42 protein-coding genes and 2 pseudogenes (1 of these 44 running past the window's edge) are annotated in these 57,671 nt (G+C 61.4%); 17 read left to right on the top strand and 27 right to left on the bottom strand.

Going from position 1 to position 57,671, the window contains the following annotated elements; all coding sequences use genetic code 11:
• Positions 1-1,329, bottom strand: partial view of an efflux transporter outer membrane subunit gene (locus M5C71_RS17900; RefSeq protein ID WP_103498500.1) — the 5' portion only. Its footprint begins 183 nt before the window's first position; the window shows 1,329 of its 1,512 coding nt (coding positions 1-1,329); its start codon is at positions 1,327-1,329; the stop codon falls past the left edge of the window.
• 328 nt (positions 1,330-1,657) lie between these two features.
• Between M5C71_RS17900 and M5C71_RS17895 the strand changes: the two genes are divergently transcribed.
• Both M5C71_RS17895 and M5C71_RS17890 read left to right on the top strand, forming a co-directional pair.
• Entirely contained in the window at positions 1,658-2,614 is a 957-nt protein-coding gene (locus M5C71_RS17895; protein WP_152740008.1) for a LysR family transcriptional regulator, read from the top strand.
• 183 nt (positions 2,615-2,797) lie between these two features.
• Complete coding sequence (locus M5C71_RS17890; RefSeq protein WP_248768410.1) at positions 2,798-3,772, top strand: D-glycerate dehydrogenase; 975 nt, start codon at positions 2,798-2,800, stop codon at positions 3,770-3,772.
• A gap of 17 nt (positions 3,773-3,789) precedes the next feature.
• Here the strand turns inward: M5C71_RS17890 and M5C71_RS17885 are convergent, their stop codons facing one another.
• From M5C71_RS17885 to M5C71_RS17875, 3 genes are all read right to left on the bottom strand, one after another.
• Positions 3,790-10,125 (bottom strand): leucine-rich repeat domain-containing protein, encoded by a 6,336-nt coding sequence (locus M5C71_RS17885; protein WP_248768409.1) that lies wholly within the window; start codon positions 10,123-10,125, stop codon positions 3,790-3,792.
• Between the two features lie 59 nt (positions 10,126-10,184).
• Positions 10,185-16,325 carry an NEL-type E3 ubiquitin ligase domain-containing protein gene (locus tag M5C71_RS17880; protein WP_248768408.1) on the bottom strand — a complete coding sequence of 2,047 codons (6,141 nt, stop codon included), beginning with the start codon at positions 16,323-16,325 and terminating at the stop codon, positions 10,185-10,187.
• An 84-nt stretch (positions 16,326-16,409) separates the two neighbouring features.
• Complete coding sequence (locus M5C71_RS17875; protein ID WP_248768407.1) at positions 16,410-17,312, bottom strand: DMT family transporter; 903 nt, start codon at positions 17,310-17,312, stop codon at positions 16,410-16,412.
• 138 nt (positions 17,313-17,450) lie between these two features.
• Here M5C71_RS17875 and M5C71_RS17870 point away from each other — a divergent pair.
• Positions 17,451-18,325, top strand: a pseudogene (locus M5C71_RS17870) (AraC family transcriptional regulator).
• 138 nt (positions 18,326-18,463) lie between these two features.
• On the opposite strand, the gene dacB reads toward M5C71_RS17870, so the two are convergent.
• The 7 genes from dacB to M5C71_RS17835 all read right to left on the bottom strand — a co-directional run bounded on the left by dacB (position 18,464) and on the right by M5C71_RS17835 (position 27,537).
• Entirely contained in the window at positions 18,464-19,987 is a 1,524-nt protein-coding gene (dacB, locus tag M5C71_RS17865) for a D-alanyl-D-alanine carboxypeptidase/D-alanyl-D-alanine-endopeptidase (RefSeq protein WP_248768406.1), read from the bottom strand.
• 170 nt (positions 19,988-20,157) lie between these two features.
• Positions 20,158-21,213 (bottom strand): hypothetical protein, encoded by a 1,056-nt coding sequence (locus M5C71_RS17860; RefSeq protein ID WP_248768405.1) that lies wholly within the window; start codon positions 21,211-21,213, stop codon positions 20,158-20,160.
• Entirely contained in the window at positions 21,213-23,663 is a 2,451-nt protein-coding gene (locus M5C71_RS17855; protein WP_248768404.1) for a TonB-dependent receptor, read from the bottom strand. The genes M5C71_RS17860 and M5C71_RS17855 overlap by 1 nt, the downstream gene beginning before the upstream one ends.
• 114 nt (positions 23,664-23,777) lie before the next feature.
• Positions 23,778-24,767 carry a FecR family protein gene (locus M5C71_RS17850; RefSeq protein WP_248768403.1) on the bottom strand — a complete coding sequence of 330 codons (990 nt, stop codon included), beginning with the start codon at positions 24,765-24,767 and terminating at the stop codon, positions 23,778-23,780.
• Positions 24,764-25,366, bottom strand: coding sequence for an RNA polymerase sigma factor (locus tag M5C71_RS17845; RefSeq protein WP_248768402.1), 603 nt, complete (start codon positions 25,364-25,366; stop codon positions 24,764-24,766). Before M5C71_RS17845 ends, M5C71_RS17850 begins: the two co-directional genes overlap by 4 nt.
• Positions 25,367-25,624: 258 nt before the next feature.
• Entirely contained in the window at positions 25,625-26,038 is a 414-nt protein-coding gene (locus M5C71_RS17840; RefSeq protein WP_103496590.1) for an HPF/RaiA family ribosome-associated protein, read from the bottom strand.
• 299 nt (positions 26,039-26,337) lie between these two features.
• Entirely contained in the window at positions 26,338-27,537 is a 1,200-nt protein-coding gene (locus M5C71_RS17835) for a benzoate/H(+) symporter BenE family transporter (protein ID WP_103496600.1), read from the bottom strand.
• A 146-nt stretch (positions 27,538-27,683) separates the two neighbouring features.
• Between M5C71_RS17835 and M5C71_RS17830 the strand changes: the two genes are divergently transcribed.
• Positions 27,684-29,072, top strand: a complete 1,389-nt coding sequence (locus tag M5C71_RS17830) for a PLP-dependent aminotransferase family protein (protein ID WP_248768401.1) — start codon at positions 27,684-27,686, stop codon at positions 29,070-29,072.
• 158 nt (positions 29,073-29,230) lie between these two features.
• Positions 29,231-29,596 carry a DUF3509 domain-containing protein gene (locus M5C71_RS17825; protein ID WP_248746790.1) on the top strand — a complete coding sequence of 122 codons (366 nt, stop codon included), beginning with the start codon at positions 29,231-29,233 and terminating at the stop codon, positions 29,594-29,596.
• A gap of 7 nt (positions 29,597-29,603) precedes the next feature.
• Here M5C71_RS17825 and M5C71_RS17820 read toward each other — a convergent pair whose 3' ends face one another.
• On the bottom strand, positions 29,604-30,803 hold the full coding sequence (locus M5C71_RS17820) for a DUF1501 domain-containing protein (RefSeq protein WP_248768400.1): 1,200 nt from the start codon (positions 30,801-30,803) through the stop codon (positions 29,604-29,606).
• Between the two features lie 28 nt (positions 30,804-30,831).
• On the bottom strand, positions 30,832-32,370 hold the full coding sequence (locus M5C71_RS17815; protein ID WP_248768399.1) for a DUF1800 domain-containing protein: 1,539 nt from the start codon (positions 32,368-32,370) through the stop codon (positions 30,832-30,834).
• A gap of 264 nt (positions 32,371-32,634) precedes the next feature.
• Here M5C71_RS17815 and M5C71_RS17810 point away from each other — a divergent pair, with 264 nt between their 5' ends.
• Positions 32,635-32,976, top strand: a complete 342-nt coding sequence (locus M5C71_RS17810) for a hypothetical protein (RefSeq protein WP_248768398.1) — start codon at positions 32,635-32,637, stop codon at positions 32,974-32,976.
• A gap of 57 nt (positions 32,977-33,033) precedes the next feature.
• Here the strand turns inward: M5C71_RS17810 and M5C71_RS17805 are convergent, their stop codons facing one another.
• The 5 genes from M5C71_RS17805 to M5C71_RS17785 all read right to left on the bottom strand — a co-directional run bounded on the left by M5C71_RS17805 (position 33,034) and on the right by M5C71_RS17785 (position 36,392).
• On the bottom strand, positions 33,034-33,534 hold the full coding sequence (locus tag M5C71_RS17805) for a phosphate-starvation-inducible PsiE family protein (RefSeq protein WP_103496584.1): 501 nt from the start codon (positions 33,532-33,534) through the stop codon (positions 33,034-33,036).
• Positions 33,535-33,700: 166 nt separating this feature from the next.
• Entirely contained in the window at positions 33,701-34,480 is a 780-nt protein-coding gene (locus M5C71_RS17800; RefSeq protein ID WP_103496583.1) for an SDR family oxidoreductase, read from the bottom strand.
• A gap of 105 nt (positions 34,481-34,585) precedes the next feature.
• Positions 34,586-34,882: a YciI family protein gene (locus M5C71_RS17795; protein ID WP_248768397.1), complete on the bottom strand. Its 297-nt coding sequence runs from the start codon at positions 34,880-34,882 to the stop codon at positions 34,586-34,588.
• Between the two features lie 185 nt (positions 34,883-35,067).
• A complete protein-coding gene (locus M5C71_RS17790) occupies positions 35,068-35,520 on the bottom strand; it encodes a nuclear transport factor 2 family protein (RefSeq protein WP_248768396.1) in 453 nt (150 codons plus the stop codon).
• 65 nt (positions 35,521-35,585) lie between these two features.
• Positions 35,586-36,392: an SDR family NAD(P)-dependent oxidoreductase gene (locus tag M5C71_RS17785; protein WP_248768395.1), complete on the bottom strand. Its 807-nt coding sequence runs from the start codon at positions 36,390-36,392 to the stop codon at positions 35,586-35,588.
• A 354-nt stretch (positions 36,393-36,746) separates the two neighbouring features.
• On the opposite strand from M5C71_RS17785, the gene M5C71_RS17780 reads away from it, so the two are divergent.
• Both M5C71_RS17780 and M5C71_RS17775 read left to right on the top strand, forming a co-directional pair.
• Complete coding sequence (locus tag M5C71_RS17780; protein ID WP_349294016.1) at positions 36,747-37,760, top strand: AraC family transcriptional regulator ligand-binding domain-containing protein; 1,014 nt, start codon at positions 36,747-36,749, stop codon at positions 37,758-37,760.
• A 280-nt stretch (positions 37,761-38,040) separates the two neighbouring features.
• Positions 38,041-38,307, top strand: coding sequence for a YebG family protein (locus M5C71_RS17775; protein ID WP_152740026.1), 267 nt, complete (start codon positions 38,041-38,043; stop codon positions 38,305-38,307).
• A gap of 30 nt (positions 38,308-38,337) precedes the next feature.
• Here the strand turns inward: M5C71_RS17775 and M5C71_RS17770 are convergent, their stop codons facing one another.
• A complete protein-coding gene (locus tag M5C71_RS17770) occupies positions 38,338-39,357 on the bottom strand; it encodes a Glu/Leu/Phe/Val dehydrogenase dimerization domain-containing protein (RefSeq protein ID WP_103496578.1) in 1,020 nt (339 codons plus the stop codon).
• A gap of 178 nt (positions 39,358-39,535) precedes the next feature.
• Between M5C71_RS17770 and M5C71_RS17765 the strand changes: the two genes are divergently transcribed.
• The 3 genes from M5C71_RS17765 to M5C71_RS17755 all read left to right on the top strand — a co-directional run bounded on the left by M5C71_RS17765 (position 39,536) and on the right by M5C71_RS17755 (position 41,017).
• Positions 39,536-40,339, top strand: a complete 804-nt coding sequence (locus M5C71_RS17765) for a transglutaminase family protein (protein WP_103496577.1) — start codon at positions 39,536-39,538, stop codon at positions 40,337-40,339.
• 121 nt (positions 40,340-40,460) lie between these two features.
• The gene (locus tag M5C71_RS17760) at positions 40,461-40,739 is read left to right on the top strand and encodes an antitoxin of toxin-antitoxin stability system (RefSeq protein ID WP_152740027.1); all 279 of its coding nucleotides are present in this window, start codon (positions 40,461-40,463) and stop codon (positions 40,737-40,739) included.
• Positions 40,736-41,017 (top strand): type II toxin-antitoxin system RelE/ParE family toxin, encoded by a 282-nt coding sequence (locus M5C71_RS17755; RefSeq protein ID WP_177101057.1) that lies wholly within the window; start codon positions 40,736-40,738, stop codon positions 41,015-41,017. Before M5C71_RS17760 ends, M5C71_RS17755 begins: the two co-directional genes overlap by 4 nt.
• Before the next feature lie 10 nt (positions 41,018-41,027).
• On the opposite strand, the gene maiA is transcribed toward M5C71_RS17755, so the two are convergent.
• The 3 genes from maiA to hmgA are packed head-to-tail and all read right to left on the bottom strand — an operon-like array spanning position 41,028 to position 44,285.
• Positions 41,028-41,666: a maleylacetoacetate isomerase gene (maiA, locus tag M5C71_RS17750; protein WP_248768393.1), complete on the bottom strand. Its 639-nt coding sequence runs from the start codon at positions 41,664-41,666 to the stop codon at positions 41,028-41,030.
• A gap of 12 nt (positions 41,667-41,678) precedes the next feature.
• A complete protein-coding gene (gene fahA / locus M5C71_RS17745) occupies positions 41,679-42,983 on the bottom strand; it encodes a fumarylacetoacetase (RefSeq protein WP_248768392.1) in 1,305 nt (434 codons plus the stop codon).
• 3 nt (positions 42,984-42,986) lie between these two features.
• Positions 42,987-44,285 (bottom strand): homogentisate 1,2-dioxygenase, encoded by a 1,299-nt coding sequence (gene hmgA, locus M5C71_RS17740; protein ID WP_177101063.1) that lies wholly within the window; start codon positions 44,283-44,285, stop codon positions 42,987-42,989.
• A 185-nt stretch (positions 44,286-44,470) separates the two neighbouring features.
• Between hmgA and M5C71_RS17735 the strand changes: the two genes are divergently transcribed.
• Positions 44,471-45,265: an IclR family transcriptional regulator gene (locus M5C71_RS17735; RefSeq protein ID WP_103496573.1), complete on the top strand. Its 795-nt coding sequence runs from the start codon at positions 44,471-44,473 to the stop codon at positions 45,263-45,265.
• A gap of 10 nt (positions 45,266-45,275) precedes the next feature.
• Here the strand turns inward: M5C71_RS17735 and M5C71_RS17730 are convergent, their stop codons facing one another.
• Positions 45,276-47,825, bottom strand: coding sequence for a LuxR C-terminal-related transcriptional regulator (locus M5C71_RS17730; protein ID WP_248768391.1), 2,550 nt, complete (start codon positions 47,823-47,825; stop codon positions 45,276-45,278).
• A gap of 226 nt (positions 47,826-48,051) precedes the next feature.
• Here M5C71_RS17730 and M5C71_RS17725 point away from each other — a divergent pair, with 226 nt between their 5' ends.
• Positions 48,052-48,909 (top strand): glycoside hydrolase family 3 N-terminal domain-containing protein, encoded by an 858-nt coding sequence (locus M5C71_RS17725; protein WP_248768390.1) that lies wholly within the window; start codon positions 48,052-48,054, stop codon positions 48,907-48,909.
• Positions 48,910-48,994: 85 nt separating this feature from the next.
• Here M5C71_RS17725 and M5C71_RS17720 read toward each other — a convergent pair.
• Positions 48,995-49,127: pseudogene (locus M5C71_RS17720) on the bottom strand (DUF1329 domain-containing protein); the annotation flags it as partial.
• 402 nt (positions 49,128-49,529) lie between these two features.
• Here M5C71_RS17720 and M5C71_RS17715 point away from each other — a divergent pair.
• From M5C71_RS17715 to M5C71_RS17705, 3 genes are read left to right on the top strand one after another with little or no spacing between them, the layout of a single operon-like run.
• A complete protein-coding gene (locus M5C71_RS17715) occupies positions 49,530-50,258 on the top strand; it encodes a hypothetical protein (protein ID WP_248768389.1) in 729 nt (242 codons plus the stop codon).
• A gap of 9 nt (positions 50,259-50,267) precedes the next feature.
• Positions 50,268-50,915: an SIS domain-containing protein gene (locus M5C71_RS17710; protein ID WP_248768388.1), complete on the top strand. Its 648-nt coding sequence runs from the start codon at positions 50,268-50,270 to the stop codon at positions 50,913-50,915.
• 2 nt (positions 50,916-50,917) lie between these two features.
• Positions 50,918-51,868 (top strand): AEC family transporter, encoded by a 951-nt coding sequence (locus M5C71_RS17705; protein ID WP_248768387.1) that lies wholly within the window; start codon positions 50,918-50,920, stop codon positions 51,866-51,868.
• Positions 51,869-51,946: 78 nt separating this feature from the next.
• On the opposite strand, the gene M5C71_RS17700 is transcribed toward M5C71_RS17705, so the two are convergent.
• Positions 51,947-53,314, bottom strand: a complete 1,368-nt coding sequence (locus M5C71_RS17700; protein ID WP_103496571.1) for a DUF1329 domain-containing protein — start codon at positions 53,312-53,314, stop codon at positions 51,947-51,949.
• 24 nt (positions 53,315-53,338) lie between these two features.
• Entirely contained in the window at positions 53,339-55,123 is a 1,785-nt protein-coding gene (locus M5C71_RS17695; protein ID WP_248768386.1) for a DUF1302 domain-containing protein, read from the bottom strand.
• A 539-nt stretch (positions 55,124-55,662) separates the two neighbouring features.
• Here M5C71_RS17695 and M5C71_RS17690 point away from each other — a divergent pair.
• Positions 55,663-56,448 carry an N-acetylmuramoyl-L-alanine amidase gene (locus tag M5C71_RS17690; RefSeq protein ID WP_248768385.1) on the top strand — a complete coding sequence of 262 codons (786 nt, stop codon included), beginning with the start codon at positions 55,663-55,665 and terminating at the stop codon, positions 56,446-56,448.
• A gap of 160 nt (positions 56,449-56,608) precedes the next feature.
• On the opposite strand, the gene M5C71_RS17685 is transcribed toward M5C71_RS17690, so the two are convergent.
• Positions 56,609-57,520 carry an SDR family oxidoreductase gene (locus M5C71_RS17685; RefSeq protein WP_248768384.1) on the bottom strand — a complete coding sequence of 304 codons (912 nt, stop codon included), beginning with the start codon at positions 57,518-57,520 and terminating at the stop codon, positions 56,609-56,611.
• Positions 57,521-57,671: the final 151 nt, after the last annotated feature.

Below are 57,671 nucleotides of genomic sequence, written 5' to 3'. Positions count from 1 at the left end.
GTTGAGCACATTGAGGTAGTCGGTCAGGCCGCGTTGGTAGGCGACCATCGCAATGTCGTAGGTTTTCTGCGCCGAGGCCACGGACTGGGCGGCGAACACTTGCTGCTTGTCCAGGGACTCGCGGCGGATCAACTGGTCGGAAATGCCCTTGAGGGCGTTGACCAGGGTCTGGTTGTATTTCGCCACGGCAAGGTCATAACCCGCCGCCGCTTCGCCCAGTTCGGCGCGCAGGCGGCCGCCGTCGAAGATCGGCAGGGACACCGCCGGGCCGACGCCATAGTTGAATTTCTTGCCGGTGAGAAACGCCAGCGGGCCGCCGCCGGTGGCCATGTAGCCGAGGTTGCCGACCAGGTCGATGTTGGGATAGAAGCCGGCGTGGGCGACATCGATGCCACGGGCCTGGGCCGCCACTTGCCAGCGACTGGCGACCACGTCCGGGCGCTGGCCGAGCAATTGCGCGGGCAGGGCCGAGGGCAGTTTCAACGCGGTGTGCAGGGACAGCGACGGGCGTTGCAACTGCGCACCCTCCCCTGGACCGACGCCAGCCAGGGCGGCCAGCTGGTTGCGGCTCAGGGCGATCTCTTCGTCCAGCGCATCGAGCTGGCGATGGGTTTCCGGCAGCGGTGTCTCGGCCTGGCTGACTTCGAAATGAGTACCGATGCCGCCGTTCAGGCGTTTTTGCGCCAGGTCGAGAATCTGCATCTGCTGCTTGAGGGTGGCTTCGACGATATCGCGCTCGGCGTAGTGCAATGACAGCTGGATATAGGCGTGGACGATGCTGTTCTGCAATTCGAGCCGGGCCTGGCGCGCTTCGGCAACGCTCATATGGGCGAGGTCCACGGCCCGTTCGCTGGCGTTGCTTTCGCGACCCCAAAGGTCCAGGGAATAGCTCAGGCCCAGCCCGGCATTGTTGTCCCAGGTGGTGGTGCTCGCCAACTCGCCGGGGCCGTAGAACTGATCGTTGGCCCAGTTATGCCGTTTGAGCGCGGCGTCGCCCTTGATCTGCAGCGACTCGGCGGACTCGGCCAACCCGGCCATGGCCCGGGCCTGGCGCACGCGGGCGGCGGCCATGGCCAGGCTCGGACTGCCCTGCACGGCGCGGTCGATCCACTGGTCGAGTTGGCGGTCGCCATAGGCTTTCCACCACTGCGCGGCCGGCCAGTGCGCGTCGCGCTCGGCGCCCTGGATCGCCTGGTCGGTCAGCAGGGTATTGGCGGCCAGGGCCTGACCCTGTGGAGCAATACCTCCGGTGCCGATGCAACCGCTGATAGCCAAGGATAAAGCCCAAACACTGAGAGTCTTCAGCTCTCTGCTGATGCGACGCGGCACTGCTGCAAATTCCTGGGGTGGGGAGAAAAGCGGTTTTCTGTGAGCACGGGATTGGTCACAACGCCGTCCTGTAGGAGCAGGGCTTGCCCGCGAAGGGGCACTTGAGGCCGCCAAAAGCTTCGCGGGCAAGCCCTGCTCCTACAGTTATGAGGTGTTCTTGAGATTGGAGGGTGCACACAGGTCGGGGCAATTCTAGAGGGTGGCCTGTCAGACGATAAGATGGCCTTTCTGTGAAGCTTTGTTACCGTTAGCGCGATAATCCCTTGGTCGTATGCCCATCACCCTGTTACTTCGTGTCACAATTTACCGTCACCCCAGAGAGCCTTCCATGGACACTTTGCAAAATATGCGCGCCTTCAGTTGCGTGGCCGAGGCCGGCAGTTTTACCGCCGCCGCCGTGCAACTGGACACCACGACGGCCAACGTCTCGCGCGCGGTCTCGGCTCTTGAGGCCCACCTGCAAACCCGCCTGCTCAACCGTACCACCCGGCGTATCGCCCTGACCGAGGCCGGCAAGCGTTATCTGCTGCGTTGCGCGCAGATCCTGGCCTATGTCGAGGAAGCCGAGGCCGAGGCCAGCGACGCCCATGCGCGCCCGGCCGGGCAGTTGAAAGTGCACTCGATGACCGGGGTCGGCCAGCATTTCGTGATCGATGCGATTGCCCGTTATCGCAAGACCCATCCGGACGTGACCTTCGACCTGACCCTGGCCAACCGCGTGCCGGACCTGCTCGACGAGGGGTATGACGTGTCCATCGTGCTGGCCAGCGAATTGCCGGATTCGGGGTTTGTCTCCCAGCGCCTGGGGATCACCTACAGCATCGTCTGTGCCTCACCGGCCTATGTGAAAGCCAATGGCTGCGCGCAACGGCCCAGCGACCTGCTCAACCATGCCTGTCTGCGCCTGGTGAGTCCGGTGATCGCCCTGGACCGCTGGGCCTTCGATGGTCCGGATGGTCAGGAAGTGGTGAACATTGCGACCTCGCCGTTTCTGGTCAACTCCGCCGATGCGATGAAGGCGGCGATCACCAGCGGCATGGGGGTTGGGGTGTTGCCGGTGTATGCCGCGATCGAGGGGCTGCGCAATGGAAGTCTGGTGCGGATGATGCCCAGCTATCGGTCCCAGGAGCTGAATGTGTATGCGATCTATCCGTCGCGCCAGTACCTGGATGCCAAGATCAAGACCTGGGTCGAGCACTTGCGCAGTACATTGCCGGAAATCCTCGCGGGCCATCAGGCCGAGTTGGCGGCGTATGAGTTGAAAAACGTGCGTATCGCCAACTGAATGTTGTTGTAGGAGCGAGCTTGCTCGCGATGGGCGTCAACGATAACGCGGGGCATCTGATACCCCGCGGTGTCTGGACCACCATCGCGAGCAAGCTCGCTCCTACAAAGTCAGAATCCACCGCACAAATCCGACGAAAAATGATAGCGTGCTTGGCATTCCCGCCGTTCGATGAGCCCTGCGATGAAAAAGACCGTACTCGCCTTCAGCCGCGTCACCCCCGCCATGGTCGAGCACCTGCGCCAAGACTTCGAAGTGATTGTCCCGGATCCCAAGCTCGGTGATCTCAACGCTCAGTTCGACGAAGCCCTGCCCCATGCCCACGGCCTGATCGGCGTCGGCCGCAAGCTCGGGCGCGCCCAGTTGGAAAACGCCGCCAAGCTCGAAGTGGTCTCCAGCGTCTCGGTCGGCTACGACAACTATGACCTGGCCTACTTCAACGAACGCGGGATCATGCTCACCAACACCCCCGACGTGCTCACCGAAAGCACCGCCGACCTGGGCTTCGCCCTGCTGATGAGCAGCGCCCGCCGGGTCGCCGAGCTGGACGCCTGGACCAAGGCCGGGCAATGGCAAGCCAGTGTCGGCCCGGCCCTGTTCGGCGGTGATGTGCACGGCAAGACCCTGGGCATCGTCGGCATGGGCAATATCGGCGCCGCCGTGGCCCGCCGTGGTCACCTCGGTTTCAATATGCCGATCCTCTACAGCGGCAACAGCCGCAAGCCGGAACTCGAACAGCAACTCGGCGCCCAGTTCCGCAGCCTCGACGCGCTGCTGGCCGAGTCCGACTTCGTGGTGCTGGTGGTGCCCCTGAGCGACAAGACCCGTCACCTGATCAGCCATCGCGAACTGGGCCTGATGAAGTCGGACGCGATTCTGGTGAACATCTCCCGGGGCCCGGTGGTGGACGAGCCGGCACTGATCCAGGCACTGCAAAACGGCACCCTTCGCGGTGCCGGCCTGGACGTCTACGAGAAGGAACCCCTGGCCGAGTCGCCGTTGTTCCAACTGAAGAACGCCGTGACCCTGCCGCATATCGGCTCCGCCACCCACGAAACCCGCGAGGCCATGGCCAACCGGGCGCTGGCCAACCTGCGCAGCGCCTTGCTGGGCGAGCGCCCGCGCGACCTGGTCAATCCCCAGGTATGGAAAGGCTGAGCAGGCACCCGGCCCGGCTAATCCTGCCGGGCCTCGATGTCTACCCGGAAAAGCCTGGGCAGTGCCCGGCGCGTGAGGGTCTTCAGCCAATCGTCACGCCGCCTCAGGTACTCACGCTGCAAGGCTTCGCCACGGTTCTTGTAGTCCTGCGTTGTCTCGCCCTCTAAAGGTTCATAGTCGAAAAATTCGCCAAATAGCTGGTCGTGCTCGCTGATATGGCTGTTCTTCAGAAACGTCTGCCAATGGCGGTTGCCCATCAAGATATTGTCCAGCCCTTGCGTCGTTTCGACGTGCAGGACAAGCCCGTGCATGGACTCGGCCGCCCCTGGCTCAAGCACCGTCGGCGGTATGTCGTCAAGAAACAGCGGAGGCAGGTGAAGCTCGCCGAGCTGGCAGACGTAGGCCCGAAAGCGCCCCTCCGGATTCTGGACGTTCTGTCTGTGCACCTCATTGTGCAAGGTGAAAAAGCGGAACTCTCCCCGGGCCAGCACAAAGGTCATCAGCTCCGTCTCACTCGCCTCGGTCTGGCGACGGGCGAACGCATAAAACGCCTCCAGCTCCAGTTGCCGGAAAATCTCAAAGGCCGACGAGTCCCCCAGCCGACCGTAGTGGACGATATCGAATAGCCGGTTACGCAACTCCCGATCCTGTGCCCCCAAAGAGAAGAGGTACTCCATATGCCTGACCAGGTCGTCGCGAATCGCATCCTTGCTCTCCAGATACAACTCGGGAAGCTTGGCCAACTCGCTGAAAAACCCCAGGAACTCATCCCCCGAGGCGTCGGACAAGCTCCGCCAGGCCTGCGTAAGCGCCTCGTCGAGGCCCGCCGAATGCCCCCCCAGCCACAGATCGAGCCCCCCCAGTTCAGGCACATCAAAACCGAAACGGCTAGTGGGATGACTCAGTTTGAAATATTGAAGGCGGCACCGCGTATTGCCTGAAAGCGGGTTGTTGGTCAGCGCCACCGCTACCGGTTCAGCATCCTCTGCCCTGGCGGCCGCGAACCCGGTGAGGACCCGTCCCGAAATATCCCGAATGCGGTTATCGCTCAAGTCGGCAAAGACCAGTTGGCGCAGTTGCTCGATTCCCTCAGGCAAGGTTTCTATCCGGGTATTGTGCAGATCCAGCTTTCTCAACAAATGCAGCTCGTCGAGATCGGGTGGATGCCCCAGCGGATTATCACTCAGGTCCAGATGAACCAGTTCGCTCATGCCAGCCAGGCGCCGATGACCGCCCCGGGGAAAGACAATGCGGTTATGCGCCAGCTTGAGCCGGCGCAGCTCGCGCATCGAGCCTTCCAATGCAGGAAAATCGGACAGACGATTGTAGGATAAATCCAGCTCTTGCAACGACACGAACTGGCGCAGGAACTGTTCGAGAAACACTGGCGCCTCGATCTGCATACTGCGCATCGACAAGCGCGTGACGTGGGAAAAGTCGGCCACTCGGGGAAATAACGGAAAGCGACTGACCTCCAGACGGTCCAGGCTCAGCAAGTAACCGGCTTCCCCACTGTTTTGTGCGGGGGCGCGCAAGGTTTCCCGGCGCCAACACTGCTTGATGCGTTTGGCAAACTGATACAAATGCGCCCGTGATTCAGCGTTATACCTCGTCTGGCGCCAGCGCTTGAGATCGCCTCGGAGTGCGTCCAGCTCCCGAACCCGTTGACGGATCACCCCGTCACGACTGGCGAAATCCTCGCCCAGCAGCGCCAACTGCCGAGACGCTTCGGCATAGGAATAGCCCGAATACAGGCCTCTGAAACGCTTCAATTGCCGATTGTGCCGCCCTTCACCACCACTCAGTTCATAGCCGACCCGGCCGTCGGCCAGACGCCGGGGCGGCACGAAACCGGGGATCTCGGGGCGCATGCCCAACAAGCGCTTCGCCCGCCCACGGTCAGCGACCGCCGCACCGGCCAGGTCTCGCCGCAACTGGCTGGCAAACCCGCTGGGGACCAGCGCCCTGCGCGCGGGCTCCGGCAACGCGGCCACTATCGAGGGAATCAGGTTGCGACTCACCGGATGCAGGCCACGACCCTGACCGGCGGCAGGCGCGTAGCCTTCGGCGGACTTGACGATCACTGCCCGCTGGGACGCATCGGCACTGCCCAGGCTGTCGAGCAGCGTCCCCGAGGCCGAGGTCTCGCGGATCTCGATACGCAGGTCGGCCGGCCATCCCGGCAGATGTTCGAGCAGATGCAAGGCCAGCCGGTCGTTGTCGCCATTGATCAGGCTGTCGACCTGAAACCCTTCCAGCGCCCGAGCGAGCCGGACATCCTGAATCCACCAGCGCGCCTCTTGCCCCAGCGCCAGAGGCAGCTTGCCGGTTTCCATCTCTCGGATCTGCGGGTCATCGGCCTGCTCGACGATCTCCCGGGCCAGCGGCTCCGGCAGGCTGGGGAAAAGCCGACGAATCAGCGCGGTCGACGGATCGCTGTCAGGCGCCCGGGCCCGCTCAAGCGCATTGCCCAGCAGGCTCTTGAGTGCCCGGGTGTCCTCGCGGTTTTTTTCACCCAGCGCCTGCACACGGCTCGCTTCATCCCGCTCGCTGTCACCGAAGAGTGCGAGGCGTTCCTGATCGTTCAACTGTTCGAGCGCCCGGCTCAGCACCTTGTCGAGCTGGCCGGTGCTACCCAGCAGATCGAGGCTGTCGCCGACCCGCACATGACTGTCCACCCGCTGCAACGTATCCATCAGCAGGCCCGGTGCCCGCGAACGGGTCACATGCACCTTGCGCAACTGGTTCTCGCTGACATCACAGATCGCCATCAGTTGTCGCGCCAGCTCATCGGATTGCGCCGCCGCCCGCTCACCCAGCCGCCGAAACAGCTTCAGCCCTTCCCATTCCAGCGGCTGCTCCTGCTCATGCCACCAGGCACCGGCGCCGTTGTGCTCCAGCTCAAGCCGGTAAGCTCCGGGCAAGCGCGGATGCTCGATGCCCCAGTCGTCGAAAACCGGATGCCGGTCGACCTCGAACAACCCGTCATCCAGGGGCAGCCAGGTCTTGTCCTGCCAGCGATACAGCCCCAGCGAATCGGGTTCCAGCCCGGCAGGCAGGTCGACGGGTTGCCGGTAGGCCTGCGCCGAATCGTTCCAGGGCCGTATATCACCGTCCTCGGTGCGCCGGTCCGTCAGGGCGTCCCCCGCGTCGCGGCGCAATCGCCCGGCATTGTCCGCTGTCGCATCGTTGATCCCCAGGCGGATCTGATCATCACGGTTCAACGCGCGGTTGAACGCCTTGTAGAAGTTGTCATCGCCCGCCGGGACCGGGCGCTCATCCTGGCTGAGCGTATCGAATACCGCATAACGTCCCTGCCCGTGATGGCGCAGCAGCACCTGCTTGCCCGCCGGGTCGGCGGCCACCGGCGCCACGGGTTGCCCAGGCCGGACCTCGGTAATCTCCAGGGTCATCCCGAGTTTTTGCCCGAGCAGCGCCGCCATGCCTTCACGGGCCCAGGCATCCGTCGACGCATTCCAGGCCCGGCGGTGATAGATGCCATCGAGCGCCCGCTCCAGGCTCAGGCTTCTGGCTGCTTGCGCGAGCCCATGGCGAGGGCCTTCGGGCAACAGGCCCGAGGTCATGAACCCGGCCCGTTCGGCGCTCGACAATGGCTGGCTGCGCCACCACTCGGCAACCCGCGCGGGGGACAGGTCCGGATGCAGGGTCAGGGTCTGTTCGAGCAAGGCCGGTCGCGGCGTGCTTGCCACCGGAAGAAACCTGCGCAGACCCGGCGCCAATTCCGACCGCTCGGACTTCAGCCGCCCCGGATAACGGCTCAGGGCTTCGAACAAGTGGACTCTTTCACGAATGACAAGATCAACCACCCGCCGCCGGAGGATAACGGCCCTGCTCGAAAACGCCTGGTTGGGCGCAACGGGCCGGCTTATCGCCGCATCGCTCGGCAACAACCCAAGAATCAACCCCACCGGCCCCAGATCGTGATCGGCGATGGCCTCCGGCGCAGCGTGATCCACATACCCGCCATCCGCCAGACGGCGTATCGAAACATGCAGATCATGTTCAGCCAGGGTGTCTTTTTTCCCGTAGGCCTCCAGCAGCGCGCCTTCCTGGTCATGAATACTCAGGGCCAGCTCGTCCGGCCACTCCGGCAATTGCGTCAACGCCGAGAACAGCGCCCGATCCGCCTCCTCGGGCAACGGCAGCCGCGACACCAATGGCGCGCTCAAGGCCTGCAGGGCGCGGTCGGTGTTATGCCGCTTGATGGTGTCGACCAGCGCGGCCGGCGCCGGCTCGCCCGCCCAGACCCGCTGCAGGGTGTGCGAGCTGCTCCCGCTGATCCGGCTCAAGCGGGTCAGCTCCTGGCCGGTCAAGGGCCCGCCGGGCAGCAGTCGCTCGCCCAGTTGGCTCAGGGTCGGCGGCTCGGGGTTGTCCAGTGCCAGTTGCCAACGCTGCAGGTCCTGGTCGAAGTTCACCGCCGGGCGGAATACGTTGGGGTCCGGATGCATCAGGGTGTATTGCCCGGAGACGGGATCGTGGGCCAGCTCGAATGCCCGCCGTTCGCCCTCCACCAGAAATTCGCCGTATGGCTTGCCTTCCCGTTCGATCACCCCGGAGGCCCGCACCGCTTCGCCATGCAGCAGACCGATTTTCACGCTGACATAACGGTCCAGCCGGGAAGCCCAGAGGGTATGCTTGCCCGCCACCTGGACCCGGTGCACGGCACCCAGGCAACGCTGCAGTTCGCGGTGACGGCGCATCGACCACTTCACCGCGTTGCGATGAAGGCCCGCGCTGATCAACAGATTGCCGATATCGATGACCGACTGGGCCAGTTGCTCCGGGCGCCCTTTCGCCGCTTCCGTCAGGCCCTGGATAAAGTTGTAGCCCAGGCTCCCGAACAGGGCGATCTGCACCACCCGCCCCATGCCGCGCAGCCCGCCCGGCACCGGCAACAGCAACAGGCCGAGCACTTCATCGAGGACCGCACTGGCACCTTCGATAAATGCGCGCCAATCCTGAACCGAGCGTTCGACCGCCAGTTCGTTGAGGTTCTGCTGGTCACGTTGTCGGTAGTAGTCTCTCAATGCCTGCGCGGGCGTGGTCGTCAGCTCCAGGTACTTCCACTGGAGTGTTTCGAGCAGCGGCGCCGGAAAAGCCCAATGGAAGGCATCGTAGAGCCCGCCGGTCACGGCGTTCAGCCCTTCCGGGCGTGGATGCTCGGTGACGATATCGCGCACCACGGCCTGCTGCTTGATACTCAACGGCGCCAGGAACCAGTTGAGGCGCTTTTGCCCATTGTCGTCCTTGAGCTGCTGCTTGAACTCGGTCTCGAACGTTGACCTGTCGCAGTGATAACGCAACGCCCCGCCCAGGCGGTTCGGGTAGTAACTGAAAACACCGTCGAACCGCTCGATTTCGAAGGTGAACAACGGCAGTTCGAGAAAACTGGAGATCACGTCGCTCTCGCCAAAAAGCGCCTTGCCCAGTTGATAGGAGAGGTTGACCTTTTTCAGAATGGCCACGACTTCGTTGTCCGGGAGCCGGATCGATACGGCATTCACCGTCACGCTGTCCGGCGCGCTCCATAAAGCATGGCGCAGGACAGTGAAGGGCGCGTTGGTGACCCCGGTGGCGGCGCCATTGCGATAGGCCTCGTAGGGATGGAACAGGATCTCGGCCCAGGCCATCTGCTCCAGGTGCTGGCCCAGCACGCCCCCCTCGCCCAGCGCCTTGTCCACGCGCGCCTTGAGATCGCGTCCGAAATCCAGCTCGCGGGCGATGCTCACGAAGTCGTGGATCGGCATCATGCTGACCTGGTTGATTTCATGGGGCGGGAAGCCCCATCGATAGCCGGGGCCGGGCCGCTCGTTGATCCAGCTGGCACGCACCTGGTTGGAGCTGAACAGATCGCCGAAACCGAAGTTGAGGCAGGCCGCCTGCCAGAGCGACAAACTGTAGACATGGGCCAACGGTGCGTTGGAATCGTAGGCCCGCTTGTTGCGTTGGCCGGGTACCCAACCGCTCTCCTTGAATTCCATGTGCAGGGTGTGGATATAGATCTTGCGGGGGTCCAGGTCGCGCCCGGTGCTTTCGCGCAAGGCTTCACGCAAACGCTTGAGCCCGTCCTGCTCGAAGGCGCTGCCGAGCTTGCGATTCTCGGCTTCGACAGCCTCGGTCATTTTGCCGAGGTAGCGAAACGCGCTGGTATAGGTCAGCCGCTCGACCTCGTTCAGGGGCCCCATCGCTGCGGCGGAAACGGACAACAGATGATTGCCGATATCCGCGAATCGCCAACTCTTGCGTGAGTGCACAAAGCCTTGTTGCTCTTCAATGAGCGATTGGGTCTCAAGCTCGACAGCTGGGTCGGGAAGGGGGTGGGAAGCGTCCATGGTTGCTCTTTTCATTGCTGGAAAAGCCCAGCCTAGCCCTCCCTCCCCGGGCAACGGTTCTAACTAAATACGACAGGGGTCGTGTCACTCAGGGCACTGATCGTCAGCGTGTCGATCCGCGCGTTACGCTCCGGCTCGGGCAACGATTGGAAATCCTCCCGGTAGGCCCGCTCCAGAAACCTGCGCCAGGCAATATCCGACTTCAGGTAACGATGCAGGCCCACCGGCTCCGCCGCCGTTTCCATCCGCCGGACATGCTGGACCATGACCTCGAGCTGAGCATCGCTCAACATCACCTGCTCCTTATAGAAACGTCCGTTGAACAGGTCGGGCAATTCCAGTCGCTCGGCCAACAGCTCCCAATAAGCCCGGTAAACACCCAGATCGGCGACCTTGTTCCAAAGCACCTGCAAGCGGAACTTGCCTTTGAGCAAGCGCAGCAGCCGGGCCTGGGCCGTGGCCTTGTCGACCTCGTTCAAGGCCTGGCGGCAGAGCACCGCGAACTCCAGTTCGTTGAACACCCGCAACCTGCCCGTCCCCTCGGCCGTCAACACCAGTTGCCGGATAAACAGCTGTTCGCAAAAATCCGCGCTTTCGGCTATCGCCTCGAGCACCCGCCAGACACGTTGCGTCAGATCTCTGCGCACAGCGGAAAACTGCGGATCATAGAAGGTCGCCAAGGCGCTCAATTGCTCCAGGAAGTCGAAGAATGCATCGGCGTCCGGATCATCCCTGAGCCGTTGCCAGATCCAGTTCTGCTCATCGCTACGCTCCACGGCCGAGCCCCAGGCTTCGATACCGACAGGCCCTGAAAGCTCGGCGATGGACAGCCCGAAGGTAATGCCCTCGCCCTTTTGTTTGCGAGCATCGACCGATAGTTTGGCCAGCGCGTCCTGCTCCAGCGGATTACCCTCCAGATGCACGCCACGCTTGAGCAGCCGCGGAGCCGAGAGCAGGGTATCGGGTACCTGGCGGATCCGGTTATGGGCCAGGTTCATGTAGGCCAGGCTCTTGAGAAAGACCGTACCCGAGGGCCATGAATCCATGCCGGTCCGGCTCAGGTTCAGTGACTGCAAGTCGGACAGGGCACCGAAATCGGGGAGCAGCTTCAGTGGATTCCCGCGCAAGTTCAGTATTTTCAAGCTTTTCAGCCCGACCAGTTGCAAGGCCGCAGGCTCGGTCAGGACAATCTGGTTTTCCTCCAGGTCGAGTTCTTCCAGCGCCTTCATCTGGCCAATCTCAGGGGGCAGACGCTTGAGGCCGGCGCCATACAGGCGCAGGTGCTTCAAGGCAGGAAACGCGCTCAGGAACGCATTCACATAGCTGATCTCAAGGTTCATGTCGCGCACCAGCAGTTGGGTAACGTGCCTGAACGACACACTGAGCCTGGGCATCTGCTCGACCGCAAAGCCTTCGAGCAGCAACAGGCCGCCCAGCAGATTGCGGCTTTCCCAGCGCCAGCAACGCCTGATCCGCGACGCCATGGCCATGCGCATCCTGAAGTTCACGTCCCATGCCATTCCGTCCGCGCCGCGTGGGGCATCGACCCAGGTCACCAGCTCGTTTTTCAACGTGATGTAGTCGCGCTCCAACGCCTCGACCGCCCGCCGTTGCTCCGCGCTGGTGCTACCTGCCGCGCGCAGCAGGTCGAACAACTCCTGATTGGTGGCACCGCGATAGAGTTTTTTCAACCGGCCAAACAGCTCCACCCCCGGCAGGTTCCTGCCGCGCCCGCTCATCGCGATGCCAATCTGACCGCTGCGCTGGCGCACCAGACGGCGCGGCAGTGAGGCCCAGGGAGGAGCGGGACGCAAGCCGAGCCGTTGGCGCAGTTCGGCGCGCTGGCGAATCGCCTGCTGGCTGATCAGGTTTTTCAACAGCGCCTCCGGTCCTTGCGCGCCTCCCCAGGGCAAGCGGGCGGGCAGATCCTGGACCACGCGGGACAAGGCCAGCAGCAGGTCGCTTTGCGCCGTGCCCTGTCGGGAAACCTGCTCGCCCTCGACGATAAACGACTCATAACCGTCGGGCCGCTTGACCACAACGCGTCGCTTGTCGATATCGACGCTGCCGCTGCTGTCCAGCAGCGGACCGTCGACGCCCGTCTCGCGGATTTCGATCCGCGCCTGCTCCGGCCAACCCGGCAGGGCCTTGAGTACCACCAACAAGACCTGATCGCTATGGGCATTGCTCAACCCGTCCGGGCTCAACCCCATGAGGGCCCGGCCCAGGAGAGCTTCCTCGCACCACCAGTGGGCCTCTTCGGCCAACGCCAGCGGTATGCGTCGCGAGTCGGTGATCAGCTGACGTTGCCATGATTCGCTGTGCTCCAGTATCTCCTCGGCCACCCCGCCAGGCAGGTCGGCAAAAACCTGTTCCAGCAGTCTCGGCAAAGGCTTCGCCGCTTGGCCGCGCTGGCCGGACAGACCGTCGGCCAGCGCCTGCCTGACCCGTCGTGGATCACTCGCCAGGCGACGCAGCAGGTAGCCGACCAACTGGTTTCCCGACAAGCCCGGATCGAGGGCCAGCCACAGATCGTCCGCGGAGCTGAGACCATTGAGCGCCGTTTTGAACAACGCCGGCAGTTCCGCCGAGCGCCAGGTCAGCGAGGCGATATTCCGCTCGATATCCAGGTAATCCCTGAAGCGCTGCATGACCGACAGCAGGAAGGCCGGAGGTCGTTGATTGCAGAAAATCGTCTGCCGCAACTGGCTGTCGGATGCATCGCTCACCGCCAGTATCTGTCGGGCAACCGTCTCGGAAAACGACGCCGCCTGCCCGCCCAGGCGCCGAAAGGCGGTCAGGCCATCCCACCCCAGCGGGTCTTCGAACTCGTGCCACCAGGCACTGGCGCCGTTATGTTCCAGGCGCGGTGTATAGGCCCCCGGCAGAGCGGCGGGGTTGATTCGCCAATCCTCGGGCAACCCCGTGTTTTCAATGCGATAAAGGCCGCCCTCAAGCGACAGGTAGGTGTTGTCGCCCTGGCGATAGAGACCCGCGGCGTCGGGGATCAGGGTCGACGGCAGGGCGACCGCCTCCCGGCAATGCTCGATCGGCAGCAAGATACGCCCGTCAGCCGCCCGCCGGCGCTCCAGGACTCTGGCGAGCAGCGTGCGCAATGCCTTCACGTCGGTCGCCGAGGGCACGCCCAACTGGCTCAGCTCATGGGGTTTGAACAGCGCCGCCAGGGCGAGGTAGAAGCTGTCGTGAGTCGGGCTCGTGCTGACCCGTGGGCACAGGGCCGTTCCCAATTGTTCGCGGACCAGCAACTCACCGGCCAGTTGCAACCACTGATCGGTGTCGCGGTTAAATGAGCGGGCCTGATGGATCCCGTCCAGCGCCCGGCCCAGGCGGGTCATGGCTTGCGCATCGGCCAACGCCCGGGCATGGGCGCCGGACAATTCGCCGTGCTCCAGCAGCCGTTGGCGCTGAAGCGGCTCCAAGGGCATACGCCGTAGATATTCGGCGATGCGCGCCAGCGACAGCGCGGGGTACAAGGCCCGGAGCTTGAACACCAGCGACGGCAGGGACGGCGCGACCAGCGACAGGTAATGGCGGGCGGGTGCCAGCGAGGCGGAGCGGTCCATGCCGTCGTGGGCGCCAAGCATCTCGAACAACGCCTGGCGTTCAAGCCGGGCCAGGGCGTTGACCTGCTGGCGTATCGCCTTGTTCCACTGGCGACGGACAAAGGGCTGGAAGTCGCCCTTGAGCGGGCAACCCTCGGGCAACAGGCCGAGGATCAGTGCCTGTACCCCCTCTTCATGGGCGAGACCGTCGGGAAGCAGCAGTGGATCGGCCGGCTGCTCGACATACCCGCCCTCTTCCAGGCGCCGAATCGCCACCCGGTGCTCGAAGTCGGTTGGCCGCTCCTGGCGGCCATGGACCGCCAGCAACTCGCCCTCGGGCCCATGGATAAACAACCCGGTGGTTTCGGGCCAATCGGACAAGCGTGGCAGCAGGCAGAACAGCACACGCTCGGCATCCGCCGGCAAGCTCAGCCGCGCATCACGGCTGCCGATCAACGCATCGAGGCCCGCGTCGATCTGTCGGCGGCGCTCGGCCTCGACCAGCGATGCCGGGGGCAACCCGCCCGCCCAGACCTCTTCCAGCGCCTCACGGCGAACACCGCTGATGGTCAACAGCGTCTCGGCCTGTTCGGCATTCCCCTGGACCATCATCCGTTCCAGCCAACGGGCATCGCTCAGGGTATGGCTGTCATCCAGGTCCGGCTTCCAGCATCGTTCTTGCCGGTCATAGCGCATGGCCGGACGAAATCCCGACGGTTCGGGCGCGACCGCCACATAACGCTTGAGCACCGCATCGTATTCCAGCCTGACCTGAATCGATCCGCCGGGCTCGCGCACCTCGCCGAACAGTACCCCGCCTTCCTCGAAAAGCCCGCGCTCATCGGCAACAAAGCGTTCCCGCAGCCCTCGCACGGAAACCCCATAGCCGCTCAGGTCGACCTTCCACAGCCGGGGCGGTCCCTGGGCCGCCGTCACCTTGCGCCAACGTCCGACCTCCAGGGACAAAGCCTGCAGCCGCCGCTCCAGGACCTGTCCGGCATAACCGAGCGCCGCCCCGGTCAGGATCGCCATGCCGACGCTGGCCAGCGCTTGCCCCAGCGCCTTGGGACGCCCCTGGAAAGTCGCCAGGATGCCATCGGCCAATTCCACGCCCAACTGGGCGAACATGGTCACCGCGAGTATCCGCCCCAGGATCCCGAAACCGCCCGGCACCGGCAGCATCAGGACATTGAGCAGCAGGTGCATGACTTCAAGGAAGCCCTCCTTGACGGCTTGCAGATCGTGTTCGGTCTTGGAGACCGCGATCGCTTCGGTATTCAAGCGAAAACGCCAGGCATAGAACTCGGCCAAGGCCTGGCCGGGGCTGAAATCGGCAAGCGTATCGCCATACACGAAAGCCAGGTCCTCAACCCCGCCCCCCGACCAGATCCACTTGTAGAGGTCCTCGAAGGTCGACATCCAGGTGAGGCGCCTGGGCTTGGGGTGATCCTTGAGCCATTGCCAGAACTGATGCTGCTGCTTGAACGCCAGCGACGAGATCAACCAGCCCAATTGCCCGCTGCTGCTGTCTTTTTCCAGTTGCGCCTTGAAGTCCTGTTCGAACGCCGCTCTTGAATCGTGGTAACGCAAGGCTCCCCCGGGGCGGTCGACGCAATAGCTGTAAAGACCCGGCTGACCCGAGACCTCGAAGATTTGCAGGGGCAGGTAGATCAGTTCCAGGGGCTCGTGCTCGACCTCGAACAGATGCAGCAACGCGCTTTCGACGGACTCCAGCACCCGATCCAGACGCGCCTGCAGGCCGCCGGTCAGGCGCAGCGCGACATAGGCGCCCTTGAGTCGGGGACGCGCCGTCGCCAGTTCGTCCCGCAAGGCGACGAAGGCGCCGTAGCTCAGACCGGTGAGAGTCGGCTGGCGGGCCGCGTCGTACAGCGCAAAGTGAATCTGCGCATGAGCAAACGCCAGTATCGACTGATACAACCGCCCTTCCACGGCCATGGCTCGCGCCACATGGGGCTTGAGCACGGCGCCCAGATTGAGCTCGCGGACGATCCGGACAAACACCTCCGTCGCCAGCAGCCAGCGTCGATCGGAGATATCGACTTTTTTGTCGAAGGAAATCCAGCGCCGCTTGAGGTTGGCGTAGCTGGAATCGGAGAAGGCGAAATTCAGGCAGGCGGCCTGCCACAAGGTCATGGTCGAGACCGTGACCGTGCCGATGCGCCGCTCGAACGACTCCACCTGCACCGGCGGGCCTTCAGCCACGGGCTGCCGGACAGCCGCCGCCGAATCGATCACGGTGTGCAGATAGGTGGTCTGCGGGTCGAGGTCCAGGCCCGAGGCTTCCCGCAGGCGTTCGCGCAGCTTGGCCAGACCGGCCTTTTCGAAGGTGTCGACAACCTTGTGGCTCTCCTCGTCGAGGGTCGCCCGGGCCTCCATCAACCGGCGATAGCTGCCCAGCCAGGTGCGCTGTTCGGCTTCATGCAGCGGCCCCATGGCCGCCTTGAACGAAATCGCCAGTTGCTCGACGACCTGCTGTCGTGCCCAGCTTTCCTCGCTGTGCAGCAGGTCGACGTCGCGCTGCATGAACCCCGCCAACAAGGGATCGTCGACCTCGGCGGGAGGCGGAGGCTCATCCCCCGGGTCGACAGCGGTGCCTGGTTCAACTGATCGGTTCATGGCCTGTCCTTCCTGATACGCCGTGGAAAGCGTCAGGTTATCGGGCCATGGAGCGGCGGCTGATCTACATAAATCTGCTGTCCGTCAGGCCATCCTGGCCGACGTCGAGCGCAGCGCGGCCCTTGGCTTGCGGAACACCAGCACGTTGCCCGCCATCACCGCCACCAGTCCGAGCAGAGCCGGCGCGCTCCAGTGATAACCCTCGGCATAGGCCGAGACATTCAGCGCCACCAGCGGAAACAGCACCGTGCAGTAGGCCGCGCGCTCCGGCCCCATGCGCCCGACCAGGGTCAGGTAGGCGGTGAAGCCGATCACCGAGCCCGGAATCACCAGGTACAGCAAGGAGCCGATATAGCGGATGTTCCATTCCATCGCGAACGGGATGCCCTGGACCAGGCAGTAGACCGCCAGTATCGTCGCGCCGTAGAGCATGCCCCAGGCGTTGGTGGTCAGCGGCTTGAGCCCGGCCTTCTGCTGCAGGCTGGACAACAGGTTGCCGGCCGAGAAAAACAGCGTGCCGAGCAAGGCCAACCCCAGGCCCAGCAGGGTGTGCGGGCCGGCGGTGTGCCCGGAGAGTTCCGGCCAGAACAGCAAACCGAGTCCGAGCAGGCCAAGGGCGCCGCCCATCAGCACATTGCGGGCAATCTTCTGCTTGAAGAACACCCGGGCGTTGAGGGCGTTCCACAAGGTCGCGGTGGAAAACACCACCGCCACCAGGCCGCTGGGCACCCACTGGCTGGCGGTGAGGAAACACATGAAATTCAGGCAGAACAGGCACAGGCCCTGGGCCAGGCAGATCAGGTGACCGCGGCGGTTCATCGGTTGCAGGCGGCGACTGAGCAGCAGCAGGACGAACAGCACCAGCGCCGCCAGGCCGAAGCGATAGACGATGGAAACCGGAATCGCCACCACCCCCAGTTGCAGTTTCAGGGCGATCCAGGTGGTGCCCCAGATCAATACGGTGAGCAGGTAGAGAAACAGGTTCATGCGGCAGACTCCAGAAGACAGGCTTCAGTGTCTGCGGACAAGCCGCTCCCGCGCTTGCAAAAACTTGCGCTTTTATCGGCCCGCGACTGCCAGGGCATTACGCGACGGAGTAGGATGCAAGGCGTTGGAGAACAGACCATGCCCGCACTGGATACACTGCAAGTCTTTCAAGCCCTGAACCGCTCGCCCCATTCGCGCCTGGAGCACAGCGCGGAGCTCGGTGACGGCCTGGCCGCGGCCTTGTGGAGCAATCACCACGACGCCCAGGACTACGAAGCCCCCGGTCATCACACCCTGTCCTGCTATATCGCCGGCGGCACCGGGACCTTTCGCCGTGACCGCCCGGACACCAAGGGCGGCCCGGACAAACTCTGCATCCTGCCCGCCGAACATCAGTCCGGTTGGGTGATCAACGGCAGTATTCGCCTGGCCCACCTCTATTTCAGTCCGGAACAGTTTGCGCTCGGTTGTGTGACGCTGTTGGACCGTGAGCCCCGTGAGCTGCAGTTGCAGGAACATACTTTTCTGGATGACCCGCAGCAGGCCCTGCGCTTTCGCCAACTGATCAGCCTGGACTGGGACGAACCGGGAGGCGCCTGCTCAGCAGCAGCCTGGCCCACGAGTTGATCGGCCATACGTTGCTCAATCAGGTGGGGATGCGCCAGGGCTTGCGATTGAAAGGCGGTTTGGCGGCGCATCAGCGACGGCTGTTGGTGGAGTACATCGACAGCCGCTTGGACCAGCCGTTGAGCCTGGGTGAGTTGGCCGGGTTGTGCGCGCTGTCGGAATACCACTTTGCGCGGATGTTTCGTACCAGCTTCGGCTTGCCGCCCCATCAATATGTACTGGCGCGGCGCCTGGAGCGGGCGCGACTGCTGTTGCGTAGCAGCGGGCAACCACTTGGGGAGATTGCCCTGGCGTGCGGGTTTGCCAGTGCCAGTCATTTCGCCAATCGGTTTCGCCAGGTGCTGGGCGCAACGCCCGGCGAGTACCGGCAAGCCTTCGCGCACTAAAGCCGAACACCGTCCCTGTGGCAACCCCATTCCGGTAGGAGCAGGGCTTGCCCGCGAAGCTTTTGGCGATCTCAGGGGCCTCTTCGCGGGCAAGCCCTGCTCCTACAGGTTATGCGGTGTTTTCAAGATGCCGTTTTTTCAGTCAACCTTGTTGGCCAACGCCGTCACCACCTGGTCCTCTACCGCCTTGACCTGCCGCCCACCGACCAGGTAGTTGTTGCTCAGCATGGCGAACACCAGCAGCCGCCCATCACGGCTGGTGACATAACCGGCCAGCGACGACACACCGCCCATGCTACCGGTCTTGGCATGCAGGTTGTTCGCCGCCGCCGTACCATGCAGGCGTTTGCGCAGGGTGCCGCCGATCATCCGCTCGGAATTGCCGGCAACCGGCAACGCCGCATACCAGGCCTGGAACCAGGGGCGACTGCGCGCCACCAGCAGCAAATCGCTGAGGGTCTGCGCCGACACCTGGTTACGCCGTGACAAACCGGAACCATCGAACTGCAGCAACTGCGCCGACGCCACCCCGTGCCCCTGCAGGAACCCGTTGACCGCCGCCACACCCGCCGCCGCCGTGCCCTCATGGGCGGTCTTGCGGCCCATGGACTTGAGCAGGATCTCCGCCATATTGTTGTTCGACAACTTGAGCAGCGGCGGCATCAGCTCCGCGAGGACCGGCGACTGGTGCTCGACCAGCGGCTGGGCCGCGGCCGGCGTGGCGACACCCAGCAAGCTGCCGCCTTCCACCGCGATCCCCTGCTGGAGCAGGGCGCTGCGGAACAGATCGGCCACCAGCCCGGTCGGCTCCCAGACGCTGACCTGGGCAATGCGCTCCGCGCCCTTGGGCAACGCGCCGTCAATGCGCAACAGGTTGCCACCATGGCCGCGACTGACCACCAGCGGACCGCCACGGCCGGTCGTGGCCCGGTTGAGCACGTTCATGTAGTGGTTGGCCGGGGTGAAGCTGACCCGAACCGGCTGGCGCGCGGCGCCACCGGCACGCACATTCACCAGGATCGAGCCGACATCGAGGTCCGCGTTCGGCGACACGCTCAGCGCGGAAATCTGCGCCGCAAAATACTGTTGCTCATCATCGGCGGACCAATCGACCCCCAGCCGTTCGTGGTCGAAGGCGGTGTCATCGAGGATCAGCCGTCCGCGTACCCGCGTGATGCCTTTACGCGCCAGCCCGGCCGCCAGGGCCTGGTAGTCTTCCTGGCGCATGCTCGGGTCACCCGTGCCGCGCAGGTACAGGTCGCCGTTCAGCACGTTGCCTTGCTGCACACCGCTGCTCAACAGGGTGGTGGAAAACCGATAATCGGCACCGAGGATTTCCATCGCCGCCGCCGTGGTCACCAGCTTCAGGCTGGAAGCCGGAATCAGGCGGAATTGCGGGTTGTATTCACACACCAGTTTGCCGCTGTTCGCCTCGCGCACCACCAACGAAGTCGTCGCGCCTTGCAACGCCGGCGCGCGCAATACGCTGTCGAGCCCGGCGCAAAAGGCCGAGCGTGGCAACGGCAATGGCAACTGCGCTGCTTGCAGGACCACCGTCCGGGCCGGCTCGGGAGCCTTCGGCGCCTTGCTCGAACAGGCCGCCAACAGTACGCATAACGCCAACGCGACGCCCTTGCCCATGAAACCCTGTACCGAATTCATCTTCCGCCTCGAACTCAACCAATAAACACACAATAGCCGCTACCCGCGACTCATCACTCAGGAGGCACGTAAGAACAAGGTACTTAGCGAGTCAACGGGGGAATTATGCGGGAACACCGTCCCCGGAATCCATGCGTGGCGATTCGTTTTCCGGGGACAGGGTTTGTGGTTCAGGGCGCCAGGGTGGTGACGGAAAAGCTGTTGGCGTGAAACAGTGGATCGGCCTTGGCTTCGCCCTTGGCGGTCGCCGGCAGGGTGAAGTCCATGGCGGGCAGGTAGACCTTGCCGCTCAGCGGGTCGAACGCCATGTTGTAGGCCATCGGCAAGGTGCTGACGCTACCCAGCGTACGGTAGTGATCGAGGTCCGTCTGTTCCACCAGCGTCAGGTTGGCGTCCACCCCGCTGGGGATGATCAGCCGATGTTGCCGGGCATCCCAGGCCAGGGCGTTGACGTCCCGGGTGATCGGCAGGCTGGCCTTGACCGCGCCGCTCTCCAGGTCGGCCACGATCAGCCGGGGCTGCTCGCCACGACAGGCGACGAACAGGCGCTGTCCGGGCTTGTCCTCGGCCAGGGCGCTGGGTTTGGGGCAACCCTCGAAGCTCCAGCTGTCGAGCACTTCGAAGGTGCTGGCGGAAAACCGCGCCACCTTGCCTTCGTCGCGCATCGGCAGGAAGAAACTGCCATCGCCCTTGACCAGCAACGGGTCGATCTTCTTCACGTCCAGTTCATGGGCGGCGGTGATCTTTTCCTGTTGCGGGTCGAAGACAAACAGCGTCGAACGATCCGCTCGCCGGCCGCTGACGACAATCACCTGGCCGGTATGTGGCTCGTACACCGCGCTGTTGAGGTTGCTCTGGGCCACGGGAATACGCTTGAGCAGCTTGAGGCTCGACAGCTCCACCACGCCGAGGCTGCCGTCGGTGTTGAGCACGAACACGCGATTGCGTTCGGGCACGAACACCACGGCGTTGGCCCCTGCCGAATGCTCGAGGGTTTTCACCAGGCGCTGTTTCGCCACGTCGAACACGCTCAGGCCGTTTTCCCGACGGGCCAGGAACAGGTAGGGCCGGGTTGGATCGAGGGCGGCGAATCCCCAACTGTCGCCGGAGCCGGGCAAGGTCACCTGATGCTCACGCTGGTACAGGCGCCCCTCCCCGGGTGCCGCCAGGGCGGTACCACTCAGGGTCAGGGTCAGGGCCAGCAGGACTGCACTGATTCGTTTCATCAAAACTCCAGGGTGCTGGAGACAGACACCTGGCGCGCATCCCCCATGGAGACGAACAGCTGGCTGACCGCCGAGGTGTAGTAGACCTTGTTGAACAGGTTCTTCACGTTGAGCTGGAACTTGACCTTCTGCCCTTCGAGCTTGGTGTCGTAGGTGGCGAAGGCATCGGCCACGGTGTAGCCCGGCAGGTCGAAGGTGTTGGCCGCATCCCCGGTGCGATGACCGATATAACGCGCGCCGGCGCCGGCCCGCAGCTTGTCGCCACCGCCCATGATCGAACCGAAGTCGTAGACCGCCGACAGCGACCCAGCATTCTTCGCCACGTTCTGCAGGCGGTTGCCCTGGTAATTGGCGTCCTTGGTGACCTGGGCATCGGTGTAGGCGTAGCTGCCGATCAGGCTCCAACGATCGCTCAACTGACCGCTGGCATCCAGTTCCAGCCCGCGCGAACGGACCTGGCCGGCAATGCTGTACTGGGTGGTCAGGCCGTCGGCGACGGACACCAGCACGTTGCGCTTGTGGATATCGTAGATCGCCGCCGTGGCGGTGATGCGCCCTGGAATATCCAGCTTGGTGCCGATTTCCCAGGCCTTGGATTGTTCCGGTTCAAGGGAGCCGTCCAGCACCAGGCGGGTATTGCTGGTCACCGCCAACGGGGCGATGGTGGAGTTGGGCTTGAAGGATTCGGTGTAGCTGCCATAGAACGACAGCTCGTCAGTGTAGCGATACACCAGGCCGGCGCGCGGCACGAACTTCTCGCCATTGCCGTTGGTGTTGACCTGGAACGGCCGGCCCTTGCCCGCGAACTGGTCATACATCTGGTAGCGACCGCCGGCGACCAGGATCCACTGGTCGTTGAGGTGGATCGAGTCCTGGGCGAACAGCGAGTCGCTGCGCAGCAGGTCGGTCTGGTCGCTGTCCTTGGGGCTGACGGTGGAGCCCGGGACTTCGCGTCCGTAGATCGGGTCCAGGTAGCTGAAGGTGTTCAGCGGGCTCTGGCGGATCAGGTCGGAGCGGTAGATCTTGCGGTACTCGTCGTCCATGCCGAACACCAGGTCATGCTGCATGCCGGCCACATCGACCTTGCCTTCGAGGCTGGCGGTGGTGAAGCGGTCGGTGGTCAGAGCGCCTTTGGTGCCGTCCATGCTGCGCACCAGGGTGCCGTTGGCCGGGTTGACCGAAACCACCCGGACCTGGCTGGCATCGTAGGTTTCGCGGTTCCAGCTGTAGCCGAGGTGCGCTTTCCAGCTGTCGTTCAGGTCGTGGTCGGCTTCGAAATGGACCAGGTCGGAACGGCCTTCCATGTTGTTGAACGGCTCATCCAACCGGCGATCCTTGGGGATGGCCAAGGGGTGGTTGGTCCGCGGGTCGATGGCCGTGCCACGGTCGAACGGGGTCAGGAACTCGCGGTGCTCGTAGGACAGCAGCAGCTTGGTGGTCTCGCCGAACCAGGCCAGGGACGGGGCGATCAGGGTCTCGCGGTGGGCACCGAAGTCGCGCCAGTAATCTTCGTCTTCACGGTCGAGGACCATGCGGTAGGCCAACCCGGAATCGCCGAGGGCGCCGGTGCTGTCGAGGCTGCCGCCGCTGCCGTTCTTGCCGGCGCCGTAGGTCGAGCCGCGCAGGGTCACGGCGTTGTACTGCTCCAACTGGGGTTTCTTGCTGACCAGGTTGACCACCCCGCCCGGGTCCTGGATGCCGTAGAGCAGGGAGGCCGGGCCCTTGAGCACTTCGACCCGATCGGTGGTGGCGTTCAGCGCGCGGCCCTGCACCAGCGGCATGCCGTCCTGCATGATCGAACCGTTACGGTTGTCGCCGAAGCCACGAATCATCACCGCGTCCTGGGTGCTACCGAGGGTGTTGGCCTGGGTGATGCCGCTGATGTTGTTCAGCGCGTCATCAAGGTTGCGCGGGGTCTGGTCACGCAGGACCTGGGCCGAGACCACGTTGATGGTCTGCGGGATTTCCTGCAGCGAGGCGCTGGAACGGGCCACCGAGGTGACCTGTGGCGGCTGGTAGCTGGTGGAGGACGCCTGCGGGGTGCCGTTGATGGTGGTGGCGCCGAGGTTCAGGGCGCCCTGGGTCGGCACGGGTTCGAGGGCCAGGGTGTGGTCGTCGGTGCGGCGGAAGGTGAAACCGGAGTTGCTCAGCAGCTGTTGCATGGCCTGCTCGGCGCTCATCTGCCCGTTGATCGCCGGGGCCTGGTGACCGTAGGCGGCTTCGTCGGTGTAGACCACGCTCAGGCCGGTCACCCGACTGAAGTCGTTCAGGGCCTGGGGCAGCGGTTTGGCGGCAATGGCGAAGGTGAACTGCGCGCTGTGCTGCGCCGCGGACTCGGCTGCCAGGGCCACGCCCGGGGGCAGCAAGGCCAACCCCGATACCGCCAGCGCCGACGCGCCGAACCACCGCTTGACCGAACTGCCTGCCACCGATTTTGCCCTGGACTTCATGTGTGCCTGACCCATACGTAGAGAAATCATTAATGCGAATGAATCGCACTTTCAACCACTACACGGATGGGCTTCAGGTTTACCTCACCTTTATTTTGAAAATATTTTCTCGGGTCAGCGCAAGACGATGACCCGACCCAGCAGGCTGTGCTGTTCAAAGCCCAGCACGCCTTGCAACGAATCGAGCACCGCCCGCGGATCCTTGTTCGGAAAACTGCCGCTGATCCGCCGTGCCGCCAGGCTGTCGTTGAATACCAGGATCCGTCCCGGGTAATACCGGCCCAGGTCCTGGACCACCTCGGCGACGCTGGCTTTCGAATAGTTCAGCCAACCCTGGCGCCAAGCCAGCAACTGGTCGCTGTTCACCGGATGCAACGGTTGCGCCGAACCATCGACATAGGCCACCTGCTGGTTGGCGCCGAGAATCTGTTGCGGCGCGCCCGCACTCGCGCGCACCCCGACCCGTCCGGACAACACCGTCACCCGCGCACCACCCGGTTGCAGGCGCACTTCGAACTGCGTGCCGAGCACCCGCGCCTCGCCGCCCTGCGCATCCACCACAAAGGGCTCGCCGGTATGGGTCACCTGGAAAAACGCCGAGCCACGACGCAGCCGGACATGCCGTTCGCCCGCGCTGAAATCCACGGAGATCGCACTGTCGGTGTCCAGGGTGACTTCGGAACGGTCGGCCAGGGTCACCGTGCGCACCTGCCCCGGCACCGACACATAGTCGGCGCCGAGGTCGTCGAGCCAACGACCGGGCTCGAAACCCAGGCCCATGGACACCATCAGCAGCAGGCAGGCGGCCATGGCCAGGCCCGCCGACCAGCGCCAGCGCGTTGCCGGCCTGGGCCGGTCCATGGCCGCGAGCAGACCTTGCAAGGCCACGGCCTCCTCTTTGGCCAAGGTACTCGCCGGCACTTCGCTCAGTTCCCAGAGCACCTGGGCCTGGGCATAGGCCTCGACATGGGCCGGATCGGCTTGCAGCCAGAGACTGAAGCGCGCCTGGTCACCCCGGCTCGGTTGATTGTGCAACAGGCTGAGCCAGGCCAGGGCGGCCTGTTCCTGGTCGGGTGTCACGGCAATGCTGGAAGAATGGATCACGATGCTTTCCCTGGCAGACGTGTGGCGGATGGTACTCGATGCCCGGCCGAAGGCTCTCGCAGACTGGCCTTGCAAGCCTCAAGGGCACGCATCATGTGTTTTTCCACGGCACTTTGCGAGAGGCCCATGACCTTGGCGATCTCGGTGTACTTGCGACCATGGATCCGGTTGAGCAGGAAAATCTGCCGGGTGCGCTCCGGCAGGCTGCGCAGCGCCGCCTCGACATGACGCAGATCGTTACCGGCCTCCAGGGCCGCCTCGGGCTCGCAGCCCTGGTTATCCTGCTGCTCGGGCAGCCAGCCTTCATTGACCCGCACGCGAACACCCTCGCTACGCAAATGGTCGATGGCAATGTTGCCGGCGCAGCGCAGCAGGTAGGTGCTCAGCTCCTCCACCTGCACCAGGGGCCGACGCCAGAAACGCAGGAACAGGTCCTGGACCAGATCCGCCGCCGTCGCCCGACAACCGACCCGGCGACTGACCAGCGCCTCCATCTGCGAACGCTGGGACAGGAACACTTGCAGGAAGTGCGCGCGACCGGCGTGCAACTCGGTCCTCTCGGCATCCGGGTTCTCGGGGGGGCGCAGGGCCAGGTTCATCACGACACTCCCAGCAACAGTCAGCCGCCGAGCAGCAGTGGGCCAGCGGAAAGGATGTCAATATTAATGATAAAAATTCTCATGCGCAAAGACATCCGACGAGCCGTGGTGGCACAAGGACATTGAGCGTTGACGAGCCGAACGGTTGTTCAGCGCTGAATAAGGCTGGCGGACGGGTCGGGTTCCGGGCCAATCATTGAATGGAGCACAACGAAAACGGGCCTGCAAATGCAGGCCCGTTATGGTCAGTGTTGAAGATCAGCCGTTAGCGGCCAGCCGTACACGTTCTTTCTCTTCGAACTCCTCTTCCAGCAGTGCGTCTCCCAGGTCACGGCGCTCGCCCTTGATGGCGGTCGCGCGTTTGGCTTGCAGTTTGCCGAACAGATGCTCCAGTGCATGTTCCAGTTTGGTGGCCGCGCCATCGATCGCCTGTTCCAGCGTATCGGCTTTATGGGTGACCGAAATCGGTTGATGGCCTTTTGGCCGCGCCTCCATCTGGCAGCGCATATCGTGGGGACCCGGCTTGTCGCCGTTCTCGTCCGCCAGGTGAACTTCGACCCGTGTCAGGTCTTCTTCATAACGTTCGAGCGCGGTCTCTACGCTCGTCCGGACCCACTCCTCCAGTCGAATGCTGCTTTGAATATGGTTATCACTATTGACTTGGATTTGCATAGTTATTCCCTTATTTCAGCTAGCTAGTAAGAGACTCGTCGGCAGCGCCTGAAGGCGTGCTGAACATGACCTCTTGATGACAGAGTTGGGCAGTTGGAAAAACAATTCAACCCCTTTGAAAAGATAAATAATTATCCGACGAAATAGCCGGACAAGCCGGTAAAGCGCTGTTAATGTCGGGAGTTGGGTCGAGTCGCTTTCCTGTCATTTCCTGCAACAACCTTCCTGAAAAAGCCCCACTACAAGCTCGGCCAAAACGCCTTGAAGCAGCGGACATCCTTGTCCGGCACTCGAACACATCAAGCCTCGCGCAACCCTGGCACCACCTTGCGTTCACGGGTGTAGCTCAGCACGAAATGCGCCACCAGGCCGAAGATCAATCCCCAGAACGCCGCCGCCAGACCCAGGTAGCTCATGCCCGATGCGGTCACCAGAAAGGTGATCAGCGCCGCTTCCCGCTGCTTCTCCTCGGCCATGGCCCCCGTGAGCCCGGCACTGATCGCGCCGAACAGCGCCAGCCCGGCCAGGGACGCGATCAGCTCCTTGGGCAAGGCGCCGAATACCGAGGCCAGGGTCGCGCCGAAGGTGCCCATCAGGATGTAGAAAACCCCGCAGGCGATGCCGGCGATATAACGCTTGTCGCGGTTTTCGTGGGCCTCGCGACCAGTGCAGATGGCCGCCGTGATCGCCGCCAGATTGAGGCCATGGGCACCGAACGGTGCCAGCAACACCGCGCCCACCGCCGTCAGCGAAATCATCGGCCGGGCCGGCTGGGTATAACCGGCCGTGCGCAGCACCGCCATGCCCGGTACGTGCTGGCCGGTCAGGGTCACCAGGGCCAGCGGCAAGCCGATATTGATGATCGCGTGCCAGCTCCACTCGGGCGCGGTGAAGATCGGATGGGCCACCGCCACGGTGATCGCCCCCTGGTTCAACTCGCCCATCAGCGCGGCGAAACCACAGCCGACGATCAACACCGAGAGAATCGCGTAGCGCGGCGAAAAGCGCTTGCACACCAGGTAGACAGCGATCATCGACAACACCAGCGCCGGTTGCAGGCGGATCGAGGTGAACAGCTCGGCACCGAAGCGAAACAGGATCCCCGCCAGCATCGCCGCGGCAATCGCCTTGGGCAGGCGGCTCATCAACTTGTCGAAGGCCCCCGACAGCCCGACCACGAGGATGATGACCGACGCCACCACATAGGCGCCGATCGCCTCGGCGAAGGACACCGTCGGCAGCATCGATACCAGCAGCGCCGCACCCGGGGTCGACCAGGCGGTGATCACCGGGATCCGCAGGCGCCAGCTCAACAGCAGGCCGGTGACGCCGCTGCCGATGGAAATCGCCCAGATCCACGACGACACCTGGTCGCCGGACAGATGGGCCTGGGACGCCGCCTGGAACACGATGATCAACGGGCCGGCGTAGGAAATGACCACGGCGATAAAACCGGCGATCACCGCGGATAACGAAAAGTCCTGTCTGAGGCTGCTCATAAGCGTCGGTACCTGGAGGTGGAAGTCATTGAGTCGATTAATGCGCATATAACCGCATAAATTGATTCGATTCAATAGAATCAATTTAAATTCATACACCCTGTGATAAGCTTGCCCGCACTTTTCAGGATCGGTAGCCATCAAGCATGTGGGTTCCTCGGCTCAGCGACTTCAACCAACCGGTGTATCTCTCCATCGCCGACGCGCTGGCGCGGGATATCGCCAGCGGTGCGCTGAAGGTCGGCAGCCGCCTGCCGACCCTGCGTGAACTGGCCCAGGCGCTGGAGGTCACGCCCGGCACCATCAGCCGTGCCTACAGCGAGGCCCAGCGGCGCAAGCTGGTGCAGGGCGAAGTCGGACGCGGCACCTATGTGCTGGAACAGGGCGCACCGACGCCGACCCGCCAACAGGTGCCGGCATTGCTGGCGCCGGGGCCGACCGACCTGCTCGACCTGTCGATCATCAAGCCCCACGGCGAGCCTCTCGAACACGAGCTGCGCGATGCCCTGGTGAACATGGCCAACGACGCCGATTTCGCCCGCGCCCTGGACTACGCCCCCGACGGCGGCCACCCGGCCCACCGCGAGGCCGGCGCGCAGTGGTTGCGCCAGTCGGTGCCCGATGCGCAATGGCAACAGGTGGTGATCACCGCCGGTGCGCAACATGGGCTGATGGTCGCCATGAGTGCCCTGAGCAACAGCGGCGACCTGGTGCTCTGCGAAGCGCTCTGCTACCCCGGCATCATCTCCCTGGCCCATGGCCTGGAGCGCCGGCTAGGCGGTGTGGAAATGGACGCGGAAGGGATCATTCCCGAAGCCCTGCGCGAGCGTTGCCGGCGGGAAAAACCGGCGTTGCTGATCTGTGTCGCCACCTGCCAGAACCCGACCACGGCGATCATGTCGGCGGCGCGCCGGGCGCAGATCGCGGCGATTGCCGAAGAGTTCGATTTCATCATTATCGACGACGATATCTACGGTTTCCTCGCCAACGATCCGTCGATCAAGCCGCTGTCCAGCTACGCCCCGGAGCGTTCGGTGTACCTCACCAGCCTGTCGAAATCGGTGATGCCGGCCCTGCGCATCGGCTACCTGTACAGCCCGCCGAAACTGCTGTCGCGCCTGACGTCGATGGTCCGCAGCAGCATCTGGATGCCCTCGCCGCTGACCGCGCAACTGGCCAGCATGATGCTCAGCGAAGGCCTGGACACTCGGTTGGTCGCGGTCCAGCGCGCCGAAGCGGCCGCGCGCCAGGCCATCGCCGCCGAAGTCTTCCACGGCTTGCAGATCACCACCCAACCCCACAGCTACCATTTGTGGCTGACCTTGCCCGAGCCCTGGAGCGGTGATGAATTCACCCTGCTGGCACGGGCCAACGGCGTGCTGGTGCTCAGCGGCACACAGTTCCAGGCCGAGCGCCTTGGGCATACCCGCAGCGTGCGGATCGTGCTGATGTCACCCACCAGCCGCGACGAACTGCGCTTCGCCCTGACCAAGCTGGCCAGCCTGATCGACGCCGACCCGCGACGTTTCTACTGAACGGTCGTTTACTCGGCACAAGCCTTGCAAATTCAAATGGTGTAGTTGTGCCCCGACATGAGGTCAGGGCACCGATCTGCCGCCGGTCCGGAAGCGACGAACCAACCCGCCCGGTGCGCAGTCAATGAATGCAGGTTTCGATCAGAGTGGTGACACACATGGATAACCCCTTTCAGTTGATCAACGAGGCTTTCCAGCCCGAATACCGCGTCAACCTCAGCCTCCAGGGACTGGACGGCGACGTCATGCTGACCCTGTCCAACGCCGATGGCGTGGTGGCCAAACGGATGATCAGCGCCGAGCAACGCAATGATCCCAGACGACTGAAACGCCTGATCCAGAGCGTTCAGTTCGGCATCGCCATCGAGCAGGGGCACAGCGCGATGGATATCCTCACAGCCATGACCGACAGCGACAGCCTCAAGCTGGGAACGCTCCCGGCACCGGTCTGGAGCGGTGCCGGCCATCGTGTCGGGCGCCCGGTCACACCGACCGGACGGGTAGTGACGCTGCCGATTCGTTAAGCAGCCGCTACACCAACTGCAACCCATTGGGGCGTGCGCCGGGAAAAACGCTCTGAAGTTGCGCAGTGGACAAACCCCAGGTGCGGCCCAACAGGCCGCCCAGCAAATCACGGTAGTTGTTCAGCACCGGATAGTCGCGGTTCTGCAACAGGCTGCCCGGCGCCACTGCCACTTGCTCGCCGACGATGCGCCCACCGTGCACGCTGCCGCCCAGCACCCAGTAGACCGTGCCATGGCCATGATCGGTGCCGCGATTACCGTTCTCGCGAAAGGTGCGACCAAACTCCGAGACCACCACCACGGTGGTGTCCTTCCACTGATCGCCCATGGCATCGGCAAAGGCCGCGAGGCCCTGCCCCAGGTTCGCCAGGTTGTTGGACAGCTGACCCTGGGCGCCACCCTGGTTGACATGGGTATCCCAGCCGCCGACATCGACGAAACCCAGTCGATACTGATCGCGCATCAGGGTGGCGATACGCCGGGTTTCCGCGGCGAAGTTCTGCGCTGTCTGCGCACCGCGCCCGGCCTTGGTCATTTCATCCTGCAGGTCCTTCGACACTTGCTGGCGCAATTGCAGGCCGTCGGTTACCGGTGCGGCCAGCGTCGTACCTTTGTACATCGAGGCGAGGATCGAGGACTGGCGCTCGTCGAACACCGGTTTTGAAACCCCACGCAACGACAGATTGGGAATATCCCGGCCGCCCTGGAAACTCAGGGGCAAGGCGTCGGTAAAGGCAATCGGCGCACTGCCGGGCACGACACCGGCCAGGCGGGCAAGAAAACCCGAGCCATAGTGCCCATGCTGGTCGCCGGCCAGCCCGGCCTCGATATTGTCCTGGGTTTCGAAATGGCTGCGGGACAGGTCGTCGGTGCCGGCAAAGGGCACGAAGGCGAGTTGCTTGCGTTGCCAGAGCGGGTAAAGCGAATCGTGCAACACCGGGTTGAGTCCCCAGTGACCGTCGAGGGCAATGGCGCTGTTGGGGTTGTGCGGGTCGGGCCGGGCAATCGCCAGGGTCGGCCGCGACTCGTAGTAGAAATCGCTGGCATAGGGCACCAGCAGGTTGTTGCAGTCGTAGCCGCCACGCAGGAACACCATCAGAAAACGCGGTGCCGACGCGGGAGCGGCGAACAACTTGCCGGAGAACGACAAGGTCGGCAGGGTCGCGGCGGCGACCGCTGAAGCGACCAGAAAGTCTCGACGATTCATCACTGCACCTTCCTTGAAGAGCACGACGTTAACGGTTGTTGAAGTCCGGTGAAGACAACAGGAAGGTGTTCCATTCCTGGGGCGAGGTGGCCTGATTCAGCGCGGCTGTGGTGGCGGCCGACAGATGCGGGCCGATGGCCTCGTAATACAACGGCGTGGTGATCATGGGGAAACCGCCCTGGGCCTTGTCACTGCCTTCAGGGGTAAACAACTTGTTGTAGCCCGAGCCGATGGACCGGGCGATTTCGAAACGCTTGGACATCTGCCCCGAGCTGGCCCAACCAGCGGCGTCCAACGGCCAGCCGTCCGGGGTCTGCCGGCCGAATACCGGTTCGCCCAACTGATTGAGCCAGTTGAGCATAGGCCGTGGATTGGCGATGGGCTTGCCGTCGTAAGCCAGGCGTACCGCCGAGACCACGAACTGGGTCGGGTCCTTGAATTTTTTTCCGGCGCTTTGCAGCAGTTCCGGCGACTCGAAGAGCGTGCGCAACACCTGGGCGATATCGCCATCACTGCGCTGGAAGGTCACGCTCATGCGGTCCACCAGGGACTGCGGCGGCTGGTCGGCGACAAAGTATTGCGCCAGTTTGCGCGATATGAATTGCGCACAGGCTTTCTGCCGGGTGATCAGGTTCACCGCCTGGGTGATTTCATCGAAACCGCTGCCCTGGATCGATTCGCCCAGCAGCACCTTGTCGGAGAAGTCATGGCGCTTGGGATTGAACTGGAACATCCCGTCATTCACCACCAACGGCGCCACCCGGGGCCCGAACTTCTGCACCCGGCCATCCAGCGGCCGCACCCCGGCACCGGTAAGGATCAGCGCCAGTTGCTGGACATCCTGCTGGGTGTAGCCGGAACCGACCCCCAGGGTGTGCAGTTCCATCAGTTCGCGGGCGTAGTTTTCGTTGACCTTGCCATTGGCGTTCTGGGCATTGTCGAGAAACTCCAGCATGGCCGGACTCTTCAGGGTCGCCAGGACCAGATCCCTGAACTTGCCCAGGGCATGCGGGCGAATCACCTGTTCTTCGTAGTCCGCCGCCATCAGGCGTACCGCGCCCTTGCCGGCAAATACGCTGAAGTGATTGAGCCAGAAGCCGACCATCTGCTCCTTGAGCTGGTTGCTGCCATAGACCGCCCGCAGCAGGGTGATTTGCCGGGCCTGGTCGGCGGCGTCATTGAGCTGTTGCTGCTGGGCCTTCTTGGCATCGGCCTTGGCATCGCCGTCCGGCATCGACTGCAGTTGCTCCTGGCCCTGCTTGAAGGCGAGCAAGGTGGCCTGCAGCGGTTGCGCAAGGATCGGGAACGCGCGCAATTGTGCGTCGATACCCGGCGGCAACGGGTCACGAATACGGTCGCTCAGTTGCGCCTCGAGCAAGCCGCTACGGCCCATGGCCCGAAAGCGCGCGACGTTCGCCGCGTCCAGGTCGTAACCATCGCGCCGCAGCCAGGCCGAATCGGCGGGACTCAACGGCACGACAGGTGCCGCCACGGCGGCGACGGGAAGGCCCGCCGCCAGACACACCGACAACCCCAGACAACGTAGAACAGCACCCGGTACTGGCATATCAAGAGGCTTCCAAAGGTGAGAACGGCAGTAATCCTTTCATCCCCAGTGTCTGTCGAACTGGCTGTACCAATGCTGACAAATGCGCATTCAGTTCTATCCTGCCAGAGGTCTGTGACAAGCGGCTTTTGCCGCAAAAAGACTGTGTCGGGTTCAGGATCCGGACAGATACATACTGTTACAACAAGCGTAGCCGGTGAGAAAACACGGCAACGATCCGTTCGCCAGGCGCGTGCCGTGGGCGGACCATCCCGAGGAGGCAACATGTTTTTACGTTACGCAGCACTTGCAGCGGTAGTCGTGGCGGCTTCCGGTTGCGTACAGGAACGCGTGGTTCACGATCGCCAGGTGGTGGTCGAACGGCCCGCGCCGCAATACGTGGAAGTGGTGGCTCCGCAGCCACCACCGCAGGAAGTGATCGAAGTGGAGCCGGCCTATCGCCCTGGATTTATCTGGGCACGGGGTTACTGGCATTGGGACGGGCGACGCTATATAGCGATGCACGGTCATTGGGAACCGGTGCGCCAGGGTTATCGCTATGTACACCCGCACTGGGAACGGCATAACGATGGCTGGCATTTGCGTGCCGGGGCCTGGATCAACTGATCCACCGATAGGCTTCCTTTTCCTGCAGGAGCGAGCTTGCTCGCTCCTGCAGGGGGTTCAAAGCTCGCCCTTCTCCACTTCCGGATGCTCGCTGGAGCCCTCGCCGGTCTTGCGTTGCGGGTGCTCGATCTTCACCGACGGAAACTGCGACGAGGCATAGCGCACCACCAGGATCGCCAGCGCCAGCAGCAGGATTGCACCGGAGAGGTAAACCACGCCCATGTCCGGCGGATTGTGGTGCGACACGTTGGAGATCAGCAGCCGGGTCAGCGCGGTGATCGCCACGTAGATCAGGAAGCGCACCGGCATATGGTTGGTCTTGAAGTAGATCCCCACCATCGCCCCCAGTTCGAGGTAGATGAACAGCAGCAGGATGTCGTCGATCTTCAGATGACCCTCTTCGATCATCGTCAGGAACTCCATCACCGCCGCCCAGGCAGTCACCCCGCCAATGGCGAACAGCGCCAGGTAATGAAACGACTCGACGAACAGGTTGCCCAGGGATTCGGCCACCTGATGCACGTTTTGTCGCAGGTTCTCGGCCCAATTGATTTTCACGGTACAGGTTCCTTGGTTCGGCTTGATCGAATGATGCGGGTGGAAGATGACTGTTGTCCCTCTCTGCACAAGCATGCAGAAAAAAGGCCAGAGACAGGGGTGAGATGATAGTAGGTGGCCGGCGCTTATCCATGACTCGACCACCACGCAATGCAGTTCTAACTATTCATACTGAGGATCGATAACGCTCTGCTGGCTCGGAGTTGCTAAAGCCGGAAGCGAGAACACTCCTTGCCTGCTCGAAAGCCTCCCAGGCGGCCACTTCAGGCACAGGAGGAATTGTCACCAACTCCCGGCGATCAAAGCCGAGCAACGCAGCATCCACCAAAGCCTCTACTTCCATGACGTCTGGCACCTTGCTGATGTCACCACCCGCTCGCTCATATATTTCAGTGCGCGTTGCCGCGGGCAGTACAGCTTGCACGTACACCCCTTTTGCTGAAACTTCGGCCGCCAGGCTTTGCGACAGCGTCAGCACGTAGGCCTTGGTGGCTGCATAGATCCCATGAGAATACTCCGGTAGCAGCGCCAACACCGAAGCAATGTTGATGATCGAGCCGTTGCCACGCGCCAGCATATTATCGATGACGGCAGAGGCAAGCAGGGTTGGAGCGACGACGTTGAGGCGCAGCAAGGTTTGCATCTTGTCAGGCTCAGCGCAGGCAAAGTCACCGACCAGTGCCGCCCCAGCGTTATTCACCAAGATATCGATCACTGGTACGCTGCGCAGGCGCTTCAGAACAGGGTCAAGTTGGATCGAGTCGGTCAAGTCGGCAGTGATGACTTCAACTGAAACACCATGCGCATCGCGCAACTCGGATGCAAGCGCATTGAGTCGATCAGTGGCACGAGCGACAAGCACCAGGTCATGGCCTCGCGCTGCCAAGCGGCGCGCATAGATTGCACCAATGCCGCTTGAGGCGCCGGTGATAAGGGCGGTCGACATAAAAAAATTCCTCATAAAATTACAATGTCCTGCACTGTAATTTGTAAATTACTAGCGTTTATAAAGTCGTATGGTAAATTGGTATTGCGACGTACATGGGGGGGGTCAAGGACGCGCTGTCAGGTGCAGCATGGTGTAGTGCTCGTAATGGCCAACTCCGTTCTTGATGATGGGGTCTTGCGATGTCAACTCAATAACATCCTGGTCGTCAGCAAGTTGGTAAAGTGAGACGCCATAACCTCCCACCTCATCTATTACAGGACCGTGAGCGACAATCAATCCTTTATTGAGCAGGTCATTCATATACACACCATGCTGCTTCATCCACTCCCGCTCATTGCTAGACATGGTTGCCAGGAAGTCTGCGCGAGGAGGAATGAATTTACACAAAAAATATTTCATGCCTTGGCTCCGCGATATATATAGAAAAGCGTTTTTCCAGGCGAAGTGCTGCCATGGAGTACAACTCGCGCTCCGGCCGTTCGCAAATTAAAAGTTCAGCCGCGACTTGAAAAGCCAAGCCGACTGGCTTTGGGGCACGCCAGATATGATGAGCAGACTATCGGGCCCGACTTAAAAAAGCTTACTCACTCGACAGCAACTGGAATAGCAGCAATTCGCTTGCCCACCTCAGCGGATAATGCCAGCACGACGCCTGCTGGTCGCATCATTACCATGAAGTCAGCAATCTTGCCCTCATCATTGAACTCAATAAGGTCGACACCCGTTACACGGTCATCGCCTATAGTCGCACTGAACTCCAGTACGTAGCCTGTTTCACTACCGAAGTGCCTGTGATATTCAAAGTTTTCGAGAACGCTGAACACCGCAGGCAGAATCACGTGCATTGGGCCCTTACCTTGAGAGGGTTCGAAGGTAGATGGATTGCGAAAGACAACGTCCTCGGCGAGCAAGCTTGGAAGCTCTTTCCAATCTGACTCGGCAACGATGCGATGCCACTCCTTGATTCCTGCCTGGGCGGCCGCATGTGGCCGAGCTGTTTGGATAGAATGTGCAGTATGCTGGTCAATTTTCTTCATTTTCATCTCCGGTTCTATATATCCAGGGGGACATTGCCTATGTCAGGTATTAAGTTTGGATTGGCTTACTTTGCCGACTGCACGCTCTTCAATATTGAGCCTTCAAACATTTTAGGCATGTAGCTTTGCAGAAAAAGAATCATGCCAGTCATTTTCCCTACCGGATTACTGAATTTGGAGCTCTTGGCTTCAATGAGCGTTCTGATTTTTTCCACAACGGCGCCTGGTTCCTCGGCGTCATCAATGCCCTTCTGCGTGGCCGCGTTGACTTTCGTCCGATAAGTGTCATAGTCAGCAATGCGGTTGTTTGTTACAGAAATCGCATTGACAGCCAAATTGGTCTTAAACCATACCGGCTCGACCATGTTGACTTTTATGTTGAATTGATCCAGCTCAAAACGCAGAGATTTGAAGTAACCTTGAACCGCGTGCTTAGAGGCTGTGTAAAATGAAAGATTCGGCGGACCAATCAAACCGACGATAGAGCTGACAGTAATTATCTGCCCCTGCTTTTGACGTCTGAAATAGGGGAGCAAGGCATTGGTCACCTTGACAGTGCCCCAAAAATTGGTCTCAAACTGTTGATGACCAAGCTCCACAGGCGTTTCTTCTGCGATACCAGTGACCATGTAACCGGCGTTATTTACCAGAACGTCCAAATGCTTAATGTATTGGAACAAATTTTCCGTAAACCGTCTGATAGAAACATCATTATCAACATCCAGTTCAAGCAATTTGAACGGCAGTTGCGCTGCGTGTTTTTCGGGTGTACGGCTGGTGCCGATGACATTAAAACCTTGCTGGTGCAGGTTTTTCGCCAGCCTCAATCCAAAGCCGGACGATGCACCAGTGATCAGGATTGTCTTTTTCATATGTCTACCAGTAATGGGAGGTCTCATCCCTTCAAGTACGCGGTTGGTTCCGGCAGGTCGGGATTTGTCGCATCGATAACTTCATCGAACGGACGCTCCCAGACCCCGGATGACATATAGATTGCTGGGGATACCACAATTTGGCACTCGCCTAACGCGCCTATATGACTGCAAAACCCGCCAAGATCGCACTGGCATATTGGCGCGATCTGTCGTTGTCGTGGCGTGATCGGCTCACTAGACTGGGGTGCCTGGATACTGGAAATACCCCCCAAAAAGGAGGAATTAAATTTCATGGCAGGCAAGCGCAGCTCCGTTTTGGACTTCTCTGTTTGGCCCGGATGGCGATTGCTGATGCATGATGCCGGATTGGCCACTGCACCTGTTTTGCGTCGCGCACAGATGCCAGGCGATCTGTTCACGCGGCAAAACGTGCGCTTGGATTCCGCACATTTTTTCAAGCTGTGGCGGGCGATTGATGCTGAGGCTGCGGCTGTTTGCGCAGAGTTGCCTGCGCCGTTGCAGATCGCGAGGGTAATGTCCTCCGACTGGTTCGATCCGGAGCTTTTCGCAGCATTGTGCAGCACCCATTTAGGCGGCGCTCTCGAACGGATTGCCCAGTACGTGCGGCTAATAGCACCTATGACGATTCGGGTCGTTCGTACTGACGCGCACACCACGGTAACCATGGACTTTCTAGATCCTTCCGAGCCGCCACCAGAAGTTTTCTTAGCCTTTAAAATCGTGTTCTTCGTGCAACTGGCAAGGTTGGCGACTCGTAGCCATGTGCAACCATTGCAAGTGAGCTGGCCCTCGCTAGCTATTGAGTCGGATTCAGATGCCTATCAGGCTTACTTCGGTATTCCTGTGACTAGAAGCCCCCTGGCCTGCGTAGTATTCGCTGCAGCAGACGTCGAACGACCTTTTCTGACCGAGAACCACAAGATGTGGTTGTTCTTCGAACCTAGCCTGCGTCAGCGATTGTCCGACCTGGAGAGGACGTGCGGCATGGCCGATAGGGTACGCAGTGTCCTGCTTGAATCCTTGCCCGCAGGCGAGGTATCGATGCAGTCGGTCAGTCGAAAGCTCGCGGTCAGTACCCGTACATTGCAGCGTAAATTGCACGATGAAGGGACAACGTTTCAACAGACATTAGATACGCTACGCGCTTCGTTGGCGCGTCAATATCTACGGAACACGGCCATGTCGAGCGCTGAGATCTCTTTCCTTCTAGGGTTTGATGATTCCAATTCCTTTGCTCGAGCATTTCAGTCCTGGAGTGGCATTACACCGGCCAGGGCGAGATCGCAAATGCTTGTCTCCAGTGAGACTCAGCCTCCCGTAGCAAAGCGGGAGCAGCAGGATTGACCTTGCATTTGCTAGCGCGGTCAGCGTGTTCCTGGCCGAGCAGCTCGCCCCCCTTATCGTCGCTGTCAGTCATAAACATCCCCATTTGCCCATCCCCTATCTCAAGGGGGAACGGTGTCCGCGAGATCGCCAAAGGCAGCTCAGTCCACCTGAAAAACCACGAAATAGGTCTACATTAAAAAGCCACTACCCAAACCCTGGGGATTCGCTTATGCTTTTAGCTGTATATAAATACAGTAATTGCAAAACACAACTATCGTGAAGGCATGTGAGGTGGTGAATGGCCGTCGAAGTGGTATACCGCAGCAGCCGAGATCTGGAGCGTTTGTTCATGGATAAAGCCGAAGCTGATCGTCATGACAAAATGCTCGAACTGGCCGAGCTGCTGGCCGAAGTCCTGCAAAAAGCCGTGCCCTCGCTGAGCGAGCAGCAGGTGGAAGAAGCCGGCATCTACATGGCGAAAAACCGCGATGTGTTCGCCCGGGCGTTCAAGAGCCAGCCGGATGCGCTGAGCGAATTGCTCTCGCCCCCTGCCCCTGTCGAATAAGACAACGCCAGACGGCAGGAACCGGTTCGTTCAACGGTAAAGCAGGCGCTCCGCCAGTTCGTCGGCCACCCGCGCCGGCGAGCGCTTTTCCGCCTGGGCATGGGCGAAGACTTCGGTCAGGCGCGTGCCGATACGGGACAAGTGGGCGGTGATGGTCGACAGTTCCTCGCCCCGGTGCCTGAGGGTGACATAGATCAATCCGCCAGCGCTGATCACGTAGTCGGGCGCATAAAGAATCCCGCGTTTTTCCAACTGATCGGCAACGCTGATATGGGTCAGCTGGGTGCTGGCCGAACCCGCCACCGCCGCGCAACGCAGCTGCGCCACGCTCTGGCTGGTGAGCACATTGCCCACGCTGCAAGGGGCGAGAATATCGCATGGGGTACTGAGCAAGGCTTCACAGGCAATCGGATGGGCCCCCAGTTGCTCCATGGCCAGTTGCACCTTGCCCGGGTCGGTATCGCTGACCAGCAACTCCGCACCCGCCGCGTGCAACTGCTCGGCCAGGGCATAACCGACGTTACCCAACCCTTGCACCGCCACTCGCAAACCTTCCAGGTTGTCGCTGCCCAGCCGCGCCATGGCGGTGGTGCGAATCCCGGCAAACACGCCCATGGCCGCGTGCGGCGACGGGTCGCCAGCGCTGGTGGTGCTGGTGACGTGCTGGGTGTATTGGGCAATGCAGTCCATGTCGGCGGTGGAGGTCCCACTGTCGATGGCGGTGATATAGCGCCCGTTGAGCTGCTCGATACAACGGCCGAAGGCTTCGAACAAGGCGGCGCGGCTTTCCACATGAGGCGGACGAATGATCACCGCTTTCCCACCGCCCACCGGCAACCCGGCGAGCGCGGCCTTGTAGCTCATGCCCTGGGCCAAACGAATGGCATCGACCATGGCACTTTCATCGTCGGGATAGGCCAGGTAACGACAGCCACCCAGCGCCGGCCCGAGGCGACGGTTGTGGATGGCAATCACCGCCTTCAACCCGGTTACCGGATCGACACTGAGGTGCAGCGACTCAAGACGAGTGCTTTGCATGAGAGCGAACATCGAGAGGCCCCCTGGATACTGCCTGTAGCGAGTATAGGCTTCGTGGGAAAGCTTGCAGAAGCAAGCAGGAATAAGCCCCTGGCGTTTGCAGTTTTTGCGACATAACCCTCGAGCGCTGCAAGCGGACTGGACGAAAGCCCATCACGGGGCTAAAACAGAGACTCTGCCGGAGATCTCGATGAACCCCCGCCAAGCCTTTTTCGCCTGCCTGCAACGTACACCGCCCGCCGTGTTTGAAGCAGCCGTGTGGATAGCAGCCGAACATGACCCGCAGGTCCTGCCTGAATCCGTATTGCGCGATTTCCGCGACTTGCAACAACGGGTCAGCGCCGGCCTGCCGATGCTGCCGGTCAGCGAGTTGGGCCAGCCGCTGTTGCGGCGGCTGAACGAACTGGGGTTCCAGCAGGACGAGTTCACCCCGCTGCGACCTCACGCGGCACTGCTCGACAAGGTCCTGCAGCGCAGGCGCGGGCAACCGCTGGCGCTGGCGTTGATCGCCCTGGAACTGGCCCGGCAGTTGGAGATTCCGCTGGTGGGGGTGAATTTTCCCGGGCATTTCCTGCTGCGGGTGCCGGGGGCCGACCATTTGCTCGACCCGTGTGGCGGCCGGCGCCTTTACCCCAACGACTGCCGCGAACTGCTGGTCCGCCAGTACGGCCCGAGCACGGTGCTGAAGGCCGAGCACATGCATAACGCCACGCCGGTGCAGATGCTCCAGCGCCTGTCGCGCAATCTGCGGCAATTGCACCAGGCCAACGACGACTTCCTCGGGGCCCTGGTGGATGCCGAGCGGGTCCTGGAACTGGGCCAGGCCAATGCTGGCGACTACCTGGCCCGCGCCAGCCTGTACCAGCGCCTCGATTGCCCACGGGCCGAACGCCATGACCTGGAACGGGCGCTGCTGCTCAGCGAAGACCCGCTCCAACGGCTACGGCTGACGGAACGGCTGGGGCAATTACCACCGAATGCGGTGGTGCATTAGGCGGTTGTGAGGCGCCATCGAAAAGACCGGTATGCGCTAGCCATCACTTTGTCCGCTTCTGTCGTATCGTGTAATGAAGATATATACACTACGTCAGTACTTTGTGATGAGATGCCTGTCCATGTCGAAAGAAGCCGTTTTCACGATGAAACTGGAACCCGAACTACGCGCCGAATTCATGGCCTGTGCTCAGGCTGTCCATAGGCCTGCGTCCCAAGTGCTGCGCGAACTGATGCGCGATTTTATTCAACGTCAGCACGAATCCCAGGAATATGAAGCCTTCCTGCATCGTAAGGTCGAGGCGGGACGGGCCTCGATGGAGGCGGGTCGGGGTCGCTCGAATGAAGAGGTTGAGGCCGAATTTGCGGCGCGCCGCGCGAGTGCGGCCAAGCTGGCGTGAGCGTTATCTGGACGCCAGAAGCGCAACAAGACCGTGTGGAAATATGGGATTACATCGCAACCGAGACCCCCTATGGGGCGGCACGGTTGGATGAACTGTTCAGTGCTGCGGCAAACAGACTGGCCACTCACCCCGAGATGGGGCGGCCGGGGACAGTACCCGGCACCCGTGAGCTGATACCACACGAAAATTATCGTCTGGTGTATGAAATCAACAGCGGAACCGTCTGGATACTAGCGCTGGTGCATACTGCGCGACTGTGGCCATTTGATTCGTGACTCGCGATCTTCAGGCCGGAGTATCCGGCTGATTCGCCGGATGTGCCTGGATAAACGCCGGATGCTGTTCCGCCAGCGCCGCCACCCGGCGAATACGCGGATAGGCGTCCAGCGATACCTTGAAACGCTGCGCCGCATACAGCTGTGGAATCAGGTATACATCCGCCAGCCCCGGCTCCTTGCCAAAGCAATAACCCACGTCACCAATCAACTGCTCCACCGCCGTCAGCCCCTGGCTGACCCAGTGGCCGATCCACTCCTGCACCTGGGCATCATCATGCCCCCACTGGCGCAGCAGGTTGGTGGTGCCGGAGTTGTGCAGCGGATGAATATCGCAACCGATCACCGCCGCCACCGCCCGCGCGCGGGCACGGGTCAGCAGGTCCGAGGCCAGCAGCGGTGGCTGTGGATAACGCTCCTCGAGAAACTCGATGATCGCCGGCGACTGCGTCAGCACATCCCCGGCATCGGTGCGCAAGGCCGGCACCCGGCCCTGGGGGTTGATCGCCAGGTACGCCGCCTGACGCTGCTCACCACCGCCCGGGGCGATCAGGTTGATCGGCTGCGCGTGGTAATCCAGGCCCTTGAGGGCCAGGGCGATCCGCACGCGGTAGGAGGAGGTGGAACGGTAATACGTGTAAAGCTCCATGGTCCTCTCCTCTCAACGCGCCGAGACAATCTTGCCGCGGCATTCGCCGAAGCCGATGGAAGCAAAACCTTCACGGTTGCACCGCGCCCGCAGGATGATTTCGTCGCCGTCCTCAAGGAACTTGCGCACTTCGCCCGATGGTAGCTCCACCGCTTTTTTACCCCCTTCGGTGATCTCCAGCAGGCTGCCGAACTGCCCCGCGTCAGGACCGGACAAGGTGCCCGAGCCGAACAGGTCGCCGGCCTGCAGCTGGCAGCCGTTGACACTGTGGTGTGCCACCAACTGCGCCACGGTCCAGTACATGTGCCGGGTGTTGCTCAAGGTCAGGCGCTGGGCCGGCAGGTTCTGCTCGCGCATCGCCTCGGTCAGCAGCAACACTTCCAGTTCGATATCAAAGGCGCCGCCCTGCTGATCGCCCGCGTCGAACAGGTACGGCAACGGCTGCGGATCGCCTTGCGGACGCGCCGGCTGGGCCTGGCGGAACGGCGCCAATGCCTCGGCCGTCACCACCCAGGGCGAGACGCTGGTGATAAAGCTCTTGGACAGGAACGGCCCCAGCGGCTGGTATTCCCAGGCCTGGATATCCCGTGCCGACCAGTCATTGAGCAGGCAGAAACCGGCGATATGCTCGGCGGCATCACCGATGGCAATCGACTCCCCCATGGCATTTCCCTGGCCGATCCAGATGCCCAGCTCCAGTTCGTAGTCCAGTCGTGCGCAGGGACCGAAAGTCGGCTCAGTCTGCCCAGCGGGCAAGGTCTGGCCCTTGGGCCGGCGGACCTCGGCGCCGGACGGGCGCACGGTCGAAGCGCGGCCGTGGTAACCGATGGGCACGTACTTGTAGTTGGGCAGCAGCGGGTTGTCGGGGCGGAACAGCTTGCCGACATTCTGTGCATGCTCGATGCCCACATAAAAATCGGTGTAGTCGCCGATCCTGGCCGGCAGGTGCAACTGGCAATCGGCAGCCAGGTGCAGCAGCTTCGCGTCCTGGGCTTCGATCTTGCCACGCAGGCTGCTGCCTTCGCCGAGCAGTTCCAGCAGGCGGGCACGCAAGGCCACGCGAGCCGCGGTGCCGAGTTCGAAAAAGGCATTCAACTGACCGCCACGGGTCGCTTCGACAGCGGCCTTGGCCAGACCGTCAAACAAGCCGAGCTCCAGGGCTGCTTCCAGATCGAAGATCTGCTCGCCGATCGCCACGCCACTGCGCGGGGTAGAACCCTGGTAACTGAACACCCCCAGCGGCAGGTTCTGCAACGGGAAATCGGTATGGCCGTTGGCAGAGGCAACCCAGCTGCGAAGGATGGTTGGCTGACTCATGGGTTATCTCCGATTCGGGTTGAAAGTGACGGGCAAGGTGGCCCAGCAAGTATCGTAGTTGCTTTGCAGCTGCGGGCAATCGAGGGCGAAACGGCTCGCACGCAATACCTGGCTGGTCTCGAACATGAAGGCCATGGTGTTGTCGATCTTGCTTGGCGCCAGCTCGGCGGCAATCGCCCGGGTGCAGGTTTCACCGTCCGGGCCGTGGGCGCTCATGCAACTGTGCAGCGACGCGCCGCCGGGCAGGAAGCCTTCGGCCTTGGCGTCGTAGGCGCCCTGGATCAGGCCCATGAATTCGTTCATCAGGTTGCGATGGAACCACGGCGGACGGAAGGTGTTCTCGGCCACCATCCAGCGCGGCGGGAAGATCACGAAGTCGAGGTTGGCCATGCCCGGCACGCTGGTGGGCGAAGTCAGCACGGTGAAGATCGACGGGTCCGGGTGATCGAAGCTGACCGTGCCGATGGTGTTGAACCGGCGCAGGTCGTATTTGTACGGCACGTTGTTGCCGTGCCAGGCGACCACGTTGAGGGGCGAATGATCGAGCTCGCAGCCCCAGAGCTCACCGAGGAACTTCTGCACCAGGGTGGTCGGTTGCCGCAGGTCTTCGTAATGGGCGACCGGCGTGAGGAAGTCCCGCGGGTTGGCCAGGCCGTTGCTGCCGATCGGCCCGAGGTCCGGCAGGCGTAGCGGCGCGCCATGGTTTTCGGCGAGGTAACCACGGGCTTGCGGGTCGAGCAGTTCGACGCGGAATTTCAGGCCACGGGGCAGGACGGCGATTTCCAGCGGTTCGATCTCCAGTACACCGAGTTCGGTGACGAGCCGCAGCCGGCCCTGTTCCGGGACCAGCAGCCATTCGCCGTCGGCGTTGAAGAACACCCGTTCCATGGAGCGGTTGGCGCGATAGCTGTAGATGCTGATACCGGCCGGTTTCTCCGCCGCCGAGTTGGCCGCCATGCTCACCAGGCCGTCGAGGAAATCCGTGGGCTCACCCGGGATCTCCAGCGGGTTCCAGCGCAGGCGGTTGGGGGTGACCGAACCCAGCGGGCCACCGGCCAGTTGCCGCTCCAGCTTGACGAACGCCGGGTGCCGGGCCGACGGCTGGATGCGATACATCCAGGTACGTCGCGCTTCGCTACGGGCCATGGTAAAGGCCGTGCCGGAGAACAGTTCGGTATACAGACCGTAGGGCGCTTTCTGTGGGGAGTTCTGGCCGACCGGCAGCGCGCCGGGCAAGGCCTCGCTGCTGAATTCGTTACCGAAGCCGGACTGATAGGCCAGCACCGTGGAATCGGGGTTCATGGAGCCTCCTGGAGGGAGTGGACCTGGGGCTGCCTCCGGATTCAAAGGGAGCGCGGCACGGGTCGGTTTATTTTTATGGAAACGAAATTATGCATAACGTAACTTGATTATGCAGAACGTAATTTGATTGACAGTGCCCGTCAAGCTATAAAGACGCCCATTCGTCCCGGGATTACATCGCCTCCATGGAAAAGCCGCGTCCTACCAGCGACAGCAACGGTAAACAGAAAGTCCGCTCGGCGGAGGTCGGTACCGATATCCTCAAGGCACTGGCCGAACTGTCACCCAGCACCTCGCTCTCACGCCTGGCCGAGCATGTGCAGATGCCGGCGAGCAAGGTCCACCGTTATCTGCAGGCCTTGATCGCCAGCGGCTTCGCCGAACAGAACCGGGCGACCAACCACTACGGCCTGGGGCGCGAAGCACTGCGGGTCGGCCTGGCGGCGCTGAACAGCATGGAGGTGCTGCATGTGGCGGCGATGCCACTGGCGGAGCTGCGCGACGACCTGAATGAAAGCTGCTTCCTCGCGGTATGGGGCAATCACGGGGCGACCGTGGTGCATATCGAACCGGCCGTGCGCGCGGTGACGGTGGTGACGCAGTTGGGTTCGGTGCTGCCGCTGCTCAGTTCGTCCACGGGGCTGGTGTTCAACGCGTTCCTGCCGGATCGGGAAACGGTCGAGTTGCGCGAAGCGGAACTCAAGGCCGGCCACCCTCACCCGCTGGCCGATGTCAGCGTATATACCGCGACCTGTGAACAGATCCGCCGGCGCGGGCTGCATTTCGTCCATGGCTTGCTGATGCCGGGAGTCGATGCCTTGTCGGCGCCGGTGTTCAATGCGCTAGGCCAGGTGGTGGCGGTGCTGACGGTGGTGGGGCCGACGTCACTGTTCCACGCCGATGAAGACGGCCCGGCGGCCAAGCGGTTGCTGGCGGCGAGCGAGGCGGTCAGTTGGCGGATGGGTTATCAGAAGACCTGAGTACCCAGTGCTAACCCATCAAGCCCAGGGCCTTGGCCTTGGCCACTGCCTGGGTCCGACGCTCCACCCCCAGCTTGCTGTGAATCCGCCGCGCATGGGTTTTCACCGTGTGCAGTGAAATAAACAGCTGATCGGCGATCTGCAGATTGGAGCTGCCCAGGGCAATCAGCTTGAGCACCTCCAGTTCGCGCTGGCTCAAGGGATTGTCACCCGTGGCGATCAGCGCCTCTTCAAACCCCAGGCTCGCCAGCATGCCCGGCTGGCGCAAGCGCAACTCGCGCAAGGCCTGTTGCAGATTACAGCGGCTGACCAGCGCCAGCCCCTCCTCCAGGTGACTCTTGGCCAGCGCCGCTCGCCCTTGCAGAAAAGCCACTTCCGCCAGCGCCAGGCGCAGTTCGGTTTCCATGCCCTGCATGCCCCGTCGCTGGGCCTGTTCAAGCAATAGCGCCAACGCCTCCAACGGCGCCTGGGCCTTGTGCAGATAGACCTGCGCCAACACCAACAGGTATTCAAGACGCGGGATCAACTCCAGCGTCGCCGGTGGCGCCTGCACCCCGTCCGCGCCGCTGTAGTGACGCAGTACCCGGGTCAGCGCCTCTTCCGCCAGCTCCGGCCGCCCCTGCTGCAACCAGAAATGGCAGCTGACCATCAGCAGCACCGCGCGATACACCACATCCGGAATATGCCGTTGCTGCATCAAGCGTTCGGCATCGCGCAGGCGCACAAACGCCTGGGCGTAGTTGCCGTGGTTGGCATCCAGCAAGGCCAGCCCGAGAAAACCGTACAAGGCCTGTTTATCCTGGCTGCGCAGGCATTCATCCAGGCCTGCCTGGAAATGCTCGACGGCTTGTTGATCACGGCCCTGGCGCAGGGCGATCCGTCCCTGGCGCAAGGCGATCCGCCCCAGCAACGGGCCCGCCAGGTAACGCTTGGCCGACAACAGGGCATGCATATTGTCCAGCAGGCTCTCACTGCGATGCAGGGCACCGCGCTGCTCCAGCAACTGCGCATGGTCCAGTTCCAGCAGCGCCTCGAACAACAGCGAGCCTTGCGCCCGTGCCAGGCACAGGGCTTCGCGACTCAAGGCATGGGCCTGCTCCAACTCGCCATCGAGCAGCGCCTGCTGGGTCAGCCCCGACAGGCAGAACAACCGCGCCGGCCAGGCGACCGGCGGCAGGTCCTGCAAAGCTTCGAGAAAATGTCCACGTGCCCGTTGTGCCTGCCCCTGCAAGTGCAGCAACCAGCCCTGCTGGGCCTGCCAGCGCGCCACCAGTTGCCGTTGTGCCGCCGCCGACGATTGCGGGGAGAATCGGGCCATCTGTTCGATGCTGTGGGCCGCCTCGTCGAAGCGTCCGGCGAACAACAACGCCGTGGTGATCAACCCCACCAAATGCGGCGTGCCGAACATCAGGTCATCCGGCTGCTGCTCGTGCAGGCGCAACAACAGCGCCACGTTCTGTTCCTGGAACAGGTAATCGAAGGTGAAGTTGTGCAACAGGCTGGCCGCCACCTCGAACTCTTCGGCGGCCAGGGCCTGTTCCACCGCCGCCTGCCAGTCGCCGCGGGCACTGAACCACTGGCAGGCGCGGCGATGCCAGGAACGCCCGGCCGGCCAGGGTTCGTCGCGCAGCAGCAGGGCCAGCGGCGCGAACACCCGCAGCCATTCCGAGGAGTCTTCCCAGGGTTCGATAAAACACCCCAGTTCCTGCAGGGTACGCATCCACTGGGCGCCCTCCCCGGCACCGAACAGGTGCTCGCAAAGGTCGGCATTGAAGCGCGGCAGATGCACCAGCACGCGCCAGGCTTCGGCCAGCTCCGGTGCCAGGGCATCGAACAGTTCGTGTTGCAGGTAGTCGAGCAAGGTCGCCGAACGTCGCGATCCGGCGTCGGGAACATTGGCGATCCAGGCCGGCGCTTCCAGCATGGCGACCCGCACCCCGGCGCACCAACCGGCGGTGAACTGCTCCATCCGATCGAGACATTGTGGGGTCAGGGTGATCGACGGGTGACTGACCAACTGTTCGATTTCGCCGCGTTCGAACGCCAGGCTCGGGCCCTCGACCTCGTAGAGTTCACCTTCGAGCAACAGCCGTGGCCAGTTGCAGTGAGGCCGCCGCCGCCCGCCCAGCCACCAGTTGAGGACCGGACTGCTGAGCGCCAGCAAGCGATCGAGCAGTTGATCCAGTGCCGGGTTAGGCAAACGGCAATAGTCGTCGAGAAAAACCCAGGTAGGGGTGGTCCAGCGCGCCAGTCGCGCCAACAGACTCGACTCGTCCTGGAACTCGTCCAGCCCAAGTGCCTGGGCCAGGGCCGCGCAGAAGGCGTCGGGGGTGAGATTCGCACCGGACAACGGTAGCCAGCACACGCCACAGCTGGGCGGGGCTTGCAGCAGGCATTCGGCGAGCAAGGCGCTCTTGCCGCTGCCGGCGGGCGCACAGAGCAGGCGGACCCGTGCCTGGGACTCGATCAAGGGTGTGCTTAGCCGCGAACGTGGCAAATGGCGGGAAGATAAACGAGGCAGGAACCCGGGACGGTCCAGACGCGGGGTCATGGCGGTCATTGCGGCGGCCTTTCTTGATTTTATCCGGCCACCCTAGCCCCCATGGATGGCTTTGTCGAATGAGTATTCAGGGCAGTGATTGACTCCTATAAAAGAATCGACAGGCCGGGCGCCTGGCTGATCACCCCGGATCGACCTTACACAAAAATACGAACCGGAGGACTGCGGTAAAAGTCCGCGGGGCATTAGCTGACCTCCATGGTTTCAAACATGAAGGAGCATGGAGATGGGAATCAAGCAAACGCTCGAAAGCATGACAATAGAGGAGAAAATCGGCCAGAAAATCATGTTGGATTTCCGCTACTGGGACCCGGCGGGCAAAGCCACCCTGGACATGACCCAGCCCGATGACACGATCAAGACACTGATATTGGACCATCATATTGGCGGGGTGATTCTGTTTGCCAACAACCTCAAGGACAGGGATCAGATCGCACGCTTGACGTCATGGTATGCCTCGCTGGAAACATCCACGGGGCTGAGACTTTTCATCGCTACGGACAATGAAGGCGGCAACGTTTTCCGTCTGCCACGCGGCGAATATGCTTCGTTTTCCGGAAATATGGCTCTCAGCGCCGCCATTGAGGGAGGCGCAGACCGACAGTTGGCCTACGAACAAGGCAAGCAGATGGCGCAGGACATGAAATCACTGCACATCAACACCAACTTTGCCCCGGTGGTCGACGTCAACGCCAATCCAGCCAATCCGGTGATCAACGTGCGCGCCTTCAGTGACGATGCCGCCACCATCGCGGATCTGGCACAACGAATGAAGGATGACGCTTACCTGAGCTACCTGCGTTACGCCGCCAGCCAGGGCAAAACCCGCGTTCATCTGTCACTGCGGGCGCCTTACGATGTGGTCAACTATGCCGAGTTCGTCGACGCCGCCGTGGCGAGCTATTCCTTTTACGGCTATGAAAACGGCGTTTGGCGAGGACGTTCGATGACGTCACTGGCAGAGGTCCTGATCGGTAATCGCCGCCCCGCAGGCAAGCTGCCGGTCAATACCTGGAAGCGCTACGATAGCCAAACCTATGCCGGTGCGGTCGCCCAGCCCAAAGGGTTCGGGCTGAGCTGGTAACACCGCGATCTGACCGCAGGCCCAAACAAAAAAAGGGGTCAACGCACTGTGGCGATGACCCCGGTCACGTTGTGCCTGTCTAGGTGACTTGCGGGGCGCGACGCACGCAGTGCTGGCCGGCGTTGTAGGCCGGCCAAGCGCGGCTCCTTCCCCTGGTCGAGGGTTTGGTGCACCAGCAGCACGTTGCCCGCCAAGAGCGTCGGCGCGGTGGGCTCCTTATCAACACTCATAAACATGCCCTACTGCCCAAGACGGCTCAGATGGCTATTGAAATACGGATGACCACACCAAAAAAATGTGATGCGCATCACATTTAAAGAAAAAATCACTCCGTAGGAACGGTCATACAAAAATATCTAATCTCGCCAATCTCCTCACACTCACAAAAATCACTCCCTGTTAAAAACAACCACCTATCTCGCAAACATATCACCACGTAAGAAAGCCCCCACACAAAACAAAGAAGCAACTTAATAAAAAAACAACACGCTCTCAAAAACAGCGTTCTCAAAAACTAAAACACCGCAACGTAAAACATTGACACCTGCATTTATAAAAAATACTTTCGCATTGCGCCAAGAAACACTCGAGCAAAACTTATTCAAATAGGTAATACACTTATGTTTGAGCTCTCCAAAACAATAGAGGAAAAAATCTCTGGAGCTTCCCTGGCTTCCAGCCCTTTCAGCTTTTTCGAGCTCGACGAGCTCATCCCAAACGCTCTATATAAAAAATTCATATCCCATCTCCCCGACATCGAACACTACAAACCCTTGCCACATAAGGATACTTTTCTCAACGGCAAGCCGACTCGTTTTGAAATGTCCCTATCATTTGAAACCCCCCATCAGGACGTCACACGTTCCTTTGGCAACTGCCCGATTGCAGGACACCTCGTCGAGATATTCTGCAGTAACAGATTCGCAACCACTCTACTGGAAAAATTCAATCTCACGACTGATCTCATCCCTTACCCGCACCTCTATCGGGACCAAGCAGGCTTCCACCTTCCCCCTCACACAGACATAGAGGAAAAAGCCATCACCTTTGGCTGGTACTTACCAGTGGACACCTCTCACATCGACTCAGGACTTAAACTTTATGAGAAAAGCAACGGAAAATTCGTCAACTTCAAAACCATAGAATATGTTCCCAACAAAGCTTTTGCTTTCATGCGTTCCGAAAACAGTTGGCACGGCGTAAAACACACACCGCAATACCAATACGACAGGAACAGTCTTTTTGTAACTTTTTACGACAAAGCATTCTACAGCAATGGCAGCCTTACCATTCGTGACCCTAACGTTGAACGAAACCAAATCAAGATTCTGCCCGCCTTAAAAAAATAGGTCATCGACATGGAACGCAAACAGATCATTGCATCAGGCCGCAACATATTAACACTCGAAGCCGAAGCCCTGTTCGAAACCTCACTCAAACTCGACAGCAGTGGATTTGCCGAAGCTATCGAACTTATCTATAAATGCACAGGCCACGTCATACTCTTGGGCGTAGGGAAAAGTGGGCATATTGGAAATAAAATAGCCGCTACACTTTCTTCGACAGGAACACCCAGTTTTTTCATGCACCCCGTCGAGGCCAGACATGGCGACATGGGGGCAATCACCCAAAATGACGTCGTCCTGTTAATTTCTTACAGTGGTGAAACTGAAGAGCTGATATCACTTATACCCTGCCTGAAAAACAGAGATGTAAAGACCATTTCCATTACTGGAAATCCAGGATCGTCGCTGGCTGAAAAAACGAACGTGCATATAGCATTGTCCGTACGCAGAGAGGCTTGCCCTCACAACCTCGCCCCCACCGCAAGCAGCAACGCTACGTTAGCGTTAGGAGATGCTCTGGCAATAGTCGTCATGCAGATGCGCGGATTTACACAATCTGATTTTCTGAGAAACCATCCGGCCGGGGCACTCGGTCGCACTCTGATCGCCACCGACCCAGGTAACACAATCACCCCCACTCCACCTATACCAAGGACATGAGTATGTTAACACTCTCGATCCATTCCACCCTTTCGGTTTTCTGCCTAATTATCACAGGCTACATTCTCGCCAGGACAAAACTTATAAAAAGTCATTTTCCGGAGATATTCAGCGAATACGTATTTTACGTTGCACTGCCCGTAGAAATATTCTTGGCTACCTCAGCAGCCGACGACGCAAATACTCCAGAAATTTCGAGTTACCTGCAAAGCTACGCGCTAAGCATCCTGCTGCTATGGATCCTCATAGTGCTCGTCTATAAAAGCGTCTTCAACACCAAAATTTCCGAGATAGGCTTCAACTTCATTGCCATCGGACAAACAAATACCGCCTTCCTGGCGGCTCCCATATTCATACTATTATTTGGCAACTCCAGCTTGGTAGCTCCCATCATTTTTTTTCAATCTGCCATACTCACTTCCCTGGCCATACTGACGATAGAAGCGCCCTCAAATAAATATGTCTTCCAGCTACCCTCATTAAGAAACATCATTTCCACTTCAATTAAAAACCCCCTGATCCTATCCGCCCTGCTTGGCTTCATCTTGTCAAAAGTCTCCCCCTCTTTTGCCCAGAATGAAACATTCATCACACACACACTTCAGATGATTGCCAACACCGCTGCACCTATAGCGCTGCTTGCTTTGGGGGCCTCCTGCTACGGCGATCAAGTACAAAAAATAAATCGCAAAGAAACCTACGAAATCATATCAGGCATCTTTATCAAAAGCGTTGCGCATCCGGCCCTGTCGTTCTTCATCGGAAAATACATCTTTAACCTATCAACCCCCTTGCTTCTTGCCGTCGTATTGATCTCCGCCATGCCATCACCCAAAAACACATTCATTCTTGCGAAAACCTATAATTTTAGCGCTCAAAAATTCAACATTATCCTGATCGGAACGACAGCGATTTCCTTTTTTTCAATTAACCTCATCGCCTTTATTCTTTAATGACGAGCTCACGCTTTAGCCACCTTCAGCAGTCAAGAGACGCCGGTCTGCTCGACTGCTGAAGGCTCGGGACAAGCTTTAGCGAACCCCGCTCGCCCGCAGCGCCGCCGGCGTGTAGTCCGCCGCCTTGCCGACAAAGCCGAACTGGAAGCTGTGCTTCTCTTCGTTCTTCATGCCCAGGGCGATGTAACGCCCGGCAATCAGGTCATACAGGGTTTCAACGGTATAAGCCGGCACCTGGTGGTCGTAGTAGAACTGCGCATGACCTTCGGCCACCCGCCACAGTTGGCCGCGACCGTCGTAGTGATCCACCAGCGCGACCTGCCAGCTGTCTTCGTCGAGGTACATATGGCGCTTGGCATAGATATGCCGCTCGCTCGGCTTGACCGTGCCCTCGATTTCCCAGACCCGGTGCAGCTCGTAGCGGGTCAGGTCCTGGTTGATATGACCGGCCTTGATGATGTCGGTGTACTTGAGGGTCGGCGAGTCGAGCTTGTAGCTGTTGTAGGGGATGTACATCTCCTTCTTGCCGATCAGTTTCCAATCGTAACGGTCCGGCGCGCCGGAGAACATGTCGAAGTTGTCCGAGGTGCGCAGGCCGTCAGCGGCGGTACCCGGGCCGTCATAGGCGACTTGCGGGGCGCGACGTACACGGCGCTGGCCGGCGTTGTAGATCCAGGCCAGACGCGGTTCCTTCACCTGGTCGAGGGTTTCGTGCACCAGCAGCACGTTGCCTGCCAGGCGCGCCGGCGCGGTGACTTCCTGCTTGAAGAAGGTCAGCACGTTGGCGCCCTTGTCCGGCCCCAGGTCGGGGATCTCCGACGGCACGGCGGCTTCTTCCTCGAAGGTGATCGGGGTGAAGGAACCGTCGGTCTGCGGCGTGGCCTGGGTGATGGTGCGACGCAGGTTGCCACCGTGGTAGCGGGTGATGTGGTTCCACAGCACTTCCACGCCGGTCTTCGGAATCGGGAAGGCGTAGTAGCGGTTGCCGGTGAAGTTCGCCAGGCCGTTGCCGTCATTGATCGTCGTGACATTCAAGGCGCTGCGCTTGGCCGCCTCGAGAACCGCGTCCGGCAGGACCACCGTGCGGTGAGTCGGATAGACCGGGATCTTGTAGGTCTGCGGATAGCGCTTGAACATAGCGAGCTGGCCTTCGGAAAGCTTGGCCTTGTACTGCTCGGCGGTGGCCGCGGTGATGATGAACAAGGGTTTTTCATTGGCGAATGGGTCGGCCAGGAAACCTTTACTGTCCACCGCACCGGCATTTTTCGGGATACCGCCGGTGTAGGCCGGGATCGAGCCGTCGGCATTGCCGGCCTTTTCCGCGCCGATGGCGGTCAGGCTGGTGCCCAGCTTGGCCGCTTCCTCCGGGGAAACCGCCGCCATGACGTTGGCGGCCAGCAGGCTCAGGGCCAGGGCGCCACATTGCAAAATCATCTTGCGCATAAAGTTGTCCTTCTCAAGCCTGGATCAGAAGTTCGCGCCGACGCTGAGCGCCACGAAGTCACGGTCAATCAGGGTGTTGTAGTTGCCACCGAAAAAGTCGGTGAAGCTGAGGCTCGCGGTGTAGGTGTTGCGGTAGTCGGCGTCCACACCGATGCTGACCGCCTTGGCGCCCTGGTTGAAGATGCCGTTGGGGCCGTAACCCTTGACGTCATGGGACCAGGACAGGTTCGGCTTGAGGTTGATCCCGGCGAACACGTTGCTGTAGTCGAGGATCGCCCGGGCACGGTAGCCCCAGGAGGTGGCGGTGACGAAACCGCTGGTATCACCCTGGAAGCCGTAGGCACCGTAGACCGAGTCACGCCCGTAACGCAGCTTGTCCTTGGTCTCCAGGCCGCCGACGTAGGTCATCCCCGCCTCGCCCACCAATGTCAGGCGCTCGGCGCCCAGGACCTGGTCGAAGAACTGCGTGAGGGTGCTTTGTATCTGGGTGATTTCCTTGCGGCGGTAGCCGGGGTTGTCGGAACCGGGGCTGGTCTGGATCGGTGAGGCAGCACCACCGGCAATCGGATTGACCAGTGCCAGGGTCAGGTCGGTGGTGTTGAGCTGCACCGGGGCGTTGGGACGATAGCTGATCTCGCCACTCCAGGCCGTACCGGTTGGCAAGGTGGTGGAGAAGCTGGCGCCGTAGAGGCGGATGTCTTCCGGGTACTCGAGATAGTACTGACCGCGTCCCAGCATGATGCTTTGCGCCAGGCCGCTACGGAACGGTGCCGGTGCCAGCGGCAGGATACTGCCCAGCGCCGTGATGGTACTGGCACTGGCGGTGGTGGTGCCGACGGTCGGGGTTCGGCTGTGGTAGTTCATGAAATACAGGCCGTACTCGGTGTCGCTGCCCAGCCAGCGCAAGGCCATGCCCCATTGGCCACCGTCACGGGCATCGCGGTCATCGCCGCGCTGCACCACAACACCTTCCGGAGTGACCTGAAAGCCCTGGCCGAACGCCGCGGCCAGCGGTTGCAACGGCGCGATCGCCGGGCTGCCGACGGTGTAGTTGTTGTTGCAACCGTGTTGCACCACATCGTTGCCGAAGAAGGTGCCGCAGTTGTCGACGACGGTGTTTTCCCAGTTCAACTGGTAGAACCCTTCGACCGTCAGTTGGTCGGTCAGGCTCTGGGAAGCGAAGAACATATTGACCGGGATCAGGCCTTCCTTGATCTCGGCACCCGGCCGGCGGAAGGCCGAGACGTCGATGGGGTTGATGCTGTTGATCGAGTTACCGATAAAGGTACTTTCACCCCAACTGACCACCTGCTTGCCCAGGCGCACAGTGCCCGGCAGGTCGGCGATGGAGTAGTTGTGATAGATGAAGGCGTCGAGGATCTGCGCGCCCGACGAACGAGCCGCTTCATCGCGATGGTGATCGCTGATGTCCTTGAAGTCCTGGCTTTCGTCGGCGGTCGCGAAATCGTACCAGTACTTGCCCCGGACGAAGACGCCGGTGTCACCGTACTTCAATTCCAGGTCATGAATGCCCTTGATGATCTTCGAGAAGGCTTCGCCCTTCTTGTAGTTCAAGCGTCCGTCATCACCGGTGGAGGCCTGGCCGGTACCGCCGTTGGGCACCCCCACCAGGCTCTTGTCGGCATCGCGCAGGCCCCAGCTCACGCCGGCCGACAGGGATGAGTCGAATTTGCCTTCGATTTCCCCGATATTGAACGAAACCGCCTGCGCCTGCGCACTGACGCCCATGGCAACCGCGATGGCCAGAGCCTGCGGCGTGAAGATGGCGCGCATTGTTGTTTTTGTCATGCGTCTTCCCCGGTGTGTGACAGAAGGCTTCACCCTACTCACCACCAACGGGAGCGATAAGCGCACCAAGGAGGTATTCGTGCTGTACCTCGAAAGGATGAACGAGTGCCTGCGACGCGCTTTGCAGCGCGCCATCGAACCTGTGGATAACGCGTCATAGCGCATATGGATGGAGGGCCGCCGGAACGGCTCCGGGTGTAGTGACTTGCGCAGACGACTGTTACTCCAACGGTAACAGTGATTGTCGCAAAGCAGGCTGTTTCAACGAAACCGAACGCCTTATTATGATCGTCATCTACTCTTTACTGACGTTGATTTACTCCTTGATCGAACGTCTTCCCTTGGCCACTGCGTTTGCGGTGGCTTTTTTTATGCCCGCGTCATTCAAGGTCACGACAGGCTTTCAGGACCGCTGAAACTTCACAAGCAACCAGGGACCCTTCTTACAACCTGGAAAGACCCCGGCCGCTATCCCGGCTCAACACCACGACTCACCCTGTTCCACTCAACAACATCACGGGATAGGGAAGGAGTCGCTTATGAAATCGATCAATTACAACACCTATCGCAGCACCCGGGGTTTCAACGACAGGGTTCGCTTTCTGGTGCTGCATTACACCGCCATCGACTTCGCCGCCTCGGTCAAGGCCCTCACCGGCCCCCAGGTCAGCAGCCATTACCTGGTGCCCGATGTCACCGACCCGAGCTATCTCCAGGCTGGTTTCAAGGAGCAGGAAATCTTCAATCTGGTCGACGAAGACAAGCGCGCCTGGCATGCGGGCGCCAGTGCCTGGGCTGGCAGAACGCAGCTCAACGACACCTCGATCGGCATCGAGATCGTCAACCTGGCTTCAGACAGCGGGGGGCAGTTTCATTTTCCGCCCTATGAGCCCCGGCAGATCGAGGCGCTCAAGCAGCTGTCGTTGAATATCCTCGCCCGTTATCCCGAGATCACGCCCACCCAGGTGGTCGGACATTCGGATATCGCCTGGAGCCGCAAGAGTGATCCGGGAGCCGCCTTTCCCTGGCACGATCTGTACCTGTCGGGCATCGGTGCCTGGTTTGACGAAAGCACCCGCGACCGCTACCTGCAGCACTATCTGCGCGCGGGCCTGCCCCCTCAGAAAACAACCTTGGAGCGGTTCAAGAAGTACGGGTATGACGTGATGGGAGCCGACACGCAAACGGGGTTCAACCAACTGGTCAGGGCCTTCCAGTTGCATTTCCGAGCGGAGAATTACGATGGGGTGCTGGATGCCGAGACCGCGGCGATCCTCGCGGCACTGGTGGAGAAGTACTTCCCGGGGGCAATACAGGCCAACTGAGGCAAAACCGGTGCAGGGCTTGCCCCTGTCCGGTTATTCCCCCCCCTGTAGGAGCCGGTTTGCCGGCGATGAGGACTTTGAGCCTTGTATCGCCCTCGCGGCCGCTATCGCCGGCAAGCCAGCTCCTACAGATGCTGCGTTGTGTCAGGCAGCCCTGTTTTCAGGCCAGGTATTTCTGCAGATTCGCCATCATTTCCCGCAGGGCTTCAGGCGTGTCCTTCGGGTGCACGGCACCGTCGAAATCGCAGATCTGCTTCCAGCTGGCCGCCACGTCCTCCACGGAAAAACCATTGTGCGGATCGAAGCCGGCGCCCAGGCTGCGCTCCCAGCGGGTCTTGCCGATCCAGCCGCCACCGACTTCGAACAGGCCGGATGTTTCATCGCACCGCTCACTGCCGAGGAATACTACCAGCGGACTGATCAGCTCCGGCTTGAGCAGCTCGAAGACCTGCGGCGGAATAAGGCCTTCGGTCATGCGCGTGCCACCCGTCGGGGCAATGGCGTTGACCAGGATATTGTTCTTGCGCCCCTCGATGGCCAGGGTCCGGGTCAGGCCATACAGGCCAAGCTTGGCCATACCATAGTTGGACTGGCCGAAATTGCCGTAGATACCGGAAGTCGATGCGGTGAAGATCACCCGGCCATAGTTTTGCTCACGCATATGCGGCCAGGCAGCGTGGGTAACTTTGTAGGCACCTTCGACATGCACCCGGTAAACCAGGTCCCAGTCGGCATCCTCCATTTTCAGGAAGGTCTTGTCCCGCAGGATGCCGGCGTTGTTCACCACCACATCGATACGACCAAAGGCATCCAGGGCGTTCTGCACGATCTTGTCGCCATCGGTGACCGAGTCATGGTTGGCCACTGCGGTACCGCCGGCCTCGCGAATCTCGGCCACCACCTTGTCCGCCGCCGAGGCATTGGCGCCTTCGCCGTGGGCCGAGCCGCCGAGGTCGTTGACCACCACTTTGGCCCCATGGCGGGCGAACAGCAGTGCATGGGCACGTCCCAGGCCGCCGCCAGCGCCAGTGACGATCACCACTTTATCTTCGAAGCGCACAGACTCACTCATACAGGACTCCAGCCAGGGCCGATGGAAATAGACGCCGAGTGTCTGACACCCGGCCTTTGGTCACAATAAAGTCGGCCAGGGCTGAATGGTACGCGATAAGGCAGAGGGATAGTCCGGCCCTGGCCGCGACTGTCCCTGTTGACGCACGCCG

It is taken from the genome of Pseudomonas sp. MWU12-2345, assembly GCF_023242385.1.
Classification (GTDB): Bacteria; Pseudomonadota; Gammaproteobacteria; order Pseudomonadales; family Pseudomonadaceae; genus Aquipseudomonas; species Aquipseudomonas gingeri_D.
This window is presented reverse-complemented; position numbering and strand designations above follow the sequence as displayed.

Excerpts from the sequence above, each read along its gene's own strand:
- M5C71_RS17895 (WP_152740008.1), top strand. The coding sequence starts at position 1,658 with ATGGACACTTTGCAAAATATGCGCGCCTTCAGTTGCGTGGCCGAGGCC.
- M5C71_RS17890 (WP_248768410.1), top strand. The coding sequence starts at position 2,798 with ATGAAAAAGACCGTACTCGCCTTCAGCCGCGTCACCCCCGCCATGGTC.
- M5C71_RS17885 (WP_248768409.1), bottom strand. The coding sequence starts at position 10,125 with ATGGACGCTTCCCACCCCCTTCCCGACCCAGCTGTCGAGCTTGAGACC.
- M5C71_RS17880 (WP_248768408.1), bottom strand. The coding sequence starts at position 16,325 with ATGAACCGATCAGTTGAACCAGGCACCGCTGTCGACCCGGGGGATGAG.
- M5C71_RS17875 (WP_248768407.1), bottom strand. The coding sequence starts at position 17,312 with ATGAACCTGTTTCTCTACCTGCTCACCGTATTGATCTGGGGCACCACC.
- dacB (WP_248768406.1), bottom strand. The coding sequence starts at position 19,987 with ATGAATTCGGTACAGGGTTTCATGGGCAAGGGCGTCGCGTTGGCGTTA.
- M5C71_RS17860 (WP_248768405.1), bottom strand. The coding sequence starts at position 21,213 with ATGAAACGAATCAGTGCAGTCCTGCTGGCCCTGACCCTGACCCTGAGT.
- M5C71_RS17855 (WP_248768404.1), bottom strand. The coding sequence starts at position 23,663 with ATGAAGTCCAGGGCAAAATCGGTGGCAGGCAGTTCGGTCAAGCGGTGG.
- M5C71_RS17845 (WP_248768402.1), bottom strand. The coding sequence starts at position 25,366 with ATGAACCTGGCCCTGCGCCCCCCCGAGAACCCGGATGCCGAGAGGACC.
- M5C71_RS17840 (WP_103496590.1), bottom strand. The coding sequence starts at position 26,038 with ATGCAAATCCAAGTCAATAGTGATAACCATATTCAAAGCAGCATTCGA.
- M5C71_RS17835 (WP_103496600.1), bottom strand. The coding sequence starts at position 27,537 with ATGAGCAGCCTCAGACAGGACTTTTCGTTATCCGCGGTGATCGCCGGT.
- M5C71_RS17830 (WP_248768401.1), top strand. The coding sequence starts at position 27,684 with ATGTGGGTTCCTCGGCTCAGCGACTTCAACCAACCGGTGTATCTCTCC.
- M5C71_RS17825 (WP_248746790.1), top strand. The coding sequence starts at position 29,231 with ATGGATAACCCCTTTCAGTTGATCAACGAGGCTTTCCAGCCCGAATAC.
- M5C71_RS17820 (WP_248768400.1), bottom strand. The coding sequence starts at position 30,803 with ATGAATCGTCGAGACTTTCTGGTCGCTTCAGCGGTCGCCGCCGCGACC.
- M5C71_RS17815 (WP_248768399.1), bottom strand. The coding sequence starts at position 32,370 with ATGCCAGTACCGGGTGCTGTTCTACGTTGTCTGGGGTTGTCGGTGTGT.
- M5C71_RS17810 (WP_248768398.1), top strand. The coding sequence starts at position 32,635 with ATGTTTTTACGTTACGCAGCACTTGCAGCGGTAGTCGTGGCGGCTTCC.
- M5C71_RS17800 (WP_103496583.1), bottom strand. The coding sequence starts at position 34,480 with ATGTCGACCGCCCTTATCACCGGCGCCTCAAGCGGCATTGGTGCAATC.
- M5C71_RS17795 (WP_248768397.1), bottom strand. The coding sequence starts at position 34,882 with ATGAAATATTTTTTGTGTAAATTCATTCCTCCTCGCGCAGACTTCCTG.
- M5C71_RS17790 (WP_248768396.1), bottom strand. The coding sequence starts at position 35,520 with ATGAAGAAAATTGACCAGCATACTGCACATTCTATCCAAACAGCTCGG.
- M5C71_RS17785 (WP_248768395.1), bottom strand. The coding sequence starts at position 36,392 with ATGAAAAAGACAATCCTGATCACTGGTGCATCGTCCGGCTTTGGATTG.
- M5C71_RS17780 (WP_349294016.1), top strand. The coding sequence starts at position 36,747 with ATGCATGATGCCGGATTGGCCACTGCACCTGTTTTGCGTCGCGCACAG.
- M5C71_RS17775 (WP_152740026.1), top strand. The coding sequence starts at position 38,041 with ATGGCCGTCGAAGTGGTATACCGCAGCAGCCGAGATCTGGAGCGTTTG.
- M5C71_RS17770 (WP_103496578.1), bottom strand. The coding sequence starts at position 39,357 with ATGTTCGCTCTCATGCAAAGCACTCGTCTTGAGTCGCTGCACCTCAGT.
- M5C71_RS17765 (WP_103496577.1), top strand. The coding sequence starts at position 39,536 with ATGAACCCCCGCCAAGCCTTTTTCGCCTGCCTGCAACGTACACCGCCC.
- M5C71_RS17760 (WP_152740027.1), top strand. The coding sequence starts at position 40,461 with ATGTCGAAAGAAGCCGTTTTCACGATGAAACTGGAACCCGAACTACGC.
- maiA (WP_248768393.1), bottom strand. The coding sequence starts at position 41,666 with ATGGAGCTTTACACGTATTACCGTTCCACCTCCTCCTACCGCGTGCGG.
- fahA (WP_248768392.1), bottom strand. The coding sequence starts at position 42,983 with ATGAGTCAGCCAACCATCCTTCGCAGCTGGGTTGCCTCTGCCAACGGC.
- hmgA (WP_177101063.1), bottom strand. The coding sequence starts at position 44,285 with ATGAACCCCGATTCCACGGTGCTGGCCTATCAGTCCGGCTTCGGTAAC.
- M5C71_RS17735 (WP_103496573.1), top strand. The coding sequence starts at position 44,471 with ATGGAAAAGCCGCGTCCTACCAGCGACAGCAACGGTAAACAGAAAGTC.
- M5C71_RS17730 (WP_248768391.1), bottom strand. The coding sequence starts at position 47,825 with ATGACCGCCATGACCCCGCGTCTGGACCGTCCCGGGTTCCTGCCTCGT.
- M5C71_RS17725 (WP_248768390.1), top strand. The coding sequence starts at position 48,052 with ATGGGAATCAAGCAAACGCTCGAAAGCATGACAATAGAGGAGAAAATC.
- M5C71_RS17715 (WP_248768389.1), top strand. The coding sequence starts at position 49,530 with ATGTTTGAGCTCTCCAAAACAATAGAGGAAAAAATCTCTGGAGCTTCC.
- M5C71_RS17710 (WP_248768388.1), top strand. The coding sequence starts at position 50,268 with ATGGAACGCAAACAGATCATTGCATCAGGCCGCAACATATTAACACTC.
- M5C71_RS17705 (WP_248768387.1), top strand. The coding sequence starts at position 50,918 with ATGTTAACACTCTCGATCCATTCCACCCTTTCGGTTTTCTGCCTAATT.
- M5C71_RS17700 (WP_103496571.1), bottom strand. The coding sequence starts at position 53,314 with ATGCGCAAGATGATTTTGCAATGTGGCGCCCTGGCCCTGAGCCTGCTG.
- M5C71_RS17695 (WP_248768386.1), bottom strand. The coding sequence starts at position 55,123 with ATGACAAAAACAACAATGCGCGCCATCTTCACGCCGCAGGCTCTGGCC.
- M5C71_RS17690 (WP_248768385.1), top strand. The coding sequence starts at position 55,663 with ATGAAATCGATCAATTACAACACCTATCGCAGCACCCGGGGTTTCAAC.
- M5C71_RS17685 (WP_248768384.1), bottom strand. The coding sequence starts at position 57,520 with ATGAGTGAGTCTGTGCGCTTCGAAGATAAAGTGGTGATCGTCACTGGC.